At 62.0% G+C, this 56489-nt stretch carries 57 protein-coding genes and 1 pseudogene (1 of these 58 running past the window's edge); 39 read left to right on the forward strand and 19 right to left on the reverse strand.

Annotated features, from left to right (window positions below; genetic code table 11):
- Nucleotides 1–195: 195 nt before the first annotated feature.
- Nucleotides 196–2031: a glutamine--tRNA ligase/YqeY domain fusion protein gene (locus IV109_RS10415; RefSeq protein ID WP_296695795.1), complete on the reverse strand. Its 1836-nt coding sequence runs from the start codon at nt 2029–2031 to the stop codon at nt 196–198.
- A gap of 71 nt (nt 2032–2102) precedes the next feature.
- Between IV109_RS10415 and IV109_RS10420 the strand changes: the two genes are divergently transcribed.
- Entirely contained in the window at nt 2103–3230 is a 1128-nt protein-coding gene (locus tag IV109_RS10420; protein ID WP_296695796.1) for a DUF2157 domain-containing protein, read from the forward strand.
- Between the two features lie 72 nt (nt 3231–3302).
- On the opposite strand, the gene IV109_RS10425 is transcribed toward IV109_RS10420, so the two are convergent.
- The 6 genes from IV109_RS10425 to IV109_RS10450 form a co-directional block, all read right to left on the reverse strand.
- The gene (locus tag IV109_RS10425) at nt 3303–3893 is read right to left on the reverse strand and encodes a hypothetical protein (protein WP_296695801.1); all 591 of its coding nucleotides are present in this window, start codon (nt 3891–3893) and stop codon (nt 3303–3305) included.
- An 86-nt stretch (nt 3894–3979) separates the two neighbouring features.
- The gene (locus IV109_RS10430; protein WP_296695804.1) at nt 3980–4639 is read right to left on the reverse strand and encodes an LON peptidase substrate-binding domain-containing protein; all 660 of its coding nucleotides are present in this window, start codon (nt 4637–4639) and stop codon (nt 3980–3982) included.
- A gap of 70 nt (nt 4640–4709) precedes the next feature.
- Nucleotides 4710–5534: a LytTR family DNA-binding domain-containing protein gene (locus IV109_RS10435; RefSeq protein ID WP_296695809.1), complete on the reverse strand. Its 825-nt coding sequence runs from the start codon at nt 5532–5534 to the stop codon at nt 4710–4712.
- Entirely contained in the window at nt 5531–6589 is a 1059-nt protein-coding gene (locus tag IV109_RS10440) for a histidine kinase (RefSeq protein ID WP_296695813.1), read from the reverse strand. The genes IV109_RS10435 and IV109_RS10440 overlap by 4 nt, the downstream gene beginning before the upstream one ends.
- A gap of 24 nt (nt 6590–6613) precedes the next feature.
- Nucleotides 6614–6892 carry a 2TM domain-containing protein gene (locus IV109_RS10445; RefSeq protein ID WP_296695816.1) on the reverse strand — a complete coding sequence of 93 codons (279 nt, stop codon included), beginning with the start codon at nt 6890–6892 and terminating at the stop codon, nt 6614–6616.
- A gap of 38 nt (nt 6893–6930) precedes the next feature.
- On the reverse strand, nt 6931–7473 hold the full coding sequence (locus IV109_RS10450) for a DUF6622 family protein (protein WP_366834235.1): 543 nt from the start codon (nt 7471–7473) through the stop codon (nt 6931–6933).
- 257 nt (nt 7474–7730) lie between these two features.
- On the opposite strand from IV109_RS10450, the gene IV109_RS10455 reads away from it, so the two are divergent.
- The 11 genes from IV109_RS10455 (at nt 7731) to IV109_RS10505 (ending at nt 19047) form a co-directional block, all read left to right on the forward strand.
- Nucleotides 7731–8912: an acyl-CoA dehydrogenase family protein gene (locus IV109_RS10455; protein ID WP_296695822.1), complete on the forward strand. Its 1182-nt coding sequence runs from the start codon at nt 7731–7733 to the stop codon at nt 8910–8912.
- Between the two features lie 13 nt (nt 8913–8925).
- The gene (locus IV109_RS10460) at nt 8926–10062 is read left to right on the forward strand and encodes an acyl-CoA dehydrogenase family protein (RefSeq protein WP_296695826.1); all 1137 of its coding nucleotides are present in this window, start codon (nt 8926–8928) and stop codon (nt 10060–10062) included.
- 52 nt (nt 10063–10114) lie between these two features.
- Nucleotides 10115–11722 (forward strand): efflux RND transporter periplasmic adaptor subunit, encoded by a 1608-nt coding sequence (locus IV109_RS10465; protein ID WP_296695828.1) that lies wholly within the window; start codon nt 10115–10117, stop codon nt 11720–11722.
- 9 nt (nt 11723–11731) lie between these two features.
- Nucleotides 11732–12475, forward strand: coding sequence for an ABC transporter ATP-binding protein (locus IV109_RS10470; protein ID WP_296695831.1), 744 nt, complete (start codon nt 11732–11734; stop codon nt 12473–12475).
- A complete protein-coding gene (locus tag IV109_RS10475; protein WP_296695835.1) occupies nt 12472–13704 on the forward strand; it encodes an ABC transporter permease in 1233 nt (410 codons plus the stop codon). Before IV109_RS10470 ends, IV109_RS10475 begins: the two co-directional genes overlap by 4 nt.
- Before the next feature lie 42 nt (nt 13705–13746).
- Nucleotides 13747–14580: an undecaprenyl-diphosphate phosphatase gene (locus IV109_RS10480; RefSeq protein WP_296695838.1), complete on the forward strand. Its 834-nt coding sequence runs from the start codon at nt 13747–13749 to the stop codon at nt 14578–14580.
- 100 nt (nt 14581–14680) lie between these two features.
- Entirely contained in the window at nt 14681–15724 is a 1044-nt protein-coding gene (locus tag IV109_RS10485) for an ArsJ-associated glyceraldehyde-3-phosphate dehydrogenase (RefSeq protein WP_296695841.1), read from the forward strand.
- 1 nt (nt 15725) lies between these two features.
- Nucleotides 15726–16967 (forward strand): organoarsenical effux MFS transporter ArsJ, encoded by a 1242-nt coding sequence (gene arsJ / locus IV109_RS10490; RefSeq protein ID WP_296695843.1) that lies wholly within the window; start codon nt 15726–15728, stop codon nt 16965–16967.
- Entirely contained in the window at nt 16964–17299 is a 336-nt protein-coding gene (locus tag IV109_RS10495) for a metalloregulator ArsR/SmtB family transcription factor (RefSeq protein ID WP_296695848.1), read from the forward strand. The genes arsJ and IV109_RS10495 overlap by 4 nt, the downstream gene beginning before the upstream one ends.
- A 35-nt stretch (nt 17300–17334) precedes the next feature.
- The gene (locus tag IV109_RS10500; RefSeq protein WP_296695851.1) at nt 17335–18783 is read left to right on the forward strand and encodes a permease; all 1449 of its coding nucleotides are present in this window, start codon (nt 17335–17337) and stop codon (nt 18781–18783) included.
- A 27-nt stretch (nt 18784–18810) separates the two neighbouring features.
- Nucleotides 18811–19047 carry a thioredoxin family protein gene (locus tag IV109_RS10505; RefSeq protein ID WP_296695855.1) on the forward strand — a complete coding sequence of 79 codons (237 nt, stop codon included), beginning with the start codon at nt 18811–18813 and terminating at the stop codon, nt 19045–19047.
- Nucleotides 19048–19060: 13 nt separating this feature from the next.
- Here IV109_RS10505 and IV109_RS10510 read toward each other — a convergent pair whose 3' ends face one another.
- From IV109_RS10510 to IV109_RS10560, 11 genes and pseudogenes are all read right to left on the reverse strand, one after another.
- Entirely contained in the window at nt 19061–19882 is an 822-nt protein-coding gene (locus IV109_RS10510; RefSeq protein WP_296695858.1) for an alpha/beta hydrolase, read from the reverse strand.
- 17 nt (nt 19883–19899) lie between these two features.
- Nucleotides 19900–20727, reverse strand: coding sequence for a proteasome-type protease (locus IV109_RS10515; protein WP_296695861.1), 828 nt, complete (start codon nt 20725–20727; stop codon nt 19900–19902).
- Nucleotides 20728–20953: 226 nt separating this feature from the next.
- Nucleotides 20954–22087 (reverse strand): PilT/PilU family type 4a pilus ATPase, encoded by a 1134-nt coding sequence (locus IV109_RS10520; RefSeq protein ID WP_296695865.1) that lies wholly within the window; start codon nt 22085–22087, stop codon nt 20954–20956.
- A gap of 67 nt (nt 22088–22154) precedes the next feature.
- Nucleotides 22155–22949, reverse strand: a complete 795-nt coding sequence (locus IV109_RS10525; RefSeq protein WP_296695868.1) for an SDR family NAD(P)-dependent oxidoreductase — start codon at nt 22947–22949, stop codon at nt 22155–22157.
- Between the two features lie 64 nt (nt 22950–23013).
- Nucleotides 23014–23898 (reverse strand): annotated as a pseudogene (locus IV109_RS10530) (TIGR01777 family oxidoreductase); the annotation flags it as partial.
- A gap of 41 nt (nt 23899–23939) precedes the next feature.
- Nucleotides 23940–24644, reverse strand: coding sequence for a glutathione S-transferase N-terminal domain-containing protein (locus IV109_RS10535; protein ID WP_296695869.1), 705 nt, complete (start codon nt 24642–24644; stop codon nt 23940–23942).
- Nucleotides 24645–24725: 81 nt separating this feature from the next.
- Nucleotides 24726–26285, reverse strand: coding sequence for an EAL domain-containing protein (locus IV109_RS10540; protein ID WP_296695873.1), 1560 nt, complete (start codon nt 26283–26285; stop codon nt 24726–24728).
- 116 nt (nt 26286–26401) lie between these two features.
- Entirely contained in the window at nt 26402–26650 is a 249-nt protein-coding gene (locus IV109_RS10545) for a hypothetical protein (RefSeq protein WP_296695876.1), read from the reverse strand.
- Nucleotides 26651–26769: 119 nt separating this feature from the next.
- Nucleotides 26770–27507: a tRNA-uridine aminocarboxypropyltransferase gene (locus IV109_RS10550; RefSeq protein ID WP_296695878.1), complete on the reverse strand. Its 738-nt coding sequence runs from the start codon at nt 27505–27507 to the stop codon at nt 26770–26772.
- A gap of 52 nt (nt 27508–27559) precedes the next feature.
- On the reverse strand, nt 27560–27940 hold the full coding sequence (locus IV109_RS10555; RefSeq protein ID WP_296695881.1) for a VOC family protein: 381 nt from the start codon (nt 27938–27940) through the stop codon (nt 27560–27562).
- Nucleotides 27941–28058: 118 nt separating this feature from the next.
- Nucleotides 28059–28943, reverse strand: coding sequence for a LysR family transcriptional regulator (locus IV109_RS10560; protein ID WP_296695883.1), 885 nt, complete (start codon nt 28941–28943; stop codon nt 28059–28061).
- 100 nt (nt 28944–29043) lie between these two features.
- Between IV109_RS10560 and IV109_RS10565 the strand changes: the two genes are divergently transcribed.
- From IV109_RS10565 to IV109_RS10600, 8 genes are all read left to right on the forward strand, one after another.
- Nucleotides 29044–30246, forward strand: a complete 1203-nt coding sequence (locus IV109_RS10565; protein WP_296695886.1) for a CoA transferase — start codon at nt 29044–29046, stop codon at nt 30244–30246.
- 29 nt (nt 30247–30275) lie between these two features.
- Complete coding sequence (locus IV109_RS10570; protein WP_296695889.1) at nt 30276–30743, forward strand: MaoC family dehydratase N-terminal domain-containing protein; 468 nt, start codon at nt 30276–30278, stop codon at nt 30741–30743.
- Between the two features lie 98 nt (nt 30744–30841).
- Nucleotides 30842–31768, forward strand: coding sequence for a tripartite tricarboxylate transporter substrate binding protein (locus tag IV109_RS10575; RefSeq protein ID WP_296696068.1), 927 nt, complete (start codon nt 30842–30844; stop codon nt 31766–31768).
- A gap of 46 nt (nt 31769–31814) precedes the next feature.
- Nucleotides 31815–32801 (forward strand): tripartite tricarboxylate transporter substrate binding protein, encoded by a 987-nt coding sequence (locus tag IV109_RS10580; protein WP_296695892.1) that lies wholly within the window; start codon nt 31815–31817, stop codon nt 32799–32801.
- Nucleotides 32798–34054, forward strand: a complete 1257-nt coding sequence (locus IV109_RS10585; protein WP_296695895.1) for a CaiB/BaiF CoA-transferase family protein — start codon at nt 32798–32800, stop codon at nt 34052–34054. Before IV109_RS10580 ends, IV109_RS10585 begins: the two co-directional genes overlap by 4 nt.
- Entirely contained in the window at nt 34051–35208 is a 1158-nt protein-coding gene (locus IV109_RS10590) for an acyl-CoA dehydrogenase family protein (RefSeq protein WP_296695898.1), read from the forward strand. The genes IV109_RS10585 and IV109_RS10590 overlap by 4 nt, the downstream gene beginning before the upstream one ends.
- Before the next feature lie 9 nt (nt 35209–35217).
- Nucleotides 35218–36213, forward strand: a complete 996-nt coding sequence (locus IV109_RS10595) for an acyl-CoA dehydrogenase (RefSeq protein ID WP_296695899.1) — start codon at nt 35218–35220, stop codon at nt 36211–36213.
- Between the two features lie 22 nt (nt 36214–36235).
- Entirely contained in the window at nt 36236–37030 is a 795-nt protein-coding gene (locus IV109_RS10600) for a crotonase/enoyl-CoA hydratase family protein (RefSeq protein WP_296695902.1), read from the forward strand.
- A gap of 68 nt (nt 37031–37098) precedes the next feature.
- Here IV109_RS10600 and mutS read toward each other — a convergent pair whose 3' ends face one another.
- The gene (mutS, locus tag IV109_RS10605; RefSeq protein WP_296695907.1) at nt 37099–39717 is read right to left on the reverse strand and encodes a DNA mismatch repair protein MutS; all 2619 of its coding nucleotides are present in this window, start codon (nt 39715–39717) and stop codon (nt 37099–37101) included.
- Nucleotides 39718–39893: 176 nt separating this feature from the next.
- Here mutS and IV109_RS10610 point away from each other — a divergent pair, with 176 nt between their 5' ends.
- The 19 genes from IV109_RS10610 to IV109_RS10700 form a co-directional block, all read left to right on the forward strand.
- Nucleotides 39894–40352 carry a glycine zipper 2TM domain-containing protein gene (locus IV109_RS10610; protein WP_296695909.1) on the forward strand — a complete coding sequence of 153 codons (459 nt, stop codon included), beginning with the start codon at nt 39894–39896 and terminating at the stop codon, nt 40350–40352.
- Nucleotides 40353–40354: 2 nt separating this feature from the next.
- On the forward strand, nt 40355–41176 hold the full coding sequence (locus IV109_RS10615) for a M48 family metallopeptidase (protein ID WP_296695912.1): 822 nt from the start codon (nt 40355–40357) through the stop codon (nt 41174–41176).
- 123 nt (nt 41177–41299) lie between these two features.
- Nucleotides 41300–42499 carry a CaiB/BaiF CoA-transferase family protein gene (locus IV109_RS10620; RefSeq protein ID WP_296696070.1) on the forward strand — a complete coding sequence of 400 codons (1200 nt, stop codon included), beginning with the start codon at nt 41300–41302 and terminating at the stop codon, nt 42497–42499.
- Nucleotides 42500–42527: 28 nt separating this feature from the next.
- The gene (locus IV109_RS10625; protein WP_296695915.1) at nt 42528–43571 is read left to right on the forward strand and encodes an AraC family transcriptional regulator; all 1044 of its coding nucleotides are present in this window, start codon (nt 42528–42530) and stop codon (nt 43569–43571) included.
- A gap of 106 nt (nt 43572–43677) precedes the next feature.
- Complete coding sequence (locus IV109_RS10630) at nt 43678–44862, forward strand: lipid-transfer protein (RefSeq protein WP_296696072.1); 1185 nt, start codon at nt 43678–43680, stop codon at nt 44860–44862.
- 12 nt (nt 44863–44874) lie between these two features.
- Nucleotides 44875–45327, forward strand: a complete 453-nt coding sequence (locus IV109_RS10635) for a MaoC family dehydratase N-terminal domain-containing protein (protein ID WP_296695917.1) — start codon at nt 44875–44877, stop codon at nt 45325–45327.
- A gap of 2 nt (nt 45328–45329) precedes the next feature.
- A complete protein-coding gene (locus IV109_RS10640) occupies nt 45330–45752 on the forward strand; it encodes a MaoC family dehydratase (protein ID WP_296696076.1) in 423 nt (140 codons plus the stop codon).
- A gap of 21 nt (nt 45753–45773) precedes the next feature.
- A complete protein-coding gene (locus tag IV109_RS10645; protein ID WP_296695921.1) occupies nt 45774–46601 on the forward strand; it encodes an SDR family oxidoreductase in 828 nt (275 codons plus the stop codon).
- The gene (locus IV109_RS10650) at nt 46598–47752 is read left to right on the forward strand and encodes an acyl-CoA dehydrogenase family protein (protein WP_296695924.1); all 1155 of its coding nucleotides are present in this window, start codon (nt 46598–46600) and stop codon (nt 47750–47752) included. The genes IV109_RS10645 and IV109_RS10650 overlap by 4 nt, the downstream gene beginning before the upstream one ends.
- A gap of 16 nt (nt 47753–47768) precedes the next feature.
- Nucleotides 47769–49451, forward strand: coding sequence for a long-chain-fatty-acid--CoA ligase (locus IV109_RS10655; protein ID WP_296695926.1), 1683 nt, complete (start codon nt 47769–47771; stop codon nt 49449–49451).
- 42 nt (nt 49452–49493) lie between these two features.
- Complete coding sequence (locus IV109_RS10660) at nt 49494–50297, forward strand: SDR family oxidoreductase (protein WP_296695929.1); 804 nt, start codon at nt 49494–49496, stop codon at nt 50295–50297.
- Between the two features lie 172 nt (nt 50298–50469).
- A complete protein-coding gene (locus IV109_RS10665; protein ID WP_296695932.1) occupies nt 50470–51267 on the forward strand; it encodes an enoyl-CoA hydratase/isomerase family protein in 798 nt (265 codons plus the stop codon).
- A 49-nt stretch (nt 51268–51316) separates the two neighbouring features.
- On the forward strand, nt 51317–52222 hold the full coding sequence (locus IV109_RS10670) for an SDR family NAD(P)-dependent oxidoreductase (protein WP_296696080.1): 906 nt from the start codon (nt 51317–51319) through the stop codon (nt 52220–52222).
- Nucleotides 52223–52239: 17 nt separating this feature from the next.
- A complete protein-coding gene (locus tag IV109_RS10675; protein ID WP_296695935.1) occupies nt 52240–52635 on the forward strand; it encodes an OB-fold domain-containing protein in 396 nt (131 codons plus the stop codon).
- Nucleotides 52632–53810, forward strand: a complete 1179-nt coding sequence (locus tag IV109_RS10680; protein ID WP_296695938.1) for a thiolase — start codon at nt 52632–52634, stop codon at nt 53808–53810. Before IV109_RS10675 ends, IV109_RS10680 begins: the two co-directional genes overlap by 4 nt.
- 24 nt (nt 53811–53834) lie before the next feature.
- A complete protein-coding gene (locus IV109_RS10685) occupies nt 53835–54989 on the forward strand; it encodes an acyl-CoA dehydrogenase family protein (RefSeq protein WP_296695941.1) in 1155 nt (384 codons plus the stop codon).
- 50 nt (nt 54990–55039) lie between these two features.
- Nucleotides 55040–56008: a tripartite tricarboxylate transporter substrate binding protein gene (locus tag IV109_RS10690; RefSeq protein WP_296695943.1), complete on the forward strand. Its 969-nt coding sequence runs from the start codon at nt 55040–55042 to the stop codon at nt 56006–56008.
- Between the two features lie 23 nt (nt 56009–56031).
- On the forward strand, nt 56032–56448 hold the full coding sequence (locus tag IV109_RS10695) for a PaaI family thioesterase (protein WP_296695946.1): 417 nt from the start codon (nt 56032–56034) through the stop codon (nt 56446–56448).
- A 32-nt stretch (nt 56449–56480) separates the two neighbouring features.
- Nucleotides 56481–56489: the 5' end (the start) of a tripartite tricarboxylate transporter substrate binding protein gene (locus IV109_RS10700; protein ID WP_296695948.1), read on the forward strand. 987 nt of this gene lie beyond the right edge of the window; only the first 9 of its 996 coding nucleotides appear in the window; the start codon lies at nt 56481–56483; the stop codon falls past the right edge of the window.

Below are 56489 nucleotides of genomic sequence, written 5' to 3' on the forward strand. Positions count from 1 at the left end.
AAAATCGCTTGGATTTCCACTTATCCTACTGTTCAAATTTGTCGGACCACTTCTAGGAACCACGACAAGTACCAAATAATCAGTACCGTCGAAAATATGATCGCTAAGGTGATCCAATCTCGGATTCCTACATTTTTATGTTTGCTGTCATTGGTCGTTGCCATTACTTGCCTCCCCTTATCGGACTGTTTTTAGTTACTTACCCCAACTATCCTTCAACCCCACTGCCAAATTAAACACCGGCTTGCTTCCCTGCACATGGTCAATGCGATCCGCCACAAAGTACCCATGCCGCTCAAACTGAAACTGTTGCCCCGCCTTGGCATTCGCCAGTGAGGGCTCAACAATCGCAGTCACCACCTTCAAGCTGTTCGGGTTCAAGCTCTCAATAAAGTCTTTGCCGCCCGCATCGGGCTGCGCATCCAAAAACAAGCGGTCGTACATGCGCACCTCCGCGTTCACGCCGTTGGCCACGCCCACCCAGGTGATGGCGGCTTTCACCTTCACCAGATCGCTACCGGGCGTGCCGCTCTTGGTGTCGGGCACCACAGTGGCATGCACTTGCGCGATGACGCCGTTGGCATCTTTGGCGCAGCCGGTGCACTCGATCACATAGCCGCCCTTCAGGCGCACTTTGTTGCCGGGGAACAAACGCTTGTAGCCCTTGGGCGGCACTTCTTCAAAGTCTTCGCGCTCAATCCACACCTCTTTGCCGATGGTGAAGTGGCGTGCGGGTGGTGGCTCGGTGCCCTCGGGCGGATGGGGCAGGGCGGGCTGGGTGCAGGGCTCCAGGTGGCCGGCGACCCCCTTGTCGGCAAATACTTCGTCCCAGTTGGTCAGCACCAGTTTCACAGGGTTGATGACGGCCATGCCGCGGTGGGCCACGGTTTCCAGGTCTTCGCGCAGGCAGCCTTCCAGGGTGCTGTAGTCGATCCAGCTGTCGCTCTTGGTCACGCCAATGCGTTCGGCAAACAGTTGCAGGCTGGCAGGCGTGTAGCCGCGGCGGCGCAGGCCGACTATTGTTGGCATGCGGGGGTCGTCCCAGCCCTGCACCTTGTGGTCGTACACCAGTTGCGCCAGTTTGCGCTTGCTGGTGATCACATAGGTGAGGTTCAGCCGTGCAAACTCGTACTGATGCGGTGCGGGGGCCGCCAGCAGGCCACCTTCGATGAGGCGCTCCAGCAGCCAGTCGTAAAACGGGCGCTGGTCTTCAAATTCCAGCGTGCACAGGCTGTGGGTGATTTGCTCCAGCGCGTCTTCAATCGGGTGGGCAAAGGTGTACATCGGGTAGATGCACCATTTGTCACCCGTGTGGTGATGCGTGGCGCGGCGGATGCGGTAGATGGCCGGGTCGCGCATGTTGATGTTGGGGCTGGCCATGTCGATCTTGGCGCGCAGCACCATCGAGCCGTCTTCATGCTTGCCGTCGCGCATTTCGCGGAAGATACGCAAATTTTCTGCAGCAGTGCGGGTGCGAAACGGGCTGTCCACCCCGGGCTTGCCAAAGTCGCCCCGGTTGATGCGCATTTGCTCTGCGGTTTGCTCGTCCACATAGGCGCAGCCGGCTTCGATCAGGTGCTCGGCGGCGCGGTACATGAAGTCGAAGTAGTCGCTGGCCTGGTAGGGGGCCGCATTGGCGCTGCCGTTCCAGTCAAAGCCCAGCCACTTCACCGCGTCGATGATGCTGTTCACATACTCGGTGTCTTCTTTTTCGGGGTTGGTGTCGTCAAAGCGCAGGTGGCACACGCCACCATAGTCACGCGCCAGGCCAAAGTTGATGCAAATGCTTTTGGCGTGGCCAATGTGCAGGTAGCCATTGGGCTCGGGCGGAAAGCGGGTGCGAATTTTGGCGGGGTCTGGCTGGCCTGCGGCATGGTGCGCGGCGTCGCCGGGGCTGCCGGCCCAGAGGCGGGTGGCGTAGGTGCCGGCGGCTAGGTCATGTTCGATGATCTGGCGCAGGAAGTTGCTGGGTTTGACGGCTTCAGTGGCAGCAGCGGCTGCATGGGGGTTGGCGGGGGTGGGGGAGCTCATGCGCTTGATTTTAGACCGCGTGCTTTGCTGCAGTACCATCGCCACACTTGAAGGCCATCCCGCCCTACCTCATGAATCAAAACGAAATTCCTGGCAGTCCTCCCGAAACCGTGCAAGTGGGGCGTGCCGAGTTGCACGCGGCGGTGCAGGCCGGCATTATTTCCACCACGCAGGCCCAGCACCTGTGGTCGCGCTGGCGTGCGCCGGGCGTGGCAGCGGCCGTGCTGGCCGACATGCAGGGCCGCCGGGTTGGGGATGGGTTGGGCGGGCCGGGCTTCAGCTTCACCAATACCTTGTATTACTTTGGCGGCATGGTGGCCATTGGCGCGATGACGCTGTTCATGACGCTGGGCTGGCAGGCCTTGGGTGCCTGGGGCCTGCTGGCCATCAGCGCAGCCTACCTGCTGGCCTGCCTGAAGGTGGCCGACCATTTGAAGGGCCGCTATTTGCCGATACCGGCGGGCATTCTGGCCACGCTGGCGGTGTGCCTGGTGCCGCTGATGGTGTGGTGCGTGCAGTCCGGCCTGGGCCTGTGGCCACCTGGCGGGCCCCAAAGCTATGCCAGCTACCACACGCTGATTGACTGGCGCTGGCTCACGCTTGAATTTGCCACGCTGGCCGCCGGCGTGGTGATGCTGTGGCGCTACCGCCTGCCCTTTATGGTGATGCCGTTGGCGGTCACTATCTGGTACATGAGCATGGACCTGGCCAATGCACTGATGCAAAACGCGGGTTTTGACTGGCAATTCACGCGCGATGTGTCCATGGTGTTTGGCCTGGCCACTTGCGCCATTGCCGTGCAGGTGGATATACGCAGCCGCCGGGCGCAAACGGCTGAGTGGCGGCAGGACTATGCGTTCTGGCTGTACCTGTTTGGCGCCATCATGTTCTGGTGCGGCCTGAGCTGGCGCGACTCCAACTCGGAGCTGGGCAAGTTGGGCTACGCGCTGATCAATGTGTTTTTGGTGTTTGTGGGCGCGGCCATCGGGCGGCGGGTGTTCACGGTGCTGGGGGCATTTGGGGTGGCAGGCTATCTGGGTTACCTGTCGCACCGGGTGTTCAAGGACAGTTTGCTGTTTCCCTTTGCGCTCACCCTGCTGGGCCTGGGGGTGGTGGTGCTGGGCATCTGGTGGCAGCGCAACGAGGCGCGGATCAATGCGCGCTTGAGCGCCTGGGTGCCTGCCGGGCTGCGCGGCTGATGGGACTAGCGCCTATTCAGTACTGGTGCATTGGCGCGCTGGCGTGGAGCTGGGCCGGCGTGTAGGGGGGGCTTATTCCAGCAGGGTGGCGGCAAAGGCGTTGATAGCGTCCAGCTCGGGCGGCAGTACGGTGTATTTCAGGCCCTCGTGGGTGAGGGTGTGGCGCAGCGCCTTGTCGATGTTGCGGGCCTGCTCTTCGTCCTGAAAACGGCCGGTGTGGATGTATTTCTTGTCGCCGCGCTCCACCATCACATTCACGTTGTTGTGCTGCTTGTACCACTGCAGGATTTTGGCCCGCGTCTTGGGCACATCGCAGATGTTTTCTACATAGTGTTCGTTGTAGTACAGCACTTGCGGCAAGGAGCATTCGCTGACCAGAAACTGCACCTGGCCATCCAGCAACTCCAGCATTTCAAACTGGCGCTGCGCAATCTGGTATTGGTTCTTGAGGGCTTCAAAGTCGCGCTGCCAGACCAGCGACTTGGCGTAGTCCGGGATGCTCTCCACGGTTTTGTGGTGCAGGTTCAGGTACAGGATGATGGCTGACGAGAACAGTGATTTGTCGCACCCGGGGCCGCCAATGATGTTGATGACCTTGGTGGGGTACATCCGCATTTTGTTTTCCGGGAGGCGATCCACTGCGGTGGTGTATTGAATGGTCATGTCGGGCACCTCTGTGTTGGGCTGATGGCTTGCGCGTATGGTAGTGCCCGCACGGGGAATCGGCAAGCGAACTGGGTATTTGGAAATCAGGTGGCGATGCCGCTGCGCTCCAGGATGTCGCTGACCAGTTCCAGCCGCACCAGCGGGTTGTCCAGCTCCATCAGGCGGTATTTGTTCGCCAGTGGCATGGGCAGCAATTCGCACCAGCGGTTGGCGACCCAGGCACAGTCTTCAAGCAGGTAGGGTGCCTGCATCGGCATCTGGTCAAAGGGCACATCGCGTGCATGCAAGGTGTTGATGAGATTGCCCAGCGCGGTGGCCACACCCTTCAGGTCGTCGGGGATCTTGACTTGCTGGTCGTCGGGCTGGCGGACCACGTTGCCGATCCACAGACCGTGCTTGAGTTTGTTCTGGCTGGACAAGCGAAAACGGTGCGTGCCGGTGCAGCGGACCATCATCAGGCCGGACTGCGGGTGAGAAAGCTCGGTGATGGTGGCCAGCGTGCCCACGGGGTGAAAGGTCTCCTGCGCGGAGCCCTCGCCATCCTGGGTGCCCGATCCGGCCTTGCGCACTTCGCTGCCCTTGGTCAGCGTCACGACGCCAAACGGCGCGCCGGTCTTGTGGCATTTGCCGATCATGTCCAGGTAACGCACTTCGAAAATCCGAAGTGGCAACAGGCCGCCCGGAAAGAGCACTGTCTCCAGCGGAAACAGCGGGAGCGAAAACAGGGCAAGAGATTCAGTCATTGGCAGTGAAACGAATTGCGTTCCCGACATCATCCCACGAACTTCTGCGCCTTGCCTTGCGCCCCGGCGGCTACATGGCTTTGAACAGATGGGCGTAGAGGCGGCTTACCGGCAGTTTGTCAGCCCGACCACGCAGCGACAGGCTGAGTTTGCCAGCCTCGTCGCGGGTGATGGTGTCGATGCTGGCGGCATTGACCACCGTGCCGCGGTGGATTTGCCAGAAAGCGTGGGTGTCCAGTTGGGGCAGCAACTCTTTGAGCGGCGTGCGGATCAGGTATTCATGGTCGGCGGTTAGCACACGCACATACTTGTCTGCGGCTTCGAAATACACAATGTCTTCGATCGGCACCATGCGGATCGACGTGCCCACGCTGGCCTGGATGACTTTCAGGCGTGGCAGCGCCGCAGGCGGGGCCTGGGTACCGGTTGCCAGCAGACCGCGCAGTTGCCCCAGCGTTGCTTCGAAATTGAGAGCAGGCTGAGAATGATTGGCGAGGGCTAGCTGTAGTTTTGATATGGTTTTTTGCAGCCGGTTCGCTTGCACCGGTTTGAGCAGGTAATCCATGGCCTGGGCCTCAAAGGCCGCCATGGCGTACTGGTCGTAGGCGGTCACAAATACCAGGGCGGGAAAGGGCTTGCCGCCCGTGGCGTGGGTGTTCCATTCGTCGGCAAGTTCAGCCGCAGCGTCGAGCCCGCTCATGCCCGGCATGCGAATGTCGAAAAACAGGATATCGGGCAGGTGCTGCAGCGTTTGCGTCACGGCCGAGGCGCCATCACCCACCACCGCCAGCACCTGCAGTTCGGGCCAAAGCTTGGCGAGGTCTGCCTTCAGCGCGGCAGCCAGCAAGGGTTCGTCTTCCGCAATGAGTGCGGTGGGGCTAGGGCTTGGGCTCATGTTGGGCACGGAAAAGCAATGCAGGCCGTCGTCCCGCCTGTGCTATTTGCTAAAAATTTAATGGCTGCCTGGTCACCGTAGCTGGCTTCAAGCCGCTCACGCACTTGCGCCAGGCCAAAGCTGCCTGCGGCCTGCGATGCCTGGTTGAGGTCGGTGCTGCTGCCCACACCGGAGTCTTGCACCTCCAGGGTCAATTCGGCACCCGTGCGATGTGCGGCGACCCTGATTTCGCCGCCGTCCACCTTGGGCTCCAGGCCGTGCTTGATGCTGTTCTCCACCAGCGCCTGCAGTAGCAACGGGGGCACTTGCTGGTTTGCCAGCTCCGGCGGCAGATCCAGCGTGTAACGCAGGCGCGGCCCCATGCGAACAGCCATCAATTCCAGGTAGTCGTGCAGGCGGTCGAACTCGGCCTGCAGCGTGTGCGTGGTGGCACGTGACGCGGCCAGGGTCGCCCGCAGGTAGGCCACCAGCCGGTCCAGCATGTCCTGGGCTCGCGCCGGGTCTGCCCCGATGAGTGCGCGCAAATTGGCCAGGGTGTTGAACAGCATGTGCGGCTCCAGCTGGGTCTGCAGCAGCTTGAGCTGTGACTCGGCTGCATGGCGTTGGGCTGCCTCAGCCTGTGCGCTGGTGCGTGCCATGTCTTCCCGAGCGGTGGCCAGCTGCTCTCGGCTCATGAAGTAATAGGTGCTGCTGCCCCCCGCAACCAGGCTCAGAATCAGAAAACCGAAGGCTTTGCGCGGTGCGTCGGTCCAGTAATTGAAACTGTGCTGGTTGAGCAGCAGGTCAGCCACAAGCGTACCCAGGACAAAACCAGCGGTCGCCCCCAAAGGCACGAACCAGAACAGGCGACGCCAGTGTTTCTTGGGTTCGGGCATCAGCAGGCGGTGGCCGAAGTCGGTGATCATCCAGATGCTTAAGCCAATGCACTGCGAGTACACCAGGTTGTTGCCAAAGCTGTGTTCGCCAAAGCTGGTGATGCCCAGCGCAATGACCGTGCTGAATGCCGCGGCTTGAATGCAGCGTTCGAGGACGACGATGGTGAAAAGTGGCTTCATGCTTGTGTGAGCGCTGCCGGGTGACTAGGGCTTGTCCTGCTGCTTTTGCAGCCGTTCGCGTTCCTGGCTGACCAGACGCTCCCGCAGGCTGCCCCCTGGCTGCAGGATGAAAACCACCAGGCCGTGAATCATCAGGCCCAGACCCCAGCCAAAAGCCGATAGCAGCGCGAAATGGCGCCCCGTGAAGGTGGACAGAACGGCCAGGCCGGTGTTCACCACAATGAAAACGAGTGCATGGATGTACCAGCCCAGTTTTCGGCCAGCGCGTTTGCGGGCCAGGCGGTCAATTTCTTCAGGGGTCATAGGAGCTACCGGTTGGATTGACATGATGTTAGCGAAATTCAAACCCAGCCCGCATTAGTTCTGCGGGCGGCTGGAGTCCCGGGTCGGTCGGCCTGCAGCGCCAGGCGCCACAGACGGGCGGCACGGGCCAGAAAGACGCCACTGAACGCACCATACAGTGCACCGAAGGCCAGGCTGAAACTTGCGTCGTGAGCCAGCGCGGGTTGCATGGCAGTAACCGCGCCGACGATGTACCTGGTCATGAAGATGCCGAGAATCAGCATCAACGGTACCCAGCTGCCGGGCAAGGTGAAACGCCGCTTCCAGGTGTCAAAGTGGGTGGCATCCTGCAGCGGCTGCTGCAACACCAGCGCGGCCATCAGACCGCCGGCACACAGCCAGACCAGCAACACCTGGGGCTCTGCACCGAAGGCCGCTACCGTGCCGTACAGCGACAAACCAATCATGGCCAGCGGCATGAGGGTGATGCGCTTGAGCGAAGCGGTGCGGGTGACGGCCTGGCTCAAGCCCAGCCACAGCAACGCGACGAGCAAGACCCAGACCCAGCGGGGGGTGTTGGCGAGAATTTGATTCAGCATGATGGAGTCCTTGGTTGGTTAAGCGATGGGTGGACTTTGCCCGGCGGATGATGTTGGAGCCAGTGGCATGCGATCAAATGCGGGAATCGGGGCGTGAAATGCCGGAATGGGGTGTGAATGCGGACGTTCAATACGTTCGCCACGGTTCCCTACGCGACAGTGGCCGGTGAGCTGAGTGGGTAATATCTTCGACTTGTGCCTTTCATGCACAACGCCCAATCGGCGCAGCACACACAAATTGCACGTCAGGAGATATCCACATGGATTTGAGCTATTCCACTGAAGAGTTGGCCTTTCGAAACGAAGTCCGCTCATGGCTGGCAGATAACCTGCCCGCGGACATTCGCGACAAGGTCACCCAATACAAGCACCTCTCGCGTGATGACTACATGCGCTGGCACAAAATTCTGGCCGCCAAGGGCTGGGCGGTGCCGCACTGGCCGGTGGAATGGGGCGGAACCGGCTGGGACATCACCCAGCGCTATATTTCCGACAGCGAGTTCGGCCTGGCCGGCGCGCCTGCGTTGCCTTCATTCGGACCCCAGATGTGCGCGGCGGTCTTGCTGCGCTTTGGCACCGATGCCCAGAAAAACCGTTTTCTGCCGCGTATCCGGGACGGCGAGGACTTCTGGGTCCAGGGTTATTCAGAGCCGGGCTCCGGCTCCGACCTGGCTTCGCTGAAAACGAAGGCCGAGCGCCAGGGCGACCACTATCTGGTCAACGGCCAGAAGATCTGGACCACGCTGGCGCACTATGGCGACTGGATTTTTTGCCTGGTGCGAACCGATTCCAGCAGCGACAAACGCCAGGAAGGCATCAGCTTTCTGCTGATCGACATGAAGACACCCGGCATCACCGTGCGCCCCCTGATTTTGATGGATGGCAGCCACGAGGTGAACGAGGTGTTCTTCGAGAACGTCAAAGTGCCGGTGGAAAACCTGGTGCATGAAGAGAACAAGGGCTGGACGGTGGCCAAGTACCTGCTGGGCCACGAACGTCTGGGCAGTGCCAGCGTGGGCGGTTTGCAGCGCGAACTGGCGGCCCTGCGTGTGGTGGCCAAGCGTGAACTGAAAAACGGTCGTCCCTTGATTGAAGATCCACGTTTTCGCGATCGCCTCTCGCGCATCGAGATTGACCTCGCTGCACAGGAACTGACCGGCATGCGTTTTCTGGACAAGATGCGCAAGACCGGCCAGCCGCCCGGTGCGGACGTGTCCATGCTCAAGCTGCGGGGCACTGAAATTCAGCAGGCCATCACCGAGCTGATGATGCAGGCCGTAGGTCCCAACGCACAGCCCTTTGTGGCCGTTGAAGGTGGCTCGGTTGACCCGCACGCCTCACGCCTTTCTCCGCGCTATTTCAACTATCGCAAGGCCAGCATTTACGCCGGCTCCAATGAAATTCAACGCAACATCATTGCCAAGATGACGCTTGGGCTGTAACAAGGAAAACGACATGGATTTCGAATACAACGAAGAACAGCAGTTGCTCGCAGACTCGGTGAGCAAGTACCTCGCCAAGGCTTACGACTTCGAGTCGCGCAAGCAGGTCATCAACTCCAGTACCGGCTTCAACGATGCTGCCTGGACCGCATTCTCGGAAATGGGCCTGACCGCTATTCCGTTTGCCCAGGCCGATGGCGGCTTCGGTGGCGGCGCGGTGGACATGATGGCAGCGATGGAAGCTTTTGGCGAGGCGCTGGTCGTCGAGCCTGTGCTCGACCACATTGCGCTGGCCACTCGCCTGGTCGCGAAGACAGGCTCCGAGGCGCAACGCGCTGGGGTTCTGCCAGCCTTGATCGACGGTAGCCGCAAGGCGACGTTCGCTTATCTGGAGCGCGGTCAGCGTTTTACGCTGGAGCCCCAAACGACCACCGCCACCCCAAGCGGGGCGCAATGGAAGCTCGACGGCGAAAAGGTCGTGGTGGTGGGTGCGACGGTGGCTGACGTGCTGGTGGTCTCTGCCCGCACCGGTGCCGGCGCAAGCCTGTTCCTGGTGGATCGCACGGCGCCTGGCGTCAGTGTGAGTGCTTATCGCACGGTGGATGGTCAGCGTGCCGCTGATGTGAGCTTGCGCGGCGTCATGGTTGGTGCGGACGCACTGCTGGGTACGCAGGGTGGTGCCTTGCCTCACATCGAGGAAGCGGTGGACTTTGCGACCGCCTTGCTGTGTGCCGAAGCGGTTGGCGCCATGAAGTCGGCCAACGATGCAACACTGGAATACCTGAAGACACGCAAGCAGTTTGGCGCGCCCATCGGCTCGTTTCAGGCTTTGCAGCACCGCATGGTCGATATGTACATTACCTGTGAGCAAGCCCGCTCGATGGCGATTTTGGCGGCTTGCCGCGTGGATGCTGCTGCCAGCTCGACAGAGCCGGGCGCCGTTGCTACGCGCAAGGCGGCAATCTCATCGGCCAAGGTGAGCATCGCTGAATCGGCCCGCAAGATCAGCCAGGAATCGGTGCAGTTGCACGGCGGCATGGGCATGACCGAGGAGATGAAGGTGTCGCACACCTTCCGGCGCCTCACGGTGATTGCGCAGCGCTTTGGCGATGTGGACCACCATCTGGAGCGCTACGCTGCATTGACCTGATCTTTACTTTGCGGAAACGCGCCCGCCGCGCCGGCTTCCTACAATGGCTTTCATGAAAAAGTCATATTGGGTAGTGGGTACGGTGGGCGTTGTCATTTTGGCGGTGGGCGGTTGGTGGTGGAGCCAGCGCAGTGCCGCTGATGCGGTGCAATACCGCACCGCCAAAATCGAGCGCGGCTCGGTGCAGGCCACCGTGTCGGCCAGTGGTGTGGTCAATCCGGTGACGCAGGTGTCGGTCGGCACGCAGGTGTCGGGCCAGATCAAGGATTTGCTGGTTGATTTCAACTCCGAAGTGAAAGCCGGGCAGTTGATCGCCGTGATTGACCCTGAGACCTTCGAGTACCGGGTGCGCTCGGCACAGGCCGATGTGGATGCGGCCCAGGCTGCGGCCATGACGCAGCGGGCTGCCCTGGCCAAGGCGCAGGTGGACGCCGATGAGCTGCAGCGCGATTTTGATCGCAAAGCCAAGTTGGTGGCACAGCAGTACATTGCCGCGTCCGAGGCTGAAAAAGCCCAGGCGCTGGCGCGCAGTGGTGCCGAAAACATCAAACTGGTGGCGGCGCAGCTACAGAGCGCCTTGGCGGGTGTGGCTCAGCGGCAGTCGGCCCTGGCTCAGGCACGCATTGACCTGGCCAGGACGCGTATCACCTCACCGGTGAGCGGCATCGTGATCAAGCGGGCCATTGAAAAAGGCCAGACCGTGGCAGCCAGCCTGCAGTCGCCGGAGCTGTTTGTGATTGCCCAGAACTTGCAGGACATGCAGGTGGATGCCAGCATTGACGAGAGCGATGTCGGTCGTATCCGAACCGGACAAAAAGCCAGCTTTACCGTGGACGCATTCCCGGGCCAGACCTTCGAGGGCGAGGTGCGCCAGGTGCGCAAGGCGGCACAGAATGTGGCCAATGTGGTGACCTATGTGGCGGTCGTGGGCTTCGCAAACGTCGGCGGGAGGCTCTTGCCCGGTATGACCGCCAATGTGCGCGTGGCCACCGACATGCGTGAGAACGTGCTGAAGATCCCCAATGCCGCCTTGCGTGTGCGCATTGCGGGCGTGGAGCCGGCGCCAGCGCCTGCTGGCGCGGCATCCGCTGCAGGCAGCTCCACCAGTCAGTTGCGCGGCTGGACTTGGCTGAGTGAAGCGGTGGCCCAGACGGATAGAGGCGCGGCCGGGGCTGGCGGCGGACTGGCAGCGATGCGCGAGCGGCTGGTGACCGAGTTGCAACTCAGCACCGAGCAGCAAGGCAAGCTCGATGCCATCAGCGCCGGGATGCGCCCCCAGTTCATGGCCCTGCGCGATCTTGCGGAAGACCAGCGTGCTGCGGCCCGCGCCAAGGTGCTGGGCGAGATGCGCGGCAAGATCGCCGACATGCTCACGCCCGAGCAGAAGGCCAAATACCAGGTCATCGTGGCGGAAGCTGCCAGCCGCACCAGCACGCGTGGCCGTATCTACCTGCTGGGTGCAGATGGCAAGCCCAGAGCCTTCAATGTGCGCCTGGGCATCACCGATGGAAGCAGCACCGAGCTGATCGTGCCGGTCGCCAGCCCCGAGGCCAGCGACCTGAAGGAAGGCGCCGTGGTCATCACCGGTATTCAGCCTACGGGTAGCGCAGGTGCGGGTCAGCAGCGCCCGGGCGCCACGGCGCCACGGCTTGCGTTCTAGGGCAGCACGATGGCACTGATCGAGGCGCGCGAGCTCACCAAAATCTACCAGATGGGCAGCGCCGCGCAGGTCGCCGCCGGGGCGGGGCAGACCGTGCATGCCTTGCGCGGTGTGTCGCTGGACATTGAGGAAGGTGATTTCGTGGCCATCATGGGTGCGTCCGGCTCCGGCAAGTCGACGCTGATGAATATTCTGGGTTGCCTGGACTTGCCAACTTCCGGTGAGTACCGGCTGGCGGGTGAAGCCGTGGAAGCCATGGCGCAGGACCAGCTGGCTTCGATCCGCAACCGGCGTATCGGTTTTGTGTTTCAGCAGTTCAATTTGTTGCCTCGCACCAGTGCGCTGGAAAACGTCGAACTGCCCATGGTGTACGCCGGCATCCCTGCCAGGGAACGGCGTGCGCGCGGCCAGGCCGCTCTGGACCGTGTGGGCCTGGGCGAGCGGGGCGCACACACACCGTCCGAGCTGTCCGGCGGACAACAGCAGCGCGTGGCGATTGCGCGGGCGCTGGTGAACGACCCGCAATTGATTCTGGCTGACGAGCCGACGGGTGCGCTGGACTCCAGGACCAGTGACGACATCATGCGTTTGCTCACCGAGCTGAACTCACAGGGCATGACGGTGGTACTGGTCACCCATGAGAACGACATTGCCGCCTGGGCTCGGCGCAAGCTGGTGTTTCGCGATGGGCAGATCATTGAGGATGCGCGCCAAAGCGGCCACCTTCCCACCGCTCCGGGAGTGTCGGCATGAACTTCATGGCGGCGTTGCGCAGCGCCCTGCGAGCCTTGGCTGCCAACACCCTGCGTTCGATCCTGACCATGCTGGGCATCATCATCGGTGTGGCTGCCGTCATCACCATGATCGCGGTGGGCAGCGGTGCCACGCAGCGCGTGCAGGAGCAGATGAAGGGCCTGGGCTCCAACATCATGCTGGTGATTCCGGGCGGGGTCACGGCCGGCGGTGTGCGTCTGGGGGCGCAGACCGGGCAGGGCCTCACCGAGGAAGATTCGCTGGCGATCGCGCGTGAGGTGCCTGAAGTGCAGGTGGCGGCGCCGGCCTCGCGCACCGGGGCACAGGTGGTGGTGGGCAACACCAACTGGAGCACCTCCATATTGGGCACGACCAATGACTACCTCGAAGCGAGGGAGTGGCAGTTGTCCGAAGGGCGTGGGTTTGACGAAGCCGATGTGCAGGGTTCGGCCAAGGTGGTGATCATCGGGCAGACCGTGGCGCGGGAGTTGTTTGGCGACGCTGATCCGCTGGACAAGGTGATTCGGGTCAAGAAGGTTCCGGTGACTGTCATTGGTGTGTTGGCCAAGAAGGGCCAGAACTCGATGGGGCAGGACCAGGATGATGTGGCGATCGTGCCCATTTCCACCTACCGCAACCGCATTCAGGGTGGCACGGGGGGCAAGCTCAAACGGGTGGGTTTCATCAACGTGAAGGTGCGCGAGGGCCAGAGCATGAAGGTGGCCGAGGACAACATCAAGGAGTTGCTGCGCCAGCGCTTCAAGGTGCAGACTGGCGCCGACGATCCGTTCTCCATCCGCAACCTGACCGAGATACTGCAGGCGCAGGAAGCGTCGAGTCAGATCATGACCATGCTGCTGGCCGCTGTGGCGGGCATCAGCCTGATCATTGGCGGCATTGGCATCATGAACATCATGCTGGTGAGTGTGACCGAGCGCACCCGCGAGATCGGTCTGCGCATGGCCGTGGGGGCGCGGGGCAAAGACATCCTGGCGCAGTTCCTGATCGAGGCGGTGACCTTGAGTCTGATTGGCGGTGCCATTGGCGTGGTGCTGGGCGCGGTAGCCACTTGGGCGGTGGGGCAGTTTGCGGGCTGGCAGGTCAGCATGTCGGTCAGCTCCATCCTGCTGGCCGTGGGCTTTTCGGCGTTCGTTGGCGTTTTCTTTGGCTTCTACCCGGCACGTCGTGCGGCCAGTCTTTTGCCGATCCAGGCTCTGCGCTACGAATGAGTGAGTGGCCCGGCGATAATCCGGCGTCTTAAAGGAGTACGCGTGGATATTGCATTGCTGGTCAAGGCCGCCATCATGGGCATCGTCGAAGGTTTGACAGAATTTTTGCCCATCTCATCAACCGGTCATTTGATTCTTGCCGGTGCCCTGCTGGGTTTTGATGACGAGAAAGCCAAGGTGTTCGACATCGCGATCCAGACCGGCGCCATTTTTGCCGTCATCCTGGTTTACTGGCAGAAAATTCGCGATACGGTGGTTGCCCTGCCCACTGAAAAGCAGGCGCAGCGTTTTACCCTGAACGTGATCATTGCGTTCGTACCGGCCGTCATTTTGGGTCTGCTGTTTGGCAAGGCCATCAAGGCACACTTGTTCACGCCCGTGGTAGTGGCCAGCACCTTCATCATTGGTGGCTTCATCATTTTGTGGGCCGAGCGGCGCCAGCAAATCAATCCGGCCGTGGCGCGCATTCAGGAGGTGGAAGACATGACACCACTGGACGCCGTCAAGGTGGGCCTGGCGCAGTGCCTGGCCATGATTCCCGGCACCAGCCGCAGCGGCGCCACCATCATTGGCGCCATGTTGATGGGCTTGTCACGCAAGGCGGCAACTGATTTTTCTTTTTACCTGGCGATTCCCACCCTGATTGGGGCCGGTGCCTACAGCCTGTACAAGGATCGGGCCCTGATGTCGATGGCAGATGTGCCCTTGTTCAGCGTGGGTCTGGTGTTCTCGTTCCTCAGCGCGTGGCTGTGCGTGCGCTGGCTCTTGCGCTACATTGCGACCCACAGTTTTGTCGGGTTCGCGTACTACCGCATTGTGTTCGGTGTGGTGGTTCTGGCGACTGCCTGGAGCGGTGCTGTGACCTGGGCTGCCTGAGTCTTCACTGCCTTGACGTCATCAAAACGTCATGAATTTGTGCAATAGTTCAATATTCATTGAATTGATCGTATATCAAACAGTAACGCAGGAGTAGCTTATGAAAGTAGGTATCAACGGCATGGGCCGCATTGGCCGTCTGGCCTTGCGAGCCGCCATGGGCGCGGCGGATCGCCAGCAGGACGACCCGCGCGCAGGCAACCGGCTGGAGGTGGTGCACCTCAACGAGGTCAAAGGAGGTGCCGCTGCCAGCGCCCATTTGCTCACCTTTGACAGCGTGCAGGGGCGCTGGCGTGAAGACATTGCAGCCGAGGGTGAAGACCGTATTCGCATCGGCAACAGACAACTCTCGTTCTCATCGCATGCCAAGGCAGCGGACATTCCCTGGGGTGACAGGGGGGTGGACGTGGTGCTGGAATGCACCGGCAAGTTTCTCACGCCCGAAACGCTGCAAGGCCATCTGGACCGTGGCGCCAAGCGTGTGATCGTGGCCGCACCCGTGAAGGTGGGCAATGTGCTCAACGTGGTGGTCGGCGTGAATCACCATCTGTATGACCCCGCACAACACCCCATCGTCACGGCGGCGTCCTGCACCACCAACTGCCTGGCCCCGGTGGTCAAGGTCGTGCATGAGGCGATTGGCATCCGCCACGGCCAGATCACCACCATCCACGATCCCACCAATACCAACCTGATGGTGGATGCACCGCACAAGGATTTGCGCCGCGCCCGCAGTGCCATGCTCAGCCTGTCGCCCACCACCACGGGCAGTGCCACGGCCATTGCACTGATCTACCCTGAGCTCAAAGGCAAGCTCAACGGTCATGCGGTTCGCGCGCCTGTACTCAACGCCTCGCTCACCGACTGCGTGTTTGAAATGAAGCGCGAGACCAGCGCGGAAGAGGTCAACGCCCTGTTCGCCGCTGCAGCCAAGGGTTCGCTGGCCGGCATCCTGGGCTACGAGGAGCGGCCCCTGGTGAGTGCCGATTACGCCCGCGACACACGCAGCGCCATCGTCGATGCGCCCTGCACCATGGTGACGGATGGCACCTTGTTGAAGGTCTATGCCTGGTATGACAACGAGATGGGCTACGCCTGCCGCATGGTGGATCTGGCCTGCCATATGGAAACGGCGGGTATCTGACATGACGCTCTCTGCTGGCGCCAGCGCCGCACGTCACTACGCCATCGTCACCAGCGCGTACTGGGGCTTCACGCTGACAGACGGTGCGCTGCGCATGCTGGTGTTGCTGCACTTTTACAAGCTGGGGTATTCACCTTTTGCCTTGGCGTTTTTATTCCTCTTGTATGAAGCTGCTGGCATTGCCGCGAACCTGATCGGCGGGTGGCTGGCCACGCGCTATGGCATTGCGCGCATGCTGGCCGTGGGGTTGAGCACACAGATCGCGGGCTTCTTGTTGCTCTCTGCGCTGTCACCCGACTGGACGGCAACGATGTCGGTGGCCTGGGTGGTTTTGTCGCAGGGTGTGTGTGGCGTGGCCAAGGACCTGACCAAAACTGCCAGCAAGTCCGCCATCAAGCTCACGGCGGGGGAGGCCTCGGGCCAGCTGTTCAAGTGGGTGGCCTGGTTTACCGGCAGCAAAAACGCCATGAAGGGTATCGGTTTCTTTTTGGGTGGCGTGCTGCTTGAGGTGCTGGGGTTCAGGGGCTCACTGTGGGTGATGGCCGCATTGCTGTCACTGGTGCTGATGGGCGTGGTGCTGTTTGTGCCCAAGCTCATGGGCAAGAGCAAGGCATCCCGGTCAGCCAGGGAGCTGTTTGCCAAAAACCGCGGAATCAACCTGCTGGCAGCCGCCCGCGTGGTTTTGTTTGGCGCGCGGGATGTGTGGTTTGTGGTGGGGGTGCCGGTGTTTTTGTATGCATCCGGCTGGTCGCGGCCCATGGTCGGGGGCTTCCTCGCCCTGTGGACCATTGGCTATGGCATGGTGCAGGCTTTTGCGCCGCACCTGGTGCGACGCAGTGAGGATGGCTTGAGCACCGAGGTGCCTGCGGCGAGGCTCTGGTCTGCCATGCTGGCTGTAGTGCCGGTTGCGCTGGCCCTTGCGGTGGCGATGGATGTGCCCCGCCTGGAATGGGTGGTGGTAGGCGGATTGGGCATCTTCGGTTTTGCCTTTGCAGTCAATTCGTCCGTGCACTCTTACCTGGTCCTGGCGTATGCCGGCTCGGAGAAGGCCGCGGAAGATGTGGGCTTTTATTACGCCGCCAACGCGTTGGGCCGCTTTTTTGGCACGCTGATGTCGGGTTTGCTGTACCAGTGGGGTGGTTTGCTTTATGCCCTGATGGGTTCGGCCGTGATGTTGACGGCCTGTTGGCTCGTGACGCTGGCCTTGCCCGTTGCCAAACACGCGAAGGGGGTTGCGGTATGAAGGAGCAAGATGTCGTCAAGGCGCTCGCTGCGCTGGCCCAGCAGTCGCGCTTGCAGATTTTCAGGAGCCTGGTGGTGGCGGGTGAAACGGGCATGACGCCCACGCGCATCGCCGAGGCCCTGGATCTGCCAAGTACCGGTTTGTCGTTTCACTTGAAGGAGCTGACCCATGCCGGTCTGATCACCCAGGAGCGCGATGGCCGCAATCTGATTTACCGGGCGGCCTTTGCCACAATGAATGACGTGCTGGCCTACCTCACGCTCAACTGCTGTGAGGGGCAGTCGTGCCAACTGCTTGATGTCACGGCAAGCTGTCAGGTCAAATCCGCATAGCCGTGATGAAATGGCTTCGATAAGGAGGGAACCCGATGAACTACTTTCTGCATTTGTTGAATGGTGGTGCCGGCAATCTGGCCGCTTACCTGGCGGCACATGTGCTGCTGTGTCTGTTGCCGGCCTTCTTTATCGCCGGAGCCATGGCAGCGTTGATTCCCAAAGCCAGCATCACCCGCTGGCTGGGGCGCAACACACCTGCCCATGTTTCCTACCCGGCAGCGGCGGCGGCGGGCTCCTTGCTGGCGGTGTGCTCGTGCACCATCGTGCCGCTCTTTGCGGGTATCTATCGCAAAGGAGCGGGCATCGGGCCTGCCATCACGTTCCTGTTTTTTGCCCCGGCGGGCAACATCATGGCCCTGGCCTACACCGGCGGCATTCTCGGCGCAGAGTTTGCGGTTGCACGGTTTGTGTTGTGTCTGCTCTTCGGTATGGGTATTGGCTTGCTGATGGCCATGCTGTTTTGGCGCGACGATGCGAACCATGATGCGCAAACCGACACGCTGTTTGCTGACAAGGCCAGTGTCGGATCTGCAGCCACCGGCCTCCTGCTGGCCATGGTGGCGTTGCTGATTGCGGGCACACTGAAGCTCTGGCCACTGACCGCCACGCTTGCCACAGTGAGTCTGCCCCTAGGGTGGGCCGAGGCATGGCAAGAGACCTTGTTTCATTGGGTGCCCTTTGATGCCGCCAAGGGAGAGGAAGGGGTCAGCTTTCAAGGTTCGGTACTGATTGCCTTGTTGCTGCTGATTGCCGCGACGGCCTGGAAGGGGCTGGAGAACATCATCGAGGGTGCGAACCGCTGGACATGGGTCACACTGGGCCTGGCGGCCACAACCTTGCTGGTCGCTGCCCTGCGCCTGACGCCCCAGGGCGGCGTACTTCATGTGGCCATGACGGGGCGCTTCCTGGCTGTCGGCTTGTGTTTGTGGGCTGTCTGGCACTATGCCAAGCGCCTGGACGTGGATGCGCGGCAAGCATGGCTCTGGGAAGCCTGGCGGTTTGTGAAGCAGATTTTTGGTTTGCTGGTGGTGGGCGTCTTCATCGTGGGCATGATTCGCCAGGTCATCCAGCCTGAATGGATTCAAAATCTGGCGGGCCGAAACGACCTGGCCGCCAACGCGGTTGCGGTTGTGTTTGGTGTTTTCATGTATTTCCCGACCCTGGTGGAGGTGCCCGTTGCCAAGATGTTTCTTGATCTGGGCATGCACCCCGGCCCGCTGCTGGCTTACCTGATGGCGGACCCGGAGTTGAGTCTGCAGAGTATCTTGATGGTGATCGCTGTGATTGGGCGCAAGAAAACATTCGCTTATGTCGGCATGGTGGCCCTGTTCAGCATGGCCGCAGGTTTACTCTATGGTTCCTGGGTCGACGGCATGTCATGGACGCAACTTGTCCTGGGCCTGTCGGTGTTCATTGCCGTGTTGGCCGCGCTTTTAGGGGGGCTTCATCGGCGACAAAAAAATGCCCAAACGCTCACCTGAGCCATTGTTCTTACCAAGGAGAAAGCCATGTTGAAAGTGAAAATTCTCGGTTCCGGCTGCGCCAACTGCAAGAAGCTGGAGTCCATCGCAAGAGACGCCGCGAGCACGGCGGGTGTGAACGCTGAATTCGTCAAAGTCACCGACATGAAGGACATCATGGCCTACGACCTGCTGTCCACACCGGCGCTGGTGATCAACGAGAAAGTGGTTTCCAGCGGTCGCATTCCCACCAAGGCTGAAGTCCAGCAGTGGCTGCTTGCTTGAGCTTTGCCTGGCCTTAGCCCAGGCTCTGCAAGTTCAGTACCGCAGCTTCCAGGGCGGCTGCCGTGGCCATCGGTTTTTCCATGGGAAACAGGTGGCTGCCGTCAAGCATCATGATGCGGCCGTGGGTAATTTTTTCGGTCATGGTCATACCCACCTGCTTCATCTCCACGGAGTGGCGTCCGCCAATGAAGGCGACCGGGCACTTGATGGGGTGGCGCCGGAACAGCCGGTCCAGGTTGTCGGGCACGGTGTTGTAAATGGCGGTTTCGATCGCGCGGTCAAAACTCAACACCCTTTTTTTCTCGTCGCCACGGCCCTCGTCATGGGTGCCATGGGCGATGTAGTCCCGCAGCACCTGCGGGTCCCATTTGGCGAAAGCTTTTTTGTGGCGAAAGTGTTCCAGGGCGGCATCCTGGCTGGGCCAGCTGTTGCGGCGCTGGCGGCTGATGGCGCCGGGTGACACGGCCCCCACCATTTGCGTGGTCTTCATCATGCCCAGTGTCGTGGCGCGCCAGCCACCCAGCAGCGGCGAATCCAGCAGCACCACCCCGTGGGCCAGCTCGGGTGCGCGCGCTGCGGCCATGACACTGACGAAACCACCAAATGAATGCCCCACCAGGTAAGCAGGCTCTCCAGCCTTCTCAACCTCGACCTGCGCAAAGTCCAGCAACTGCTGCACCAGATGCGGCCAGTTGTCGGTGACGGGGTATTTCTCGTCATGGCCAAATTTTTCAATCGCCTTGACGGTGAAGCCGCGTGACTTCAGGCTTTTGAACATGACGCCATAGGTGCTGGCGGCAAAACTGTTGGCGTGCGAGAAGATGATGAGGGGCATGGCGGGTCACAAAAAAGTTAAATCAGTTTTTCTTGCGGCGTACTGATTTTTTTCAGCGGACGGCTGCGCGCGGAGGGCAGCATCAGCGGCACTTCGGTTTGCTCGCCATTCCACATCGGGTCCTCGATGCTGTCAAACACCTCGCGCAGCTTTTGGCCCCAACTGCCATGCAGCATGCGGAAATAGGGATTGTTTTCGTCGATACAGACAATCTTGTCGGTCTGGAACTGGTTGGCTTCGTACACCACCATGTCCAGCGGCAAACCCACAGACAGATTGGACTTGAGCGTGGAGTCCATCGACACCAGCGCACACTTGGCAGCCTCGTCCAGCGGGGTGTCGGGTGTGATCACGCGGTCGAGCACCGGTTTGCCATACTTGGATTCGCCCACCTGAAAATAGGGCGTCTCGGGCGTAGCCTCTATGAAGTTGCCGGCGGAGTAGACCTGAAACAGGCGCATGCCTTCGCCCTTGACCTGACCGCCAAAAATCAGCGATACATTGAACTCGACACCGGCCTGCTTGAGCGAGGCGGCATCACGCTCGTATACCCGACGAATGGCCGAACCCAGCACGCGGGCCGCGTCGAACATGCTCTTGGCGTTCCAGATGGTGACTGGCTCAGCCTCAGGGTGTTCCTTCAGTTGCTCAATTTGCAGAATCTCGCGCACCGACTGCGAAATGCTGAGATTGCCCGCTGAGAGCAGCACCATAAAACGATCATCGGGCTTCTCGTACACGATCATTTTGCGAAAAGTGCTGATCTGGTCGAGCCCCGCATTGGTGCGTGAATCAGACAGGAAAACCAGTCCGGCATTGAGTTTGATGGCGACGCAATAGGTCATGAAAATAGTGCCTGAAAGAGAAAAGGAAGGGGGTGAAACCGTCGGCCCCCGTATGAGCTTGGTGCTACCTGGGTGCAGACGCTGCAGCACTTGCCACGGCCACTTGTCTGCCACGTGAGGCCCCCACGCAGGAAACACCCACATCTCATGCAATTTTACCGCCGATCAAGGTGCGCCAGCCCACATCAGCCGCTATGGTTACGCCGCCGTGCGGCTCCCATGGGTCTCAGTGGCGAAGCGGTGGCTTGCCCGGGTAGGGGTTGGTGTCGATCGTCAGCTCCCCGGCGTCCGACGGGCTCACGCCTTCTGCCAAGCGCATGCGCAGGGCCAGATCGGTACGGGAGTCGGCGTTGTGCAAGGCTTCGTCCTGCGCGATACGGCCTTCCACGTACAGTTTGTACAGTGCCTGGTCGAAGGTACACATGCCGGCGCCGGTGCTGTGGCCCATGGCTTCCTTGATGGCTGAAATTTCGCCTTTGCCGATCAGGTCGCTGATGTAGGGCGACTGCACCATCACCTCCACTGCTGGCACCAGCTTCTGCTTCAGGCCCGGAATCAGGCGCTGTGACACTACCCCCGCCAGGTTGATGCTCAGATCGGTCAGCAACTGGTGGTGTGCCTCTTCAGGGAAGAAGTTGACGATGCGTTCCATCGCCTGGTTGGCGTTGTTGGCGTGCAGGGTCGACAGGCACAGGTGCCCTGTTTCGGCGTAGGCCACGGCTTGCTGCATGGTAGCCCGGTCGCGAATTTCACCAATCATGATCACGTCGGGAGCCTCGCGCATGGCGTTCTTCAGGGCCGCTTCGTACGATTCTGTGTCAATCCCTACTTCGCGCTGATCCACCACCGAATGCTTGTGCGCATGCATGAATTCGATGGGGTCTTCAATAGTCAGGATGTGTCCGGTGGCGTTTTCGTTGCGGTAGTTCAGCATGGCCGCCAGGGTGGTGGACTTGCCAGAACCGGTGGCACCCGTTACCAGCACCAGTCCGCGCTTGAGCATGACCAACTGCTCCAGCACTGCGGGCAGGCCCAGGGCCGCCAATGGAGGGATTTTGGCCTTGATGTAGCGGATCACCATGCCGGTTTCGCCGCGTTGCATAAATACATTCACCCGAAAGCGCCCAATGCCCGACGCCGAGATGGCCATGTTGAGTTCCATGTGGGCTTCGAACTCGGCAATCTGCTTTTCACTCATCACCGAATACGCCAGTTGCTTGACTTCACCGGGCGCCAGTGCCGGCATTTTCAGGGGATTGGTAATGCCTTCGATCTTCACGTTCACGGGCGCACCGACACTGAAGAACAGGTCTGAAGCCTCGTTTTCCACCATCAGATTGAGAAACTTGAAGACTTCCATGGCATTTGAATTGAGAGTTGCAACCGATTCATTATTACCGCGGGGAACCGTGTGTACAGCCCGTTCTTCAGGCGATGGAGTCCACGATGCCTCCATCCACCCGCAGCGCCGCGCCGGTGGTGGCCGAGGCCTGGGGTGAGCACACGTAGACCACCAGATTGGCCACCTCTTCTACAGTGGCCATGCGCTGGATGATGGAGCTTGGGCGCTTGTTTTTCACAAATGCCTTGCCCACCTCGTCGAGGGATTGGCCCGACGCGTCGGCTGCGCGCTGCAGTATGGCGCCCACGCCGTCTGACAGGGTGGGGCCGGGCAAAACTGCATTCACGGTGACACCGGTGCCCGCCAGACGTTTGGCCAGGCCACGCGAGATGGACAGGTTGGATGTTTTGGTGAAACCGTAGTGAATCATGTCGGGCGGGATGTTCAGTCCCGACTCGGACGAGATGAACACCACGCGGCCCCAACCGCGATCGACCATGGCCTGCGTGTAGGCGCGCGAGGCGCGAACACCGGACATGACATTGACGTCGAAGAAGCGTTGCCACTCGTCGTCGGGGGTTTTGAAGAAATCCTGCAGTCCGTACACGCCGACGTTGTTGACCAGGATGTCGGCTTGCGGCTCAGCAGCCAGCAGCGTGTCGAAGCCTGCAGCGGTGCCTAGGTCTGCGGCCACGCCGCGCACCGTGGCACCGGGCACGACGCGCTTCAGCTCGGCGATGGCGCGCTCTACCGCCTGTGCGGTGCGGCCGTTGAGTACCACAGCGGCGCCACTTTCGGCCAGGCCCTTGGCAATGGCGAAGCCGATGCCCGCAGTAGAGCCGGTAATGAGGGCTGTTTTGTTTGAAAGATCAATCTTCATGGTGAGGTTTGTTGTTGTGGATGGCGTCAGAGATAAGGCAAAAACGTCAGTGTAGGCGGCAGGATCACACCAGGTCGCGCAGCGCCTGCTCTACAGTCGGGAATTTGAACGCATAGCCTTCTTGGAGCAATCGCAGCGGCGTCACGTGCTGGCCGTCCAGCAACAGTTCCGCCATTTCTCCGGCAGCCCAGCGCACCGGGGTTGCCGGTATGTGGAACCAAACAGGCCTGCGCAACACCTTGCCGACCGTGCGGGCAAATTCGGCCTGGCTCAGTGCGCCGGGTGCCACGGCGTTGTAGGTCCCTTGCATCGTCGTGTCACAGATCGCCCGCGCGATGATTTGCAGCACGTCTTTGCGGTGAATCCAACTCAACACCTGCTTGCCGTCGCCCATACGCCCGCCCACGAAAAGGCGATGCGGCAACAACAAGGGTGGCAAGGCGCCGCCAGGTCCAAAGACAAGGCCCAGGCGCAACACCACCTTGCGTACGCCATGCGTCTGGACGGCTTGGGCCGATTGCTCCCATTGGTCGCACAAGGCCGCCATGAAGCCGCTGCCCTTGGCGCTGGCTTCGGTCAGAAGTTCATCGGCATCGCGCACGCCGTAGTAGCCGATGGCAGAGGCCTGTATCCAGACCCCGGGCTTGTGGGCCGCGCTGTTGAGCCACGCCAGCAGTGCCTGGGTAACGCCGACTCGGCTGGCCAACAGCTGGGCCTGCCGTTGGGGGCTCCAGCGCGGGCCCAAGACCGGCGCACCGGCCAGGTTGATGACGGTGTCAAATTGGTCACTGGTTTTGAGTGCCGACAAACTGGGCACGCAACGTGCACGGCCCTGGAACTGCCGGGTGGCCCGCACAGGGTCGCGGGCGTACACAGTCACGCTGTGGCCCGCATCCAGCAGGTGCCTGACCAAGGCTGCGCCAATGAAGCCGGTGCCCCCGGTTATCAGTACGCTTTGTCGGGGCAAAGCCTGGTAGGGGTTGTCAGCGCTCATGTGCGGCTGGGTACGGCCAGCCCGCGGGTTACCGCCGGACGTGCCACGAATGCGGCCAGGGCCCGCGTGACATGCGGAAATTCCTGTATGCCGACCAGATCACCTGCTTCGTAAAATCCGAGCAGGTTGCGCACCCAGGGGAATGTGGCGATGTCTGCGATGGTGTAGGCGTCGCCCATGATCCAGGCGCGGGTGGCAAGGCGCTGGTTCAGCACGCCCAGCAGACGCTTGCTTTCGGCTGCATAGCGGTCACGCGGTCGCTTGTCTTCATAGTCTTTGCCCGCAAATTTGGTGAAGAAGCCCAGTTGCCCAAACATCGGCCCGATGCCGCCCATCTGGAACATCAGCCACTGGATCGTCTCGTAGCGCGCGGCAGCGTCCTGGGGGATGCATTGCCCGGTCTTTTCGGCGAGATACAGCAGAATCGCGCCGGACTCGAACAGCGCCAGCGGCTTGCCGCCGGGACCCTTGGGGTCCAGGATGGCAGGAATCTTGTTGTTGGGGTTGAGAGAGAGAAACTCCGGGGACATCTGGTCGTTGGTCTCGAAGCTGACCAGATGCGGTTCATAGGGCAGGCCGGTCTCCTCCAGCATGATCGACACCTTGACGCCGTTGGGCGTGGGCAGTGAGTAGAGTTGCAAGCGCTCTGGATGTTGGGCGGGCCATTTGCGGGTAATGGGGAAGTTGGCGAGATCGGTCATGGGAGTTCCTTGCAGCAAGGGGCAACAAGCCCCCGAATTCCCCCTATTCTGAGCCCAAAGGAGTTCTTCTGCTGCCTGCAGCTATGCAATATGGCTCAGCAAGGCAGCCATTGGCATGGGTCTGGCGAACAGCCAGCCTTGGGCGAACTGCACGCCGCGCTCCTTGAGCAGCCTGGCCTGATCTTCGGTCTCCACGCCCTCTGCAATCATTCTCAATTTCAGGGCCTTGGCCATTTCAATGATGTGGACTGCCACCTGGCTGGTGGCTGCACCGGTGGCCAGCGTGTCCACAAACGACTTGTCAATTTTCAGGTAATCCAGTGCAAAGGTTTCAAGGTAGGACAGGCTGGAGTAGCCTGTGCCAAAGTCATCCACGGCCACCTCGATGCCCAGGGCATGGATGGCGTCAATCACCTGGCGTACCTCATCCGCATCCATCAGTCCACGCTCAGTGGCCTCCACCAGAATGTTGTGCGCCTTGGCGCCGGTCTTGTGCATCAACTGGGCCAGCAGTTCCACGGTGCGGTGCGATTTCAGGTCGGCAGCAGCCAGGTTGACACTGACGTGAAACCCGGGATGCATTGCAAACAAGGAGCCCGCGTCGGCAGCAACAATCTCGAGCACGCGTTCGGTCACGCGCTGGATCAAGCCTGACTTTTCGGCTACCGGAATAAACACGTCAGGGGGAACGATGGTGCCATCCGGCTGCCGCCAGCGAATCAGCGCTTCCGCACCGATGCATCTGCCGCTCTGCAAATCCATGATCGGTTGGTACAAAAGAAACAGTTCGCCGCGTTTTAACGCTGCACGCAAGAGCGCAGGCATACCCATCTGGCGGCGTGCCATCAAGAAGGCCAGCAGTCCCAGCGCAAGGCCCGCAGCGACACCAAAAGGCACCAGGAATTTGGCCACCTGGCGCGAGCTTTGGTGGACTTCGGACAAAGGCGTGGCCGCCAGGGTCACCGTGGGAAAGCGCTGTGAGGCGACCAGGGCCACCAAATGTGCGCCATCGTCAAAAGTGGTCTGCCCGCCGATCAGGGGGTGCTCGGCCCAGGCGGGCTTGATGGTGCCGCGCTGGGAGCGAAAGGTCTTGCTTCCGGGGGAGTAGGTCGCCATGGACACGTGGTCCGGTGAGGGACCGATGTCCAGCGTGATGGCCTCGTGCATCACTGCCGCATAGCCATTGCGCGCCACAATAATGAACGTTATGTCCGGCGCAATCGGCAGGCGTGCCCGCGTGTAAAGGGTGGAGCCGTCAGTGCCGCGGGTAACCGGTGTACCGGTGCTGATCGGCAGGCCGGCCCCGTGCAGCCCCATGGAGGAGCACAGCAGGCGTCCCGCTTCAATGTAGCCCATGGTCTGAATGTCCTGCGAACTGAGGTCAATCTCGGACATCAGGGCAATTTGGGCTGGGGCACACGGGTCGCCGTGGCGGGCTCGGGCTAAGCGGTCAATGCCGGCGTACAGCTGTTGCGTGGCGCGTTCGGATCGGAAAAGCACATTCCTGGCATAGCTCAGCAATCGGTCTTCTTCAATCTGGCGTCCCTGTCGCTGCGCCAGCGTAAAGGACAGGAGGATGGGAATGACGCCTACGGCGACACTGGCGCAGATGGCAACCGTAAGTCTGGCTTGAAAATTCAAATCCACCCCCGCAATGAATGTGGGGCACTGTAGTTTGTTTTCCCGATGGATTCAATGCGGGTGTTCACTGATCAAGCGACCGCGGGCAAGGCATCGCACGGACTGCGGGCTGTCAGTCAGCCCACCACCGACCAGCCTGCGTGGCGGTTGACCTTGTTGTTTTCATACTCCCACGTTGTGCCACAGCGCTCACAGCGGTACTTGGTGATGACGACCTGGCCGTGTTTGTGCGCCTCGGTGCGGTGAGTGCCTTGCATCAGTTCGGGATGCCCGCGGGCACGGCGCCAGTTTTGCTGGATACCTGCGCAGGAATCGCATAGCTCCGTCTTGGCTGCTTCGTTGGGTGGGGTCAAGTCTTGGGTCATGGGGTTGCTTTGTGTGGATGGGAGAGTAGGCGGCTGTGCCTTGGGCGAGGTGGATATTGTCGCCGCCCCGGGATTTATGAGAAATCGGCTCCTGACCCTCGTCGATATTGCCTGGTTTGCTATTCAATAAATAGCGAGTGACGCAGGCGCTGGTGCGCGGCATCTTCCAGATCCACGGGCCAATGGTTTTTGGCACTCAGGTAGTGGGTGGTGAACACGGCAAGGTAGGCGTCCAGCGTCTGCGCGGCGCGGGGTTCACCGGCCAGCTCAAGGCACAAGGCCGCCACCTCCGAAGTGCATAAGTGGTCCTCGCGCGTGGAGCGGCGCAGGCGGTAATTGGAGAGTTGCTCGGGCTGCAGGCTGAGCACCGGCAAATGGTTGAGGTAAGGGCTTTTGCGAAACATCTTGCGCGCCTCGGGCCAGGTGGCATCGAGCAACACGAACAGTGGCCGCTTGCCTTGCTGGCCCATATGTCCCTCAACCGGCTGCACCTGCGTCACCACGCGCTCGGTCGCCACAAACTCCCCCGGAAACACCAGGTAGGGCTGCCACTGCGGGTCGGCCAGCATGGTCAGCAGGGCAGGGTCCACCGCCGTGCGCGACCAGCCAAACGCGGCGGTGTCCGTCACCACGTCGGCAATCAGCCAGCCGGTGTTGCTGGGCTTGAGCGGCTCGATGTCGCACATGATCAGGCACACCCCCGCCCGCGTGGGCACCACAGGCCGCAAGGCACACAAGCAGTGGCTGAAAGGCACGCGGCAACCGGGGCAGCGTTCGGCCCGCGAACCACGGGCAATAAAAGGCTTTGCACTGCGCGCCAAACGCGCAGCGCGCAAGCGCGAGACGGCATGGCTCATGCTGCCAGGCACGGGGTAGCGCGCGATTCGATCAGATTAACTCCAGCCTGCCTTAGTTGGCAGGGCGGTGCAGCGCGCAGATTTTGTTGCCATCGGGGTCGCGCACATACGCCAGGTAGAGCTTGCCCACCGCGCCGTCGCGAAACCCTGGGGGCTCTTCGCAGGTGGTGCCGCCGTTGGCAACGCCAGCCGCATGGAAGGCATCCGCTTGTTCAGGAGACGCCATGTTGAAGCCCAGGGTGCTGCCATTGCCGTGCGTAGCGGGCTCGCCATTGATGGGTGTGGTGATGCCAAACGTGCCTGTGGGGCTGCGGTAGAAATAGCGGTTCTTGTTGGCAACGCCTGGGCCGATGCCCAGCGTGCCCAAGAGCGCGTCGTAAAACTTTCTGGAAACCTCGAGATCATTCACACCGACCATCACATGACTGAACATAGTTTTCTCCGTTGGGGCCCGGGATCGGGCGTTGTTGAACCGTGAGGATGGTACGCGAAGCCGTCAAGCGGCTCTGGGATATGCTGCGGCTCCCCGGCGGCATTGCCAAACCGGCAAGTCAGTAGTTCTGGGCGTGCGCTGTGAAGCTGTTCACCAGGGGATTGAGGTTGTCATTCAACGCAGCCAGAGCAATGCTGATATGTGACTGAATCGGGTTGTCGCTGAGCCGAAGGAACTTGACACCTCGATTGACATAGCGCCGGGCCACGCCGGGCACCAATGCCAGGCCCAGACCGCTTTCCACCAAGCTCACGATGGTCTGTACCTGCACAGCCTCCTGCGTCACGCGCGGAGAGAACCCCGATTGTTGGCAGCGCAGCATGGCGACAGCAAACAGGTTGGGCACGGTGGATTCTGCGTACATGATGAAGGGCTCACCGGCGGCCTCTGAAAGTGCCACGGTGGAAAGCCGCCCCCACGCGCTGTCAGCCGGCACTGCCAGCACGAATTCGTCCTGCTCCAGTGGCGTGAAAGAGAAGCTCCCCGGGTGCAGCACCGGAAAGCGCACCAGCCCCAGGTCCAGACTGTGTGCCGCCAGGCGGGTCAGGATCATGGCTGTCGTGGATTCGGCCAGTTCCAGCTCGATCTTGGGGAAGCGTCGGCGAAAACTTGGGATCAGCCGGGGTAGCAGCGAGTAGGTCGCCGAGCCGATGAAGCCCACACGCAGCACACCACCTTCGCCATGCAGGGCCGCAGCCACTGCCTGCTGGCATTGCTGGGCGTGAAAAATGGTGCGCCGCGCATCGGCCAGCATGGCCTGGCCTGCTGCAGTCAGCCGTGCGCCAGTGGGATGGCGCAGAAACAGCGGTCCGCCCAGTTCGTCTTCCAGCTTGCGCATGGACACCGATAACGGTGGCTGGGCCATGTGCATGCGTTCGGCCGCCTTGTGAAAGTTCCCGGTTTCCGCCAGGGCCACGAATTGCTGGAGTTGCTTGAGGTTCATTCGAGGATGATATTGTTTTCGTATCGATTGGTAAATTATTAATATTAGACATAAATCGTGATGGCCGTTAGATTTGTGATCCTTAGATGGAGACACGTACATGACAGCTTTGCCGCTTGCGGGCATCCGGGTGGTTGACGCCAGCGCGGTGGTGATGGGTCCCTACGCCAGTCAATGGCTGGCCGATTTCGGCGCGGAAGTCATCAAGATCGAGCCGCCGCAGGGAGACTCGACGCGCCACACCGGGCCCAGCCTGGAAGATGGCATGTCGGCGATCTTTCTGGGGGTCAACCGAAGCAAGAAGAGCGTCGTCATCGACCTCAAGCACCCCGAGGGCCAAGTCACGCTGCAGAAGCTGATTGCCACTTCCGACGTCTTCATGCACAGCATGCGGCCGCAGAAGCTGGGCGCGGTCGGGCTGGACCCGCAGCGCCTGCGCGAGGCGCACCCGAAGCTGGTCTATGCCGGGCTGCACGGCTTCAACGAAAACGGCCCCTACGGCGGCAAGCCTGCCTATGACGACATCATTCAAGGCATGTCGGGCAATGCCGCGCTGATGGCGCAGCAGACCGGCGTGGCGCGCTACTTTCCGACGATCGCGGCGGACAAGACCAGCGGCCTGGTGGCCGCAATGGCGATCATGGCCGCTCTGTTGCAGCGCAGCTCGACGGGGCACGGGGCCGTCGTCGAAATTCCGATGTTCGAAACCATGGTGGCCTTCAATCTTGTGGAGCACTGCTATGGCGAGCATTTCGACCCACCCCTGTCTGCACCGGGCTATCCACGGGTGCTGGCCGACTGGCGCAGGCCTTACCGCACGGCGGACGGGCACGTCTGCATGATGCCGTACACCGACGCCCACTGGGAACGCTTTTTCAAGGCCGTGGATGCACTGGATCTGGCAAGTGATGTGCGCTTTCGGGGCATCGCGGCCAGGACACAGCACATCGAAGCCCTTTATGAAATTACGGGCCGGTTCGTTACAGCCCAGAGCACGGCTTACTGGCTGGCATTGTGCGAACGGCTGGAAATTCCTGCGGCCCGCATGAACCAACTGGTCGACTTGAAGGATGATCCACATCTGCAGGCTACGGGCTTCTTTAGCCGGGTGGAAGACTCGGCCATGGGCACGCTGCGCTTTCCTGGAGTGCCCGTGCTGTTTGATGGAGTGCGCCCGCCGGTGGCGACACCTCCGCGCCTTGGTGCCGACACGGAGTCCGTGCTGCAGGATGCAGGCATTTCCCGCCAGCGGATTGCCGATCTCATCGCTTCGGGCGCTGTGGCCAGGTCGGCCCAGGGTTGAAGTGACTTTAACCATCAAGGAAGGAATTCATGTCTGTATCCAAACCACCTCTGCTCGGGCAGGGATTTTTCTGGCAGGACCTGACGGTCGGTCAAGTGTTCCGAACCTTCCGCCGCACCATCACGGAAACTGATCTCGTCAACTTCATTTCCTGTACCGGGATGCTGGAGGCGATCTTCATTGAGGAAGGCTACGAGGGCGGTGCGATCCAGGGCCGACCCGTGCCGGGTGCGCTGACCTATACCCTGATCGAAGGCTTCATCCTGCAGTCCATGATCCAGGGCACCGGCCTGGCGATGCTTGAGCTGCAACAGAAAATTCTTCGTCCCGTGCTGGTGGGTGACACGATCCACGCCGAAGTCGAGGTCACGGTGGTCAAGCCCACCTCCACCCGGAACCGCGCGGTCGTCACTTCCGATATTCGTGTGTTCAACCAGCGTGATGAATCCGTCATGACTTACACCGCAACGCGGCTGCTTGCCGGGCGTTCGGTCTGAATTGATTTTTTTCCCAACGAACAACGACATTTAAGGAGACTTTCATGAAACTAGTTAACCGACGCATGGCGCTGGCGTGTGCCCTGGTCTTCTCTGGCATGGCCGCGGGTCCCGTTCTGGCGCAGACAGGCTATCCTGACAAGCCCATCAAGCTGGTGCTTGCCTTCCCACCCGGCGGTCCAACCGACCTTGTCGCCCGCGTGCTGGCCCAGAAGCTCAGCGAGCAGATGGGGCAGTCGGTGGTCGTGGACAACAAACCCGGCGCCAATGGCAATATTGCTGCGGATTTCGTGGCCAAGGCGCCGGCGGATGGCTACACCGTGTTCTACAACACGTCTGCGGTTGCGCTCAGCCCGGCGCTGTACAAGAAACTCAACTACGACGTTCGTGCCGATTTCGCACCCGTGGCGCTCACGGCCGTGATCCCGCTCGTGCTGGCGGTGCACCCGTCATTGCCCGTGAACACGGTCCAGGAGTTCCTGGACCATGTCAAGGCCAACCCCGGCAAGCTCAGCTACGGGTCGGCCGGTAATGGCAACATTACCCATCTGGGCGCCTACCTGCTGCTGCAGGGCAAGGGCCTGACTGCGACGCATATTCCCTACAAAGGCAGTGCCCCTGCGTTAACCGACTTGGTGGGTGGGCAGACTCAGTTCATAACGGACACGGTGAATTCCGCGCTGCCATTTATCAAGGACAAGCGACTGCGGGCACTGGCAGTCACCAGCCTCAAGCGGACCTCCGTACTGCCAGATGTGCCCACAGTCAATGAGACGGTCATGGCGGGCTTTGAGGTGGGCGCCTGGCAGGGCATACTGGTCCCCGCGAAGACACCACCTGAGATTGTCAGGCGTCTGAATGCTGAGATCCTGAAGGCATTGGCTGCAAGCGACGTCAAGGCGAAGCTGGCCGTTCAAGGTGCAGAGCCGCTGGGCTCCACGCCAGCCGAGTACGGCGCATATATCAAGTCGGAAATTGAACGATGGGATAAGGCTGTCAAGGCCACAGGGGCCACCCTGGAGTGATCCCTGCCGAGTTGAACAACTACAACTGACTTCACAAGACCTGATCATGAAAAAAAACGATGCATTCCGTGTACTAGGCGCTGCCTGCCTGCTGGCGCTTGGCGCGGCCATCCTTCCCGCAGGGCAGGTGATGGCCCAAGAGTTCCCTGCCAAGCCGATTAAATTCGTCGTGCCTTTTCCTCCGGGTAGCGGCACTGACACTTCGGCGCGTTACTTCGGCAAGAAGCTCGCCGAACTGACCGGTCAATCGGTGATCGTGGAAAACAAGCCTGGGGCCAACGGTTTCATCGCGGTGCGTGCGGTGCTGTCGGCCCCGGCTGACGGCTACACCGTGTTTGTGGGCAGCAATTCCACGCTGGCGGTCAACGTCGCGTTGTTCAAGACCTTGCCCTACGACCCGGTGAGCGACTTGGCGCCGCTGACCATGATGATGCGGGCCCCGGCGCTGCTTATCACACCGGCCAGCGGCCCGCACGCGACCTTGAAGGATTTGATCACGGCCGCAAAGGCGCAGCCCGACAAGCTGGACTACGGCGCCGGCTCTGCCGGCTACCAGCTCATGGCTGAACTGTTCAATGACACGGCTGGTGTGCAAACGCATCATGTGCCATTCAAGGGGGCCTCCGAAGCCATCACCGCCGTGGTGTCCGGCACCGTGCCCATGGCTTTTGCCGACATCACGGGCGCCTACGAGCTGGTCAAGGGCGGCAAGTTGCGCGCGCTGGCGGTGGCCTCGGAGCGCCGCGTTCCGGCCCTGCCAAACGTTCCTACCGCCGCGGAGGCCGGTCTGCCGGGCTTCACAGCCTACACCTGGGTTGCGGCCATGGTCGCAGTCAAGACTCCCAAAGCGGAGGCTGACAAGCTGGCCGCATTGCTGTCGAAGATCGAAACACTGCCGGAAACCCGCGAGTTCTACGAACGCCTCGGCGCCGAAGTCATGCGGGGCGGCCCCGAGGAAATGCGTACGTTCCAGAATGCCGAAATCCGACTCTGGAAGCGCATTGCAACGAAGGCGAAAGTCGAGCAGCAGTGACGGCGGCTGCGCAATCCGGAGCGCCTGTGCGCGGTGCCCTGTCACACATCCGTGTGCTGGACCTGTCGCGCGTGCTGGCTGGTCCCTGGGCCGGGCAGACGCTGGGTGATCTGGGTGCCGAAGTCATCAAGGTCGAGCGACCGGGCACTGGCGACGACACGCGGCTGTGGGGGCCGCCGTTTCTCAAGGACGATCAGGGCCAGCCGACAAACGATTCAGCCTACTACCTCTGCACCAACCGCAACAAGCAATCGATCACGGTGGACCTCACTCTCCCCGCAGGGCAGGCGCTGATCCGTGATCTGGCAAAAACCTGCGATGTGGTGATCGAAAACTTCAAGGTCGGCAGCCTCAGGCAGTACGGCCTTGACTACGAGGCGTTGAGGGAGATCAACCCGCGACTGGTGTACTGCTCCATCACCGGCTTCGGACAGACCGGGCCGTATGCGCCGCGCGCTGGCTATGACTTTCTGATTCAGGGCATGGGCGGGCTCATGAGCATCACGGGGCGACCCGACGGGGAGCCGGGCGAAGGCCCAACGAAAGTGGGCGTGGCGCTCACCGATATTCTGACTGGCCTGTATGCCTGCACCGCCATTCTGGCTGCACTGGAGGCGCGCAACGTGAATGGGCAGGGTCAGCACATTGACCTGGCTTTGCTGGACGTGGGCGTCGCTTGCCTGGCCAATCAGGGCATGAACTACCTGTACAGCGGCCAGACACCTCACCGCATGGGCAATGCCCACCCCAACACCGTGCCGTACCAGGACTTCCCGACCGCTGATGGCTACATGATCCTGGCCATCGGCAATGACGGGCAATTCGCGAAGTTCTGCACGGTCACTGGCAAGCCGGAATGGTTCGACGACGAGCGCTTCAGGACCAACGAGGCTCGGGTGCAGCATCGCGGCACCCTGATCCCACTGATGCGCCAGGCCACGGTCATGCGGACCACTGGCGAGTGGATCGCCCTGCTGGAGCAGGTGGGTGTGCCGTGTGGCCCCATCAACACCATCGCCGATGTGTTCGCCGACCCGCAGGTCCAGGCGCGCGGCATGCAGTTCCAGATGCAGCATCCGGTGGCAGGTGACATTCCGCTTGTGGCCAGTCCGATCCGGATGTCAGGCACGCCGGTTCAATACCGGAGTGCACCGCCCCGGCTCGGCCAGGATACCCAGGCCGTGCTGTCGCGCTTACTGGGGCTTTCCCAGGCCACGATTGATGAATTAGCCCAGAAAGGAGTGCTCGGATGAGTACACTTGATTCCCTGGCCCTGACGGGCATTCCACCCGAGGATGAGGCGCTGCGGGCAGAGGTCAGGGCTTTTCTGGCCGACGCTTTGAAAGACCTACCCGCCGTGGTCCGTGCGCGCTCCTGGGCCGGTTATGACACGGCCTTCAGTCGGGAACTGGGCCGGCGCGGCTGGGTGGGCATCACCTTGCCCAAAGCCTATGGTGGTGGCGGGCGCAGCCCGTTTGCGCGCTACGTGCTCGTGGAGGAATTCCTCAACTTCGGCGCGCCCGTGGGCTCGCACTGGATCGCCGACCGCCAGAGCGGCCCATTGATCCTCAAGTACGGCACCGAGGCGCAAAAGCAGTTCTATCTGCCCCCCATCTGCCGCGGAGAATCGTTCTTCTGCATCGGCATGAGCGAGCCCAATGCGGGATCGGACCTGGCAAGTGTAAAGACAAGGGCCGTTCGGACGGAGCAGGGCTGGACACTGAAGGGTCAAAAGATCTGGACCACCAACGCCGGCGCCTGCCAGTACATGATCGCGCTGGTGCGCACGTCGGGTGAATCGTCGGACCGGCAAAAGGGTCTCTCGCAACTGATTGTGGACCTGTCGCTGCCGGGCGTCACGGTGCGCCCCATCACCGACCTGTCAGGGGATAGCCATTTTTGCGAAGTATTTTTCGACGACGTCCAACTCCATGCCGATGCCTTGATTGGTGAGGAAGGCCACGGCTGGGAGCAGGTGACAGCCGAGCTGGCTTTCGAGCGTGCCGGTCCGGAGCGCCTGTTTTCTTCCATCGTTCTTTTTGAGGAGTGGCTGGCGTACATCCGCACGCCTGCGGGCCGCACACCTGAATCGGTGCGTCTGGCCGGCAGGATTCTCAGCCAACTGACGCCGCTGCGCGCAATGTCGGTGGCGGTCACGGAGCGTCTTGCCCGGGGCGAAAGCCCCATCGTCGAGGCTGCGCTGGTCAAGGATCAGGGCACCGGCGTGGAGCAGCTGATTCCGGCGGCCATTGCCGACGATCTGTCTTCACGCGAAGGTGCAAGCATCCCGCCAGAGCTGCTGCAGACGCTGAACTACGTCACGCAGGTTGCACCTTCGTATTCATTGCGCGGCGGTACGCGCGACATCCTGCGGGGCATGATCGCCCGCGGCCTGGGTCTTCGTTAGGAGCTGGACATGGACGATCTTTTTTCTGATGCCGTGCGGCAACTGCTGACCGACCGGTGCACTCCTGCGGTGGTTCGTCAGATCGAGGCTGGCGGTTCGCCCGTAGCGCTATGGCAGGACCTCGAGGCGGCGGGCTTTGCCGACGCTTTGGTGCCTGAAGCCCAGGGTGGCGCAGGCCTGAGTTTGACCGAGGTCTACCCGGTGCTGGAACTGTGCGGAGCCCATGCCGTGCCGGTGCCGCTGGCGGAGACCCTGCTGGCGCGCGCCGCGCTTGCCAGGGCAGGTGTCCCTATTCCAAAGGGTAGTATGGCCCTTGCCCGCGGCCGTTCAACTGACGCCGGCGGCTTGTGCTGCGACACAGTGCAGGGCGGACGTGTTGCCGACTGGGTGCTCGTGGCCATAGGTGGGCAAGGCGTCTTGCTGCCTGCAGCGCAGGCCGTCCAGACGCCGGCCAGCTTTGCCCTTGACGCGGGGCTGACCTGGACGCCCGCGCAAGTCACCGCTGTAGCGCCGCTGTCTGTAGCGCCAGACGTGCAACTGCTGCTGGCCTGCGCCAATGCGGCCCAGCTGGCGGGTGCGCTGCTGTCGGTGTTCAACCGCACCTTGCAATATGCCAATGACCGCAACCAGTTCGGCCGTCCCATCGGGAAGTTTCAGGCTATCCAGCACCAGCTCAGCGTGATGGCCGAGCAGACGTTCGCGGCCCGGATGGCGGCGCAGATCGGCTGCTGCTCGGTCACCAGCCAGCCGGAGCGCCTGCGCGTAGCCGTGGCCAAGGCCCGTACGAGCGAAGCCGTGGTCGAAGTGGCGGCGCTGAGTCATTCCATTCACGGCGCCATTGGCTTCACAGCTGAATTCGACCTGCAGCTTTTTACCCGCCGGCTTCACGCATGGCGCCAGGCCGGCGGCTCAGAGTCGTACTGGCACGACGTGGTGGGTGCTGAAGCGCTGGATCACCCTGGCCTGGCGCTGGACCTGATCCGCATCGCCACCGAGGTGGTCTGAATTAATTTTTTTGGAGATTGCTTTGACGACTTTTCTTAAAACCGACCGTGACGGCGCGATCCTGACGCTGACCATGAACCAGCCTGCCACCCGCAATGCCCTGACCGGTAACACGGCGGTGGAAGAATTTGTGCAGGTCTGCGAGGCCATCCGGCTCGATACCTCGATTCGCTGCGTCATCGTCACCGGCGAGGGGCCTGTGTTCTGCTCCGGCGGCAATGTGAAGGACATGCAGCGTTTTTTTACCCAGGATCTGTTGCCCGACGTAATCCGCGAGGAATACCGCAACGGCATCCAGCGCTTACCCAGGGCGCTTTACAACCTTGATGTGCCGGTAATCGCCGCTGTGAACGGCCCGGCCATCGGGGCCGGGCTGGACCTGACCTGCATGTGCGACATACGCATTGCTTCGGAAAACGCCACGTTTGCAGAGAGCTTCGTCAAGGTCGGCATCGTGCCTGGTGATGGCGGCGCCTGGCTGCTTCCGCGCGCGGTGGGCATGTCAAAAGCCTCCGAGATGGCTTTCACCGGCGAGGCGCTCACCGCGCAGGAGGCCCTGGCCTGCGGCTTGGTGTCACGCGTCGTGGCCCCCGAAGCTTTGATGGAATCGGCCCGCGCTTTGGCTCGCAAAATCACTGCAAACCCTGGTGCGGTGCTGCGAATGACAAAGCGATTGCTGCGCGAAGGCGAACGCAGCAGCCTGGAATCCCTGCTCGAAATCTCGGCCGGCTATCAGGCCATTGCGCACAAGACGGCGGCGCACAAGGAGGCGGTCATGTCGTTCGTGGAGAAGCGGGCACCCAGGTTCGAAGATTAACGACAGCATCCTCGCGCTTCATCGCAACCTTCGCGGCTAGGCGGTTCAGCGGCTCAGGGGACAGGCCGCTACCGGTTCGACGCGCTCAGTTTCTTCAGCTGGTACAGCGCATCCAGCGCATCACGCGGGCTGAGCGTGTCGGGGTCGATGGCCTGCAGTGCGGCCTCTACTGCGCTGGCCTCTGCGCTTTTCTCAGCAGGCGGCGCGGCAAACAGGTCTACCTGGGCGTGCGACTCTGACGCTTGCGCCTCCAGTGCTTCCAGCGTGTGCCGCGCCTGGTTCACCACGGTAGCGGGCATGCCGGCCAGGCGCGCCACCTGAATGCCGTAGCTGCGGTTGGCCGGGCCGGGCTGTATCTCATGTAAGAACACGATGTCGCGCCCGGATTCGGCGGCGCTTACGTGCACGTTGACGGCGGCATGGTGCTTGGCGGGGAATTCGGTCAGCTCAAAGTAGTGCGTGGCGAACAGGGTGTAGGCCTGGGTTTTGTCGTGCAGCTGGGTGGCTATGGCGCTGGCCAGTGCCAGCCCGTCAAAGGTACTGGTGCCGCGGCCAATCTCGTCCATCAGCACCAGCGAATTGGGCGTGGCGGCGTGCAGTATCTGCGCGCCCTCCAGCATTTCCAGCATGAAGGTGGACTGGGCGTTGGCCAGATCATCGGCGGCGCCAATGCGGGTGTGGATGGCGTCAATGGGTCCGAGGCGACAGGCCTGCGCGGGCACATAGCTGCCCATGCTGGCCAGCAGCACGATCACGGCAATCTGGCGCATGTAGGTGGACTTGCCGCCCATGTTGGGGCCGGTGATGATCTGCATGCGCTGTTTCGGGCCCAGGCGCGTGTCGTTGGCGATGAAGGCGCCACTGCTCAGCTCAGCCAGACGCGCCTGCACCACCGGGTGGCGGCCCTGGGTGATGTCCAGGCAGGGCTCTTTGACAAACTGCGGGGTGCACCAGTCCAGCGTGAGGGCGCGCTCGGCCAGGGCGCACAGGGCGTCCAGCGTGGCCAGGGCGCGCGCCAGTTGGGTGAGGGCGGGCACAAACACTTGCAGTTGGTCCAGCACCTGATCAAACAGCCATTTTTCCCGGGCCAGGGCGCGTTCCTGCGCACTCAGGGCCTTGTCTTCAAAAGCCTTGAGCTCGGGGGTGATGAAGCGCTCGGCGTTTTTCAGGGTCTGGCGGCGGCGGTAGTCGTCGGGCACCTTGTCGATCTGCCCTTGCGTGACCTCGATGAAGAAGCCATGCACCTTGTTGAACTGCACGCGCAGGTTGGCAATGCCGGTGCGGGCTTTTTCGCGCACCTCCAGGTCCAGCAGAAAGCTGTCGCAGTTGGTCTGGATGGCGCGCAGCTCGTCCAGCTCGGCATCGAAGCCGGTGGCAATCACGCCGCCGTCGCGCACCAGCACCGCGGGCTCGGTATCGATGGCGCGGGCCAGCAGCGTGGCGCAACCGGGGGGCGGCTGCAGGTTGCCGGATATTTGGGTCAAATAGGCCTCTAGCCCATGCAGAACGGGCGCAAGAAGCTCTGTTTTTTGTAGCGTCTGCTGCAGGGCGACGAGTTCGCGGGGGCGCACCTGGCGCAATGCAATGCGGGCGGTGATGCGTTCCACATCGGTACTGCCCTTGAGCTGCTCGCGCAGTTTCGCCCATGGCCCGCCGTGCGAGCCTGGTAGGCCACCGCTTTGCAGCGCGGCAATCGCACCCAGGCGCTGCTGGGCCTCCGTGCGGTCGCGCCGGGGCGACAGCAGCCAGCTTTTGAGCAGGCGGCTGCCCATGCCGGTCATGCAGGTGTCCAGCAAAGAGAACAGGGTGGGTGAGTCTTCGCCGCGCAGGGTTTGGGTCAGCTCCAGGTTGCGTCGGGTGGTTTGCGGCAGGTCGATGAGGTCGTCGTTGCGCTGCACGCGCACGCTGTGCACGTGGGTCAATGCCCGGCCCTGGGTGTGCTCGGCATAGCCCAGCAGGGCGGCAGCCGCTGCGTGGGCCTGGGGCAGGGCTTGCGCTTGCCAGGGGGTCAGGCTGGCGGCATTGAGCTGTGCCAGCAGGGTGCGTTCGCCCAGTGCGGCGTCGAACTGCCAGTCGGGACGCACGGTGATGGACATGGCCCCGGGGGTTGGCATGTGGCGCAACCGTGCCTCAAACGCGGGCGTGGCCCCCGCGCTGAAAATCAGCTCGCCCGGGCCAATGCGCGCCACCCACTCGGCCACCTCATCGGGCGCGCACTCGGCCAGGTGTACCTCGCCCTGCGTCAGGCTCAGCCAGGCCAGGCCGCAGCTGTTGCGCGGGCCCTGGTGCACCGAGAGCAGTAGCGATTCGGTTTTGTCGTTCAGCAGCTCCAGGTCGGTCAGCGTGCCGGGGGTGACCACACGCACCACCTTGCGCTCGACCGGGCCTTTGCCGGTGACTTCTCCCACCTGCTCGCAAATGGTCACCGATTCGCCCAGCTTGATGAGCCGGGCCAGGTAAGTCTCGATGGAGTGAAAGGGCACACCGGCCATCACCACCGGCTGCCCGGCCGACTGGCCGCGCTGGGTTAGGGTGATGTTGAGCAGGCGGGCGGCTTTTTCAGCGTCGGCAAAAAACAGCTCGTAAAAGTCGCCCATGCGGTAGAGCAACAGGGTGTCGGGGTGGTCCGCTTTGAGGCCCAGGTACTGGGCCATCATCGGGGTGTGTTGCTTGTCTGCGTCGATCATTGGGGGAAGTTTATCAACTTCGCCTGCAACGCCCCCCTGTTCGCACCTCCCCATCAGGCGAGACGCGGGGCACGGGAATGGCCTGGCGGTCTCCTTGACGATTGCTGATTATTGTCAAGGGGTGACTTGCGGCTGTGCTTATTCTGGATTCTTCAGATCCCGCATGGAGGTACCACATGAATCCAAAGACTTCAATCTTGTTGCTCTTGACGGCTGCTTTGTCATTGGGCTGTGCCGAGCTGCAATCCCTGGGCGGGAGCAAATACGGAGACACTTCTGGCGCCCTGGCAGGCCAGACGGACCGTGAGGGCACTGTCACGACCCTTGAGGTCATCAAGGTGGACGAGGATTTCAAGCTGGGCGTTGGCACGGCCATGGGAGCGGTAGCCGGTGGAATCCTGGGGTCGCAGATCGGCAGTGGATCAGGCTCCACCGTTGCCGGTGCCGCTGTGGGCGCTGCAGCCGGGACCTATGCTGAGAGCAAGCTGAAGAAGAAAGATGCCCAACGCGTGGTGGTGCAGATGAAAACCGGCGGCCAGTTGACCATCGTGCAGCCGATTGATGGGCGTCTTAAAAGCGGCATGAATGTCCGGATTGATGGCAGTGGCGACAGCGCACGGGTGCTGCCCCGCTAGCCATGATCGCCCGACGGATCGCCGCGGCCATTCTGCTGTGCCTGTTCGCAGTGGGTATGCAGGGTTGTCAGACCACCACTTCGGCAGGGGCCGTGGGTGCAGAGCGCAAGCAATTGCTGCTGGTTTCGTCAGAACAACTCGACGAGATGGCGGTGCAAAGCTACAGCAAGTTGAAAACCGATGCCGCCGCCCAGGGCGCGCTCAACACCGACAACGCCATGCTCCAGCGGGTTCGCGCCATAGCCGCCCGCCTGGCGCCGCAGACCCGGGTTTTTCGCAGCGATGCGCCGGGCTGGCATTGGGAGGTGAACGTGATCAACAGCAAGGAGCTTAATGCCTATTGCCTGCCTGGGGGCAAGATCATGTTCTATTCGGGCCTGATCCAGACCCTGAGTCTGAGCGACGATGAGATTGCCGTTGTCATGGGGCATGAAATTTCACACGCGCTTCGCGAGCACTCGAGAGAGCAGGTGTCGCGGGCCATTGCGGCGCAGACGGCCATTGATGTGGGCGCCGCCATGCTGGGTTTGGGCGAAGTGTCATCGGACATTGCGGCAATCGCCTACAAATCCCTGATCGCCACCCGATTCAGTCGCACCGACGAGAGTGAAGCCGATCGAATCGGCCTGGAGCTGATGGCGCGCGCCGGCTACGACCCGCGCGCCGGGGTCAGGCTGTGGCAAAAGATGGGCAAAGCCACCAGCACGGGCGGCATGCCGGAGTTCCTGAGCACCCATCCCACCGATTCAAGCCGTGTGCAGCAGATCGAGGCACTGCTGCCTGCGGTCATGCCCTTGTACACGGCTGCGCGTCGTGGGGGCTGAATGCATCGGTCGCTGGATGAAATCCGGCACTGTGGAAGATTCCGTCAATTGGAATGAGTAATTTGGCCATTGTCGCCATGGGACCCGCTGCCTAGACTCGGGCGGATGATCCGAAAGCTGCGCATGACCGAGTCCACGTCCACCCCTTCGCCGAACCCTGTTGCCAGTGGTGCACCCCTGCAGGGTGTGCGTGTGCTGGACCTGACCCGGCTGCTGCCCGGACCCATGTGCACCCTGCACCTGGGTGACCTGGGCGCGGATGTGATCAAGGTGGAGGACACCGGGGCGGGGGACTATGCCGCGCAGGCGGTGCGCACCCTGGTGAACCGCAACAAGCGCGCGATTCGCATTGACCTCAAGCAGCCCGGCGGCGTGGCGGTGCTGTTGCGCCTGTGCGAGACGGCCGATGTGCTGGTGGAAGGCTTTCGCCCCGGGGTGATGGAGCGCCTGGGTGTGGGCTATGCCGCTGTGGCGCGTGTCAATCCGCGCATCGTTTATTGCAGCCTGAGTGGTTATGGCCAGACCGGGCCTTACCGCGACGCAGCGGGGCATGACATCAATTACAGCGCTTATGCTGGCACAGCCGACCAGATGGGTAGTGACGCGCATGCGCTGGCTTTGTCCAACGTGCCGGTGGCCGATTTGCTGGGCGGAACCATGACCGCCGTCATGGGTATTTTGGCGGCGCTCTTTGACGCTGCGCGAACCGGTGCCGGGCGCCATGTGGATGTGGCCATTGCCGACGGCCTGCTCGCGCATGCCGTGATCCCTCTGGCCGCACTCAATGCGCATGGCCAGACCCTACCTGCCGGTGGCGACAAGCTCACCGGTGGCCTGCCCTGCTACGGGATGTACAAGACGCTGGATGTGCGTTTCGTGGCCGTGGGTGCGCTGGAGAAAAAGTTCTGGGACACATTCTGTGACCTGATCGACCGCGCGGACCTGAAGCCACACCATCAGCCCCCGGATCAGTCCCGGGCCGACTGGGTGCGTGGCGAGCTGGAGGCCTTGATCGGTGCGCAGCCGCTGGCGTATTGGACTGAAAAATTGCGGGGTTCGGATTGCTGCGTGACGCCAGTGCTCAAGCTGGAAGAGACCGTGGCCCATGAGCACTTTCTGGCGCGCAACATGGTGCTGCCCGGCACCACGGCGACTGGACAGCCTTTTGTGCAATGGGCCTGTCCGGTCCAGATGACAGGATTCCAGTTTGCGGTGCGGCATCCGGCTCCCGGACCGGGGCAGCACACCGGCGATATCCTGCGCCAGGCTGGCTATACCGCCGACGAAGCGCAGGTCTTGCTCGGGCAAGGGGCCGTGGCCTGAGCGGGGCGCAACCCATTAAACTGGCCTGATGTCGGCGCCGATTACCCACCACACGATTGCCATTGCGCAGGTGATCCTGATCCTGCAGGGGGCGCGCCAGCGCGGCATGGATATCAATGCCATCCTGCACCGGGCGGGCATTTCGCCGGCCCTGCTTGACGCGCCGCTGTCGCGGGTGACGCAAGCCCAGTATGCGACCTTGATCCTGGCATTGCGCCGCGTGACGCGCGATGAGCTGTGGGGCTTGTGCGGCCGCCCGCTCAAGCTGGGCAGCTTTGTTCAGTCCACCCGCCTGCTGGTGCACTGCCAGACCTTGGGCGAGGCGCTGCGCACGGGGTTTCGGTTCTATCACCTGATGCTGGATGATTTCATACCCCGTATGGCGGTAGACCAGGGGGTGGTGTCGGTAAGGCTGGTGTCAAAGGGCAAGCGCGATCCCATGCTGGCCTATGCCGAGCGCTCGTTCTGCTTTTTTACCTATGGCCTGGCATCGTGGCTGGTGGCGCGGCGTGTTCCCTTGCTGGATGTGATCTACCCCGAGGCCGATGTGCTGTATGCCACGGAAGCGGGTCGCCTGTTCCAGGCGCCCGTGCGTTACGAGCCGGACTGGATCGGGTTCAGGTTTGAGGCGCGCTGGCTGGATTTGCCGGTGGTGCAAAACACGCAGAGCCTGGCTGAGTTCTTGCAGCATGCGCCGGCCAACCTGCTGGTCAAGTACCGGGACCAGACCAGCCTGACCGAGCGTATCCGCCGCTTGCTGCGGCGCACGCTGGCGGGTGATTTGCCCTCCCTGGAGGCGGTGGGCCAGTCGCTGGCGATGACGCCGCAAACCCTGCGACGGCGTTTGCGCGACGAAGGGCAGGGCTACCAGTCGATCAAGGACGACTTGCGCCGCGACGTGGCCATTGAGTACCTTGGCCAGCCGGAACTGACCTTGCTGGATATTGCCAACCGGCTCGGTTTTTCTGAGGCCAGCACCTTTCACCGTGCCTTCAAAGGCTGGACCGGCCTTTCGCCCGGTGCTTACCGGCAGACGCAGCTTGGGGCCGACGGCGCGCCACGCGCTGGCTGATACTTTTCGCCAATCATTTTGGCGTTGCTGGTGATTGATCCGGGTCGTCATTGCGTCCAAACTTTGGTCCTGTGCACTACAACATTCAGGACCCCTTATGAGCAAGATGCAAAGAGCTGTACACGTCGTCGGTGTCGGCATGATTCCCTTCACCAAACCGGGTGCCAGCGACCCCTACACGGTCATGGGGGCCCGCGCGGCCAAGCTGGCGCTTGACGACGCGGGCGTCAACTATGCGGATGTCCAGCAGGCCTACGTCGGTTACGTCTACGGCGACTCCACCGCTGGACAGGCCGCGATTTACGGGGTGGGTCTGACCGGCATCCCGGTGTTCAATCTCAACAACAACTGCTCCACCGGGTCCAGCGCCCTGTTCCTGGCGCGCCAGGCGGTGGAGAGCGGCATGGTCGAGTGCGCGATCGCGCTGGGCTTTGACCAGATGGTGCCAGGGGCGCTGAAAGGCGCCTACGATGACCGTCCGTCGCCGATGGCGCGCTTTGCCGAGGTGATGGCCGCGCACCAGGGCTACTTGCCGGATACGCCCCGGGCGGCCCAGTTTTTTGGGGGCGCAGGTCGCGACTACATGAAGGAATACGGCATCCGGCCCGACACGTTTGGCCGTATCTCGGTCAAGGCCCGTCAGCACGCGGCACGCAATCCCCTGGCGGTGTTTCGCCAGACACTTACCCTGGACGAGGTCATGGCATCGCCCACGGTGTTTGATCCCTTGACCCGTTACCAGTGCTGCCCGCCCACCTGCGGCGCGGCTGCCGCCATCGTGTGTTCAGCCGACTTTGCGCGCAAGCACAAGCTTGACATGCGCGTGGTCATAGCGGCCCAGGCCATGACCACCGATACCGCCAGCACTTTCGATACTGCAGACATGCGCAAGGTGGTGGGCTACGACATGAGTGCTGCCGCTGCTGCGCAGGTCTACGAGGCTGCTGCCATTGGCCCGCAGGATCTGGATGTGGTGGAGATGCACGACTGCTTCACCGCCAACGAACTGATCACCTACGAAGCCCTGGGTCTGACACCGCCCGGCACCGCTGAAAAGTTCATTGTGGAGGGCGACAACACCTATGGCGGGCGCATTGTGACCAATCCATCGGGCGGCCTGCTTTCCAAGGGGCATCCCCTGGGCGCCACCGGCTTGGCGCAGTGCGCCGAATTGGTGTGGCAATTGCGGGGGCAGGCCGAGCAGCGCCAGGTAGAAGGCGCACGGCTGGCGCTGCAGCACAACCTGGGTCTGGGGGGCGCTTGCGTGGTGACCCTGTACCAGGCAGTTTGAGGAGCCCACCCCATGATTGACAAGCGTTTCATCGGCCACACGATGCCGGAGTTCAGCACCACCGTGGAGGCAGGTCGCCTGCGCTTCTTCGCCAAGGCCATCGGACAGACCGACCCGATTTACAGCGATGAGGCTGCCGCACGGGCGGCTGGCCATCCGGGGCTGCCGGTGCCGCCCACTTTTTTGTTTTGTCTGGAGATGGAGTCACCCGACCCCGCGGCCATTCGCAATTTGCTGGGCATGGACTTTCGCACTCTTTTGCATGGCGAGCAGGGCTTCACCCACCATGCGATGGCCTACGCGGGCGATACGCTGACCTTCACACAGCGCATCAATGACATTTACGAGAAAAAGGGTGGTGCGCTGGAATTCGTCGAGCGCAAGACCAGCGTGGTCAACCAGCGGGAAGAGCTGGTGGCGGAGTTGCGCTGTGTGACCGTCATCCGTAACGTGAGGGCAGCATGACCATGGCTACGACACTGAAATTTGACAGCATTCAGGTGGGCGATAGCTTGCCCTCGTTTGAGACGCCCCCCATTTCGCGGCTGGCGCTGGCGTTGTACTGCGGCGCCTCGGGCGATCACAACCCGGTGCACGTTGACATCGATTTCGCCAAAGCCGCAGGGCTGCCCGATGTGTTTGCGCACGGCATGTTGTCCATGGCCTGGCTGGGCCGCGTGCTGACCAACTGGGCTCCACAGACCGCACTGCGGGACTACAGCGTGCGCTTTGCCGCCATCACCCAGGTGGGTGAGCGCATCACCTGTGCGGGCAAGGTCGTGGAAAAGCTGGAGCGACATGGCGAGCGCTGTGTCCGTGTGGCCTTGTCGACGGCCAACCAGGATGGCGTGGTGAAGCTGGCGGGCGAAGCCCTGATTGCGCTGGAATAACTCTTTGAACAGGATTGACAAATGAATCGAAAACTCGAACACAAGGTCGCGCTCATCTCCGGCTCCGGACGTGGCATTGGACGGCAGATTGCGCTCAAGCTGGCCAGCGAGGGTGCGCGTGTGGTGATCAATGACCTGGACGCTGCACCGGCGCAGCAGACCGTGGCCGACATTCTGGCTGGCGGTGGTCAGGCTGTGGCCTGCATTGGCAGCGTCACCGACGCCGACTTTGGCACCCGCTTTGTGAAGCAGGCGCTGGACAGCTTTGGCGGCATTGACATCATTGTCAATAACGCAGGCTACACCTGGGACAACGTGGTGCAGAAGATGAGCGACGAGCAGTGGGAAGCCATGCTGGCGGTGCACCTCACGGCGCCGTTTCGCATCCTGCGCGCGGCATCGGCCTTTATCCGCGATGCCGCCAAGAAAGAGGCTGATGCGGGCCAGACGGTGTTTCGCAAGGTGGTCAATATCTCTTCAACCTCGGGTGTTTACGGCAATGCGGGGCAGGCAAATTACGCGGCGGCCAAGGCCGGCATCAACGGCCTGACCAAGGCCATGGCGAAGGAATGGGGCCGCTACAAAGTCAATGTCAACAGCGTTGCCTTCGGCCTGATCATGACGCGCCTGACAGAAGCCGCGGCGGACGCCGACGCCAAAATCGATATTGCGGGTCAGCAGATCAAGGTGGGTGTCAATCCGCAGGTGCTCAAAAATGCCGAGGCACTGATTCCGCTGGGGCGCGGTGGCACGCCCGAAGAAGCGGCGGGTGCGGTTTACATGTTCTGCATCCCGGAGTCCAACTATGTCAGCGGACAAGTCCTTGTGTGTGGAGGCGGTCGTCCATGAACCAGCCCCAACGCCCCTGGATGGATGCTGACCTGGACATGCTGCGCGATACCGCGCGCAAGTTCTTCGAGCGCGAGTGCGTGCCACACCATGCCCGCTGGGCAGGGCAGGGCCATGCCGATCGCGAAATCTGGACCAAGGCGGGGCAGGCCGGGCTGCTGTGCGCCAGCATTCCCGAGGCGTATGGCGGCGGCGGTGGCAGCTTTCTGCACGAGGCGGTCATCTGTGAAGAGCAGGCCGGCGCCATGGTGGGCGCATTCAGCAACAGCGTGCACAGTGGCATCGTGGCGCACTACCTGCTTGCCTACGGCACCGAGGCTCAGAAGCAGCGCTGGTTGCCGCGCATGGCACAAGGGGACCTGGTGGCCGCCATCGCCATGAGCGAGCCCGGCGCTGGCACCGACCTGCAGCGCATCAAGACCAGCGCCGCGCGTGAAGGTGAGGAGTTTGTGATCAATGGCTCCAAGACCTTCATCACCAACGGCCTGCATGCCAATCTGATTTGTGTGGCGGTCAAGACCAATGCGACGGTCGGTGCCAAAGGCGTCTCGCTGGTGATGATCGAAACCGACGGTTTGCAGGGCTTTCGCCGGGGCCGTTTGCTTGACAAGCTGGGCCAGAAAACGCTGGATACCGTGGAACTGTTTTTTGATTCGATGCGTGTGCCGGTGGACAACCTGCTGGGGGGCGAAGAAGGCAAGGGGTTTGCCCAGCTGATGCAACAGCTTCCGCAGGAGCGGCTGCTGATCGCCGTGGGCGCCGTTGCGACCATGCACCGCGCCATTGAGGAAACCCGAACCTACGTGCGCCAGCGCGAGGTGTTCGGCAAGCCGTTGATGGCGATGCAGAACACCCGATTCAAGCTGGCTGAGTGCCATACCCAGGCCACTGTGGCACGCAGCTTTGTGGACGATTGCATTGCGCGGCTGCTTCGCGGCGAGCTGGACATACCGACCGCCGCGATGGCCAAGTGGTGGACGACCGACACCAACTGCCGCATCGTCGATGAGTGCCTGCAGCTGTTTGGCGGCTACGGCTACATGATGGAATACCCGATTGCACGCCTGTACGCCGATGTGCGCGTGAGCAAGATTTATGGCGGTGCCAACGAGGTGATGAAAGAAATCGTTGCCCGTGCCATGGATCGCTGAGGCAGGGACACGACACATGCCAGTCCTTCACCATCGTTTCTGGCCCAAGGGCATCCCGCATGACGTTCGGGTGCCTGCGGTCACACTGACTCACTACCTGGAGGTGGCGGCGCAGCGTTACCCGGACAAGCCTGCGGTCCTGTATTGCGGCGCTGTGCTGAGCTATGCGGCCCTGAAGGCCCAGGTTGATGCCATGGCGGCCTATCTCCAGCAGCGCCTGGCCGTGCAGCGGGGCGACCGCGTGCTGCTGATGAGCCAGAACTGCCCGCAGTTCGTGATTGCGTATTTTGCTGTTTTGCGGGCCGGTGCGGCTGTGGTGCCGGTCAACCCGATGAGCACCACCCCCGAGATTCGCTACTACCTGGCTGACAGCGGTGCCCGGGTGGCTTTTGTGGCGCAAGATCTTCTGGCGCAGGTCTTGCCCTGCACGGTGGCGAACCAGCCTGACGGTCTGGATGGCGTGGTGGTGCATGCCTACAGTGACGGCCTGTCCGGGCAAAGTTCCGATGAGATACCCGATTGGGTGCGGCTTGCCCGCCAGCCCCTGCCCAGCAGCGTATGCCACGGGTTTGAAGATGCCCTGGCACTGCGTCTGCAGCCTGGCGACGACATGGGCATGCCTGATGACCTGGCGGTGCTGCCTTACACCTCGGGCACGACGGGCCACCCCAAGGGCTGTGTGCATACCCATGCGACGGTATTGGCATCGAATGTCGCCTCGCAGGTCTGGAAAAATCTCAACGTTGATTCGGTTTTTCTCTGTGTGGCGCCGCTGTTCCATATGCTGGGCATGCAAAACGGCATGAATGTGCCCATCACGCTGGGCGCCACCACCGTGATGATGCCGCGCTGGAACCCGGTGCTTGCATTGCGTTTGCTGGAGCGCCACCGCGTCACGGCCTGGACCGCGCCCCCGGCCATGGTGATTGACCTGTTTGCCCAGCCCGAGGCGATGCAGCGTGACCTGTCCAGTCTGTGCCTGCTTTCCGGCGGTGGTGCGGCCATGCCCGAGGCCGTGGCCACCATGCTGTCGGAGCGCTTTGGCCTGGTCTACAACGAGGCCTATGGTTTGTCGGAAACGGCTGCTTTTTTGCATGCCAACCCGTTGGCGCGTGGCAAGCGTCAGTGCCTGGGGATGCCCACCCAGGGTGTGGACTCGCGCATTGTCGATCCGGTGACGCTGCAGGAGTTGCCGCAGGGTGAAGTGGGCGAGCTGATTACCCATGGCCCACAGGTCATGAGCGGCTATTGGCGCAACGAAGAGGCCAATCGCAGCACGTTCGTCGATATCGATGGCAAGCGCTATCTGCGCACAGGCGATCTGGCTTATGTGGATGAAGAGGGCTACTTCTTCATGCGCGACCGGCTCAAACGCATGATCAATGCCTCCGGCTTCAAGGTCTGGCCGGCCGAGGTGGAAAGCGCCATGTATGAGCATCCTGCCATCCACGAAGCCTGCGTGATTGCCGTGGACGATGCCCACCGGGGCGAGACGGTCAAGGCGCTGGTGGTTCTCAAGCCCGGCCAGCGTGGCCAGGTGTCCGAACAGGACATCATCGACTGGAGCCGCCAGCGTATGGCGGTCTACAAGGCACCGCGCATCGTCGAGTTTCTGGACAGCTTGCCCAAGTCGGGCACGGGAAAAATTCTGTGGCGGGAGTTGCAGGAGGCGCAGCGTGCCGCCGTGGTGCCGGCCTGACGGCTTCAGAGTTTCGGGTGATCAGGATGCAAAGGGATTTTCATGGAGATGAATGATTTCAAGGGCCAGGCCGTCTTCGTGGCAGGTGGCAGCAGTGGCATCAATCTGGGCATTGCCAAGGCATTTGCAGCCCGCGGTGCGAGTGTGGCCATCGTCAGCCGCTCATCCGAGCGGGTGGCCGGCGCCGTGGCCGAACTGCGCGCCTTGGCGCTGCCCGGGGCGCGCATCGAAGGTTACAGCGCCGACGTGCGCGATGCCGAGGCCATTGCTGCGGCGCTGGCCCAGGCCCATGCGGCGATAGGCGACTTCGATGTGCTGATTTCCGGCGCGGCCGGCAACTTTGTGGCACCTGCCCTGGGTATGTCGGCCAAGGGCTTTCGCACCGTGATCGACATCGATCTCAATGGCACCTTCCACGTGCTGCGCGGGGCGCATGAGTTCCTGCGAAAGCCCGGTGCCAGTGTGATCAGCATTTCCGCGCCGCAGGCCTACAACCCGACCATGTACCAGGCCCATGTGTGTGCCGCCAAAGCCGGGGTGGACATGCTCACCCGTGTGCTGGCCATGGAGTGGGGGCCGCAGGGCATTCGGGTCAACTCGATCGTGCCCGGGCCGATCGGTGACACGGAGGGTGTGCGGCGCCTGGCGCCCACGCCGGAGGCCCAGATGCGCATGGCCGCCACGGTGCCGCTGCGGCGCATGGGGACCACCCAGGAGATCGCCGATATGGCGCTGTTCCTGAGTTCGGGCCGTGCCCAGTTTGTCACCGGGGCCGTGATCCCGGTTGACGGGGGCAGTTCGCTCCATGGCGGGCGTGATCTGGGTGCCGCAGTGGCCATGCAGTAGGGGCCAGGGATGGACTGCAGACGCAACCGACGCCACGTATTCGGATTTCCCGAAGCCCTGATTCTGAAATGAAAGATTGCGAACATGCCCGCCTGCCACGAAGATGCGAAGCCATGAGCAAGCGGGACTCTGGCGCAGCTGTGCCAGCCTGGATAAATTCAAGAAATGCACAATGAACGACTTTAAAACGATTCGCTTTTCCATTCTGGATCAGGTTGGAACGCTGACGCTGGACAACCCGGCCAAACGCAATGCACTGGACCCTGCCATGCGGGAGGAAATCGCCCAGGTCGTGACGCATGTGCGGCGTGAGCGCGATATCCGTGCGCTGATCATCACCGGTGCCAATGGTCATTTCTGTTCCGGCGGCGACCTGCGCAACATTGCCACCGTGGGCCTGGACAACCAGGGTTGGCGCAATCGTCTGCAGGACCTGCACGGCTGGCTGCAGGAACTGCTGACGCTGGATCGCCCGGTCATTGCCGCGGTGGACGGTGCGGCTGCAGGGGCGGGCTTCAGTCTGGCCCTGTCGGCCGACTTTGTGCTGGCCACGCCGCGGGCGAGATTTTGCATGTCGTTCATGAAAGTGGGCCTGGTGCCGGACTGCGGCGCGTTTTATACCCTGCCACGCATCGTGGGTGTGCAGCGCGCCAAGGAGCTGATGCTGTCAGCCCGCGATATCGAGGCGGCCGAGGCCCTGCAACTGGGATTGGCCATGGAGCTGCACGCGCCAGAAGACCTGTTGCCTCGGGCCCAGGCGATGGCGGCCAGCTTTGTCAATGCCTCACCCGTGGCGATCAGTCTGGTGAAGCGCACGCTGGCGGGCTGGGGTGGTGATTTGTCCACGATGCTGGAACTGGAGGCCAACGCACAGGCCCTGGCCATGGGTACGGCGGATCACCGCACGGCGGTGAGCCGTTTTGTCAACAAGGAGTCGGCCCTGTTCCAGTGGCCCGGCAAAGGCTCCTAGCCCTTAATTTCAATCAAAAGAGGAAAACCGAATGAGCAACAACACGCGCATGGTCAACGGCAAGGTCGTGGTGGTTACCGGTGCCGGTGGCGGGATTGGCCGCGATATTGCGCTGGCCATGGCCAGCGAGGGCGCGAAAGTGGTGGTCAATGACATCGGCGCATCGGTCTCGGGCGAGGGCAGCAACGCCGGCCCCGCGCAGGCCGTGGTCGATGAGATCAAGGCGCTGGGTGGTGAGGCTGTGGCCAACACCGACAGCGTGTCGGAGGCGGCCAGTGCCGGACGCATCATCCAGACGGCACTGGATACGTTTGGGCGTATCGACGTGGTGGTCAATAACGCGGGCATCCTGCGCGACCGATTTTTTCACAAGATGAGCGTGGACGAGTGGGATGCTGTGATCAAGGTGCACCTGTACGGCGCCTTCCATGTCAGCCGCGCTGCTGCGCCCCATTTCAAGGAGCAGGGGTCGGGCAACTACATCCATATGACATCCACCTCGGGTCTGATCGGCAATTTTGGCCAGGCCAACTATGCGGCGGCCAAGCTGGGGGTGGCTGCGCTGTCCAAATCCATCGCGGTGGACATGGAGAAGTTCAATGTGCGTTCCAACTGCATCGCTCCCTTCGCCTGGAGCCGCATGATCGGCTCCATTCCCACCGACACGCCTGAGGAGCAGGCCCGTGTGGACCGCATCAAGCAGATGACCCCGGCCAAGATCGCGCCTTTGGTCGTGTGCCTGGCCAGCGATGAATCCAGCTACGCCAATGGCCAGATCTTTGCGGTACGCAACAACGAAATCTTTCTCATGAGCCAGCCGCGCCCGGTGCGCTCGGTGCATCGCAGCGAGGGCTGGACACCGGAGTCGGTGGCGAGCCATGCCTTGCCCGCATTGAAGGCCATGTTTTATCCATTGGACCGTTCGGGTGATGTGTTCACCTGGGACCCGATCTGAGGAAGGAGCAGAAAACCATGACCGACACCCATGCAATCAGCGGCATACATGCCCGGCATCAGGCTGAACTGGATCGCGGCCGCTTTGTGATCCAGCGCTGTGGAGCGTGTCACCAGCACGTGTATTTTCCGCGCGAAATCTGTCCGCATTGTGGCAGTCAGAATCTTGCCTTTGTCGCGCCGCAGGGGCTGGGGACTGTGTATGCCGTGACCACGGTGCGTCGCAAAGCCGACGCGGGCGGCGATTACAACGTCTCGTTGATTGACCTGGACGAGGGTGTTCGCCTGATGAGCCGTGTCGACAACCTGGCTCCTGGCGAGGTGCAAATTGACCAGCGCGTGAAGGCGCGCGTGCAACTCATCGAAGGCCGTGGTGTGGTGATGTTTGATGCTGTGCAAGGAGGTGCTGCATGAGTGCCGCCTTGAAGTCCCTGCGGGGCAGTGCCGTGATCGCTGGTGTGGCCACCTTTGGCTGCGGCGAGACGCCTGGCTTCACCGACATGGAGCTGCTGGCCCGTGCGGCCCATGCCGCCGTGGCCGATGCCGGCTTGAAGATGAGCGATATCGACGGCCTGTGCACCGCCAGCGTCGCCTCCACCATGTGGCCAATGCCCGTGATCGAGCACCTGGGCCTGAATCCGCGTTACATCGACGGCACCATGCTGGGCGGCTCCAGCTTCATTGCCCACCTTTTGCCCGCGATGCACGCGCTGCAGTCGGGGCAGTGCCATGCCGTGTTGGTCTGCTACGGCAGCGCCCAGCGTTCCGGCGCCTTCAGTCGCGCCGAAATTGCACGGGCGCGCAAGTTTCTGGACCCGCAACCCCATGAGACGCCGTACGAGCCGATGATGCCGGCCTCGGCCTATGCACTGGTAGCCTCGCGCCACATGCACCAGTTCGGCACGACCCGCCGCGACCTGGCTGAAGTGGCCGTTGCCGCGCGGGCATGGGCCCGGCTCAACCCGGAAGCTTTCATGCGCGACCCCTTGAGCATTGACGACGTGCTGGCAGCGCGCATGGTGTCAGACCCCTTGTCGGTGCGCGATTGCTGCCTGGTCACCGACGGTGGCGGCGCCTATGTGCTGGTGCGTGCCGACCGGGCGCGTGATCTCGCCAAAAAGCCGGTCTATGTGCTGGGCAATGCCACTACGGTGTGGAATCGCCAGATATCGAGCATGGCCGACCTCACCGTCACCGGGGCCAGCCAGTCCGGCCGCGAGGCCTATGCCATGGCGGGCCTGTCAGCCAGGGACATGCACGTGGCCCAGCTTTACGACGCTTTCACCATCAACACACTCTTGTTTCTGGAGGACCTGGGCTTTTGCAAAAAGGGCGAGGGCGCCGCCTTTGTGCAGAACGGCGGTATCGCGCCAGGTGGACACCTGCCGGTCAACACCAATGGGGGCGGCTTGTCGTGCGTTCATCCCGGCATGTACGGCATCTTCGCCCTGATTGAGGCGGTGCGCCAGCTGCGCGGTGATTGCGGTGAACGCCAGGTGGCCGGTGCCGCCACGGCCCTGGCCCATGGCAACGGCGGCACGCTGTCGAGCCAGTCCACGGCCATTCTGGGCACCGCAGACGCCCTTTGAACACAAAGAAATGAAGGACTACCGATGATCCGCGATCCCCAGACCCTGAACGCATTGCTTGATACGGTGAACCGCTTTGTGCGTGAACGGCTCGTGCCCGCCGAAGCCCTCGTCGCTGAAACCGATGAGATTCCAGCCGACATCGTCAATGACATGAAGCAGATGGGCTTGTTCGGCCTGACGGTGCCCGAAGAGTTCGGCGGCCTGGCCCTGACCATGGAAGAAGAGGTCATGGTGATGCTCGCCATGGGTCAGACTTCGCCTTGCTTTCGGTCCCTGTTTGGCACCACCGTGGGGATTGGGTCGCAGGGCATTGTGTTCGATGGCACACCCGAGCAGAAAGCGAAGTACCTGCCCAAACTCGCCACCGGCGAGCTGATTGCCTCGTTTGCGCTGACCGAGCCCGATGCCGGGTCGGATGCCGCATCGCTGCGCACCATGGCGATTCGTGACGGCGATCACTATGTGGTGAACGGCACCAAGCGCTACATCACTAACTCGCCGCAGGCCGGTATCTTTACGTTGATGGCGCGCACCAACCCGCAGGACAAGGGTGCGGGCGGTGTCTCGGCCTTCATCGTGGAAGCCAACACACCCGGCATCACGATTGGCAAGGTTGACAAGAAGATGGGCCAGCGCGGTGCGCACACGGCGGATGTGATTTTCGAGAACTGTCGCGTGCCAGTCAGCCAGCTCATGGGTGGCAAAGAAGGGCAGGGCTTCAAGACAGCGATGAAAGTCCTGGAAAAGGGTCGCATCCATATCGCCGCCATTTGCGTCGGCGTGGCTGAGCGCATGCTGCGCGATGCGCTGAATTACGCCATTGACCGGAAACAGTTTGGCCAGCCGATCGCCGAATTCCAGCTGGTGCAGGCGATGCTGGCTGACAGCCAGGCCGAGCTTTATGCCGCCCGCTGCATGGTGATCGATGCGGCGCGCAAGCGTGACGAGGGCTTGAACGTGGCCACGGAGGCATCGTGCTGCAAATTGTTTGCCTCCGAGATGTGCGGCCGCGTGGCCGACCGTGCGGTGCAGATCTTTGGCGGTGCCGGTTACCTGAGCGAATACGGCATCGAGCGCTTCTACCGGGACGTGCGTCTGTTTCGCCTGTACGAGGGCACCAGCCAGATCCAGCAGATCGTCATTGCGCGCAACATGGTCCGCGAGGCCACGCGCTGAGTTCAGTATTCCCTTCCCTCCATACCGTTCAGTCCCTAAGGAAAACCACGATGAAAAACCTGATTTCCCGTCGCACCGTGCTGGCTGCAACTGCAGCCTTCTGCGCCATACCCGCTATGGCGCAAACAGCATTTCCCAGTCAGACTATCAAGATCATCGTGCCCTATCCGGCGGGTGGCGCTACGGACATTCTGGCGCGCATGGTGGCCCAGAAGCTGCAAGACGCCTGGAGCAACCCCGTTGTGGTGGAAAACAAGCCGGGCGCCGGCGGTACCATTGGCAACAACACGGTGGCCAAGGCCGCGCCGGATGGTCACACTATTCTCATGGCGATCACGGCGATTGTTCAGCAGCCCACGCTGATGACCTTGCCCTACGATCCGATCAAGGATTTTGCGCCCGTGACCCAGATCGCCAAGAGCCCCAGCATGTTCGCCGTGCCGCTGAATTCGCAAGCCAAAAGCCTCAAGGAGTTTGTGACCCTGGTGAAAGCCAGCCCCGGACAATTCAATTTCGGGACCTACGGTGCAGGCACCTCTTCGCACATCCAGGGTTCTCTGCTGAATCTGCAGGCGGGGCTGGATATGGTGCATGTGCCGTTCCAGGGCGCCGCGCCGCTGGTGACCAATATGGTGGGCGGCCAGCTGACTTCTGCCTTCATCGATAGCGCTTCAGCGCGCGCGCACATCAAGTCGTTCCGCCCTCTGGCCGTAACCGGCACGCAGCGCATGCCCTCCTTGCCGGATGTGCCCACGTTCAAGGAACTGGGTTATCACTCTTACGAGCCGATCGGCTGGTTCGGCATGTTCCTGCCCGCGTCCACTTCGGCGGCCGTTGTGAACAAGTTTTCCGATGAAGTCAACCGCATTTTGCGCTTGCCCGACGTGGTGGCGCGCATCGAAGGCCTGGGTTTGTGGGTAGGTGGCGGCAAGCCTGAGGAGTTCGCGCAGACGGTCAAGTCCGATGCAGGTGTCTACGCCAAGATCATCAAGGATGCCAACATCAAGATCGGTCAATGAGTGCTGCCCCTCCAGACGCAAGCATGAATACAAAGACGGAAACGCCCCCTGTGGATACCTCCAATTTGTTTGCGCAGGTGGCTTTCAACCGCATGCTGGATCTGCAGCGCGAGTTTGCCGAAGGCGGCGTGGCGCGTCTGGTGTTGCAGACCCGCCCCGAACTCACGAACAACCATCTGGCTGTGCATGGTGGCGTGGTCATGACCATGCTCGATGGCGCCATGTCAAGTGCGGCGCTGTCCAAGTCCGGCTTCACGCGTGCGGTCGTCACGGTCGATATGTCTGCCAGTTTCATCAAGCCGGCCCGCGGCCGTCTGGTGGCCCATGGCCTGGCCGTGGGCGGGGGCAAATCGATCTGCTTTTGCGAAGCACGCGTCGAAGACGAGGCGGGCGACCTGGTGGCTCGTGCCCTCGGCACATTCAAGTATGTGGATCCTTGAGCGCCTTTTTTACAACAACAGGAGACAACAAGATGAAAAAA

Origin of the sequence: Rhodoferax sp., from assembly GCF_018780565.1 — a bacterium.
GTDB lineage: Bacteria > Pseudomonadota > Gammaproteobacteria > Burkholderiales > Burkholderiaceae_C > Rhodoferax.

Coding starts and splice junctions, on each gene's coding strand:
- IV109_RS10695 (WP_296695946.1), top strand. CDS start 56,032: ATGAATACAAAGACGGAAACGCCCCCTGTGGATACCTCCAATTTGTTT.
- IV109_RS10615 (WP_296695912.1), top strand. CDS start 40,355: ATGATCGCCCGACGGATCGCCGCGGCCATTCTGCTGTGCCTGTTCGCA.
- IV109_RS10670 (WP_296696080.1), top strand. CDS start 51,317: ATGGTCAACGGCAAGGTCGTGGTGGTTACCGGTGCCGGTGGCGGGATT.
- IV109_RS10625 (WP_296695915.1), top strand. CDS start 42,528: ATGTCGGCGCCGATTACCCACCACACGATTGCCATTGCGCAGGTGATC.
- IV109_RS10590 (WP_296695898.1), top strand. CDS start 34,051: ATGAGTACACTTGATTCCCTGGCCCTGACGGGCATTCCACCCGAGGAT.
- IV109_RS10500 (WP_296695851.1), top strand. CDS start 17,335: ATGAACTACTTTCTGCATTTGTTGAATGGTGGTGCCGGCAATCTGGCC.
- IV109_RS10495 (WP_296695848.1), top strand. CDS start 16,964: ATGAAGGAGCAAGATGTCGTCAAGGCGCTCGCTGCGCTGGCCCAGCAG.
- IV109_RS10525 (WP_296695868.1), bottom strand. CDS start 22,949: ATGAAGATTGATCTTTCAAACAAAACAGCCCTCATTACCGGCTCTACT.
- IV109_RS10510 (WP_296695858.1), bottom strand. CDS start 19,882: ATGCCCCTCATCATCTTCTCGCACGCCAACAGTTTTGCCGCCAGCACC.
- IV109_RS10610 (WP_296695909.1), top strand. CDS start 39,894: ATGAATCCAAAGACTTCAATCTTGTTGCTCTTGACGGCTGCTTTGTCA.
- IV109_RS10580 (WP_296695892.1), top strand. CDS start 31,815: ATGAAAAAAAACGATGCATTCCGTGTACTAGGCGCTGCCTGCCTGCTG.
- IV109_RS10415 (WP_296695795.1), bottom strand. CDS start 2,031: ATGAGCTCCCCCACCCCCGCCAACCCCCATGCAGCCGCTGCTGCCACT.
- IV109_RS10555 (WP_296695881.1), bottom strand. CDS start 27,940: ATGTTCAGTCATGTGATGGTCGGTGTGAATGATCTCGAGGTTTCCAGA.
- IV109_RS10420 (WP_296695796.1), top strand. CDS start 2,103: ATGAATCAAAACGAAATTCCTGGCAGTCCTCCCGAAACCGTGCAAGTG.
- IV109_RS10470 (WP_296695831.1), top strand. CDS start 11,732: ATGGCACTGATCGAGGCGCGCGAGCTCACCAAAATCTACCAGATGGGC.
- mutS (WP_296695907.1), bottom strand. CDS start 39,717: ATGATCGACGCAGACAAGCAACACACCCCGATGATGGCCCAGTACCTG.
- IV109_RS10685 (WP_296695941.1), top strand. CDS start 53,835: ATGATCCGCGATCCCCAGACCCTGAACGCATTGCTTGATACGGTGAAC.
- IV109_RS10550 (WP_296695878.1), bottom strand. CDS start 27,507: ATGAGCCATGCCGTCTCGCGCTTGCGCGCTGCGCGTTTGGCGCGCAGT.
- IV109_RS10675 (WP_296695935.1), top strand. CDS start 52,240: ATGACCGACACCCATGCAATCAGCGGCATACATGCCCGGCATCAGGCT.
- IV109_RS10445 (WP_296695816.1), bottom strand. CDS start 6,892: ATGACCCCTGAAGAAATTGACCGCCTGGCCCGCAAACGCGCTGGCCGA.
- IV109_RS10665 (WP_296695932.1), top strand. CDS start 50,470: ATGAACGACTTTAAAACGATTCGCTTTTCCATTCTGGATCAGGTTGGA.
- IV109_RS10465 (WP_296695828.1), top strand. CDS start 10,115: ATGAAAAAGTCATATTGGGTAGTGGGTACGGTGGGCGTTGTCATTTTG.
- IV109_RS10430 (WP_296695804.1), bottom strand. CDS start 4,639: ATGACTGAATCTCTTGCCCTGTTTTCGCTCCCGCTGTTTCCGCTGGAG.
- IV109_RS10440 (WP_296695813.1), bottom strand. CDS start 6,589: ATGAAGCCACTTTTCACCATCGTCGTCCTCGAACGCTGCATTCAAGCC.
- IV109_RS10535 (WP_296695869.1), bottom strand. CDS start 24,644: ATGACCGATCTCGCCAACTTCCCCATTACCCGCAAATGGCCCGCCCAA.
- IV109_RS10575 (WP_296696068.1), top strand. CDS start 30,842: ATGGCCGCGGGTCCCGTTCTGGCGCAGACAGGCTATCCTGACAAGCCC.
- IV109_RS10485 (WP_296695841.1), top strand. CDS start 14,681: ATGAAAGTAGGTATCAACGGCATGGGCCGCATTGGCCGTCTGGCCTTG.
- IV109_RS10620 (WP_296696070.1), top strand. CDS start 41,300: ATGACCGAGTCCACGTCCACCCCTTCGCCGAACCCTGTTGCCAGTGGT.
- IV109_RS10630 (WP_296696072.1), top strand. CDS start 43,678: ATGCAAAGAGCTGTACACGTCGTCGGTGTCGGCATGATTCCCTTCACC.
- IV109_RS10650 (WP_296695924.1), top strand. CDS start 46,598: ATGAACCAGCCCCAACGCCCCTGGATGGATGCTGACCTGGACATGCTG.
- IV109_RS10595 (WP_296695899.1), top strand. CDS start 35,218: ATGGACGATCTTTTTTCTGATGCCGTGCGGCAACTGCTGACCGACCGG.
- IV109_RS10505 (WP_296695855.1), top strand. CDS start 18,811: ATGTTGAAAGTGAAAATTCTCGGTTCCGGCTGCGCCAACTGCAAGAAG.
- IV109_RS10660 (WP_296695929.1), top strand. CDS start 49,494: ATGGAGATGAATGATTTCAAGGGCCAGGCCGTCTTCGTGGCAGGTGGC.
- IV109_RS10455 (WP_296695822.1), top strand. CDS start 7,731: ATGGATTTGAGCTATTCCACTGAAGAGTTGGCCTTTCGAAACGAAGTC.
- IV109_RS10520 (WP_296695865.1), bottom strand. CDS start 22,087: ATGGAAGTCTTCAAGTTTCTCAATCTGATGGTGGAAAACGAGGCTTCA.
- IV109_RS10635 (WP_296695917.1), top strand. CDS start 44,875: ATGATTGACAAGCGTTTCATCGGCCACACGATGCCGGAGTTCAGCACC.
- arsJ (WP_296695843.1), top strand. CDS start 15,726: ATGACGCTCTCTGCTGGCGCCAGCGCCGCACGTCACTACGCCATCGTC.
- IV109_RS10645 (WP_296695921.1), top strand. CDS start 45,774: ATGAATCGAAAACTCGAACACAAGGTCGCGCTCATCTCCGGCTCCGGA.
- IV109_RS10565 (WP_296695886.1), top strand. CDS start 29,044: ATGACAGCTTTGCCGCTTGCGGGCATCCGGGTGGTTGACGCCAGCGCG.
- IV109_RS10640 (WP_296696076.1), top strand. CDS start 45,330: ATGGCTACGACACTGAAATTTGACAGCATTCAGGTGGGCGATAGCTTG.
- IV109_RS10680 (WP_296695938.1), top strand. CDS start 52,632: ATGAGTGCCGCCTTGAAGTCCCTGCGGGGCAGTGCCGTGATCGCTGGT.
- IV109_RS10570 (WP_296695889.1), top strand. CDS start 30,276: ATGTCTGTATCCAAACCACCTCTGCTCGGGCAGGGATTTTTCTGGCAG.
- IV109_RS10545 (WP_296695876.1), bottom strand. CDS start 26,650: ATGACCCAAGACTTGACCCCACCCAACGAAGCAGCCAAGACGGAGCTA.
- IV109_RS10690 (WP_296695943.1), top strand. CDS start 55,040: ATGAAAAACCTGATTTCCCGTCGCACCGTGCTGGCTGCAACTGCAGCC.
- IV109_RS10460 (WP_296695826.1), top strand. CDS start 8,926: ATGGATTTCGAATACAACGAAGAACAGCAGTTGCTCGCAGACTCGGTG.
- IV109_RS10560 (WP_296695883.1), bottom strand. CDS start 28,943: ATGAACCTCAAGCAACTCCAGCAATTCGTGGCCCTGGCGGAAACCGGG.
- IV109_RS10515 (WP_296695861.1), bottom strand. CDS start 20,727: ATGACCTATTGCGTCGCCATCAAACTCAATGCCGGACTGGTTTTCCTG.
- IV109_RS10655 (WP_296695926.1), top strand. CDS start 47,769: ATGCCAGTCCTTCACCATCGTTTCTGGCCCAAGGGCATCCCGCATGAC.
- IV109_RS10435 (WP_296695809.1), bottom strand. CDS start 5,534: ATGAGCCCAAGCCCTAGCCCCACCGCACTCATTGCGGAAGACGAACCC.
- IV109_RS10475 (WP_296695835.1), top strand. CDS start 12,472: ATGAACTTCATGGCGGCGTTGCGCAGCGCCCTGCGAGCCTTGGCTGCC.
- IV109_RS10425 (WP_296695801.1), bottom strand. CDS start 3,893: ATGACCATTCAATACACCACCGCAGTGGATCGCCTCCCGGAAAACAAA.